General features: G+C 37.1%; 51 protein-coding genes and 10 pseudogenes. 56 read left to right on the forward strand and 5 right to left on the reverse strand.

All coding sequences use genetic code 11. The features are described from left to right. The 14 genes and pseudogenes from JCM19034_RS22430 to JCM19034_RS16920 form a co-directional block, all read left to right on the forward strand. Positions 1 to 310, forward strand: a pseudogene (locus JCM19034_RS22430) (hypothetical protein); the annotation flags it as partial. Positions 311 to 453: 143 nt separating this feature from the next. After that, on the forward strand, positions 454 to 1878 hold the full coding sequence (locus tag JCM19034_RS16860) for an amidase family protein (RefSeq protein WP_082394163.1): 1425 nt from the start codon (positions 454 to 456) through the stop codon (positions 1876 to 1878). Positions 1879 to 2013: 135 nt separating this feature from the next. Continuing rightward, positions 2014 to 3273: an MFS transporter gene (locus tag JCM19034_RS16865; RefSeq protein WP_062051579.1), complete on the forward strand. Its 1260-nt coding sequence runs from the start codon at positions 2014 to 2016 to the stop codon at positions 3271 to 3273. A gap of 20 nt (positions 3274 to 3293) precedes the next feature. Beyond that, positions 3294 to 3584 carry a hypothetical protein gene (locus JCM19034_RS16870; RefSeq protein WP_062051581.1) on the forward strand — a complete coding sequence of 97 codons (291 nt, stop codon included), beginning with the start codon at positions 3294 to 3296 and terminating at the stop codon, positions 3582 to 3584. Positions 3585 to 3879: 295 nt separating this feature from the next. Further along, positions 3880 to 5091, forward strand: a complete 1212-nt coding sequence (locus tag JCM19034_RS16875; protein ID WP_062051583.1) for an aminotransferase class V-fold PLP-dependent enzyme — start codon at positions 3880 to 3882, stop codon at positions 5089 to 5091. Between the two features lie 198 nt (positions 5092 to 5289). Beyond that, positions 5290 to 6536 (forward strand): annotated as a pseudogene (locus JCM19034_RS16880) (cytochrome P450). 201 nt (positions 6537 to 6737) lie between these two features. Then, positions 6738 to 7433 carry a 2-phosphosulfolactate phosphatase gene (locus tag JCM19034_RS16885; protein ID WP_062051586.1) on the forward strand — a complete coding sequence of 232 codons (696 nt, stop codon included), beginning with the start codon at positions 6738 to 6740 and terminating at the stop codon, positions 7431 to 7433. Continuing rightward, positions 7427 to 8185, forward strand: a complete 759-nt coding sequence (locus JCM19034_RS16890) for a phosphosulfolactate synthase (RefSeq protein WP_062051587.1) — start codon at positions 7427 to 7429, stop codon at positions 8183 to 8185. The genes JCM19034_RS16885 and JCM19034_RS16890 overlap by 7 nt, the downstream gene beginning before the upstream one ends. A 34-nt stretch (positions 8186 to 8219) precedes the next feature. Beyond that, a pseudogene (locus JCM19034_RS16895) lies at positions 8220 to 8617 on the forward strand (VOC family protein). Between the two features lie 160 nt (positions 8618 to 8777). After that, positions 8778 to 9359 (forward strand): YitT family protein, encoded by a 582-nt coding sequence (locus JCM19034_RS16900; protein WP_062051589.1) that lies wholly within the window; start codon positions 8778 to 8780, stop codon positions 9357 to 9359. A 49-nt stretch (positions 9360 to 9408) separates the two neighbouring features. Further along, on the forward strand, positions 9409 to 9969 hold the full coding sequence (locus JCM19034_RS16905; protein WP_062051592.1) for a DJ-1/PfpI family protein: 561 nt from the start codon (positions 9409 to 9411) through the stop codon (positions 9967 to 9969). Positions 9970 to 10025: 56 nt separating this feature from the next. Further along, positions 10026 to 10691 (forward strand): SOS response-associated peptidase, encoded by a 666-nt coding sequence (locus JCM19034_RS16910; protein ID WP_062051601.1) that lies wholly within the window; start codon positions 10026 to 10028, stop codon positions 10689 to 10691. A gap of 111 nt (positions 10692 to 10802) precedes the next feature. Continuing rightward, positions 10803 to 11600, forward strand: a complete 798-nt coding sequence (locus tag JCM19034_RS16915; protein ID WP_062051603.1) for a nucleotidyltransferase domain-containing protein — start codon at positions 10803 to 10805, stop codon at positions 11598 to 11600. A 248-nt stretch (positions 11601 to 11848) separates the two neighbouring features. Further along, positions 11849 to 12562 (forward strand): DNA alkylation repair protein, encoded by a 714-nt coding sequence (locus JCM19034_RS16920; RefSeq protein ID WP_231687008.1) that lies wholly within the window; start codon positions 11849 to 11851, stop codon positions 12560 to 12562. 573 nt (positions 12563 to 13135) lie between these two features. On the opposite strand, the gene JCM19034_RS16925 is transcribed toward JCM19034_RS16920, so the two are convergent. Then, positions 13136 to 13615 carry a DinB family protein gene (locus JCM19034_RS16925; RefSeq protein WP_062051608.1) on the reverse strand — a complete coding sequence of 160 codons (480 nt, stop codon included), beginning with the start codon at positions 13613 to 13615 and terminating at the stop codon, positions 13136 to 13138. A 326-nt stretch (positions 13616 to 13941) separates the two neighbouring features. On the opposite strand from JCM19034_RS16925, the gene JCM19034_RS16930 reads away from it, so the two are divergent. The 20 genes and pseudogenes from JCM19034_RS16930 (at position 13942) to JCM19034_RS24275 (ending at position 34006) form a co-directional block, all read left to right on the forward strand. Further along, positions 13942 to 15480 carry a hypothetical protein gene (locus JCM19034_RS16930; protein ID WP_197276436.1) on the forward strand — a complete coding sequence of 513 codons (1539 nt, stop codon included), beginning with the start codon at positions 13942 to 13944 and terminating at the stop codon, positions 15478 to 15480. 53 nt (positions 15481 to 15533) lie between these two features. After that, the gene (locus tag JCM19034_RS16935; protein ID WP_062051612.1) at positions 15534 to 16085 is read left to right on the forward strand and encodes an AraC family transcriptional regulator; all 552 of its coding nucleotides are present in this window, start codon (positions 15534 to 15536) and stop codon (positions 16083 to 16085) included. A 791-nt stretch (positions 16086 to 16876) separates the two neighbouring features. Then, entirely contained in the window at positions 16877 to 18490 is a 1614-nt protein-coding gene (locus JCM19034_RS16940) for an extracellular solute-binding protein (RefSeq protein ID WP_062051614.1), read from the forward strand. Positions 18491 to 18558: 68 nt separating this feature from the next. Further along, positions 18559 to 19496 (forward strand): annotated as a pseudogene (locus JCM19034_RS16945) (ABC transporter permease). A 13-nt stretch (positions 19497 to 19509) separates the two neighbouring features. Further along, positions 19510 to 20406 carry a carbohydrate ABC transporter permease gene (locus tag JCM19034_RS16950; RefSeq protein WP_062051616.1) on the forward strand — a complete coding sequence of 299 codons (897 nt, stop codon included), beginning with the start codon at positions 19510 to 19512 and terminating at the stop codon, positions 20404 to 20406. Between the two features lie 20 nt (positions 20407 to 20426). After that, positions 20427 to 21014: a YesL family protein gene (locus tag JCM19034_RS16955; RefSeq protein WP_231687009.1), complete on the forward strand. Its 588-nt coding sequence runs from the start codon at positions 20427 to 20429 to the stop codon at positions 21012 to 21014. A 42-nt stretch (positions 21015 to 21056) separates the two neighbouring features. Continuing rightward, positions 21057 to 22109, forward strand: coding sequence for a Gfo/Idh/MocA family protein (locus JCM19034_RS16960; protein ID WP_062051618.1), 1053 nt, complete (start codon positions 21057 to 21059; stop codon positions 22107 to 22109). Between the two features lie 16 nt (positions 22110 to 22125). Further along, complete coding sequence (locus tag JCM19034_RS16965) at positions 22126 to 22806, forward strand: hypothetical protein (protein WP_062051624.1); 681 nt, start codon at positions 22126 to 22128, stop codon at positions 22804 to 22806. Further along, positions 22803 to 23777: pseudogene (locus JCM19034_RS16970) on the forward strand (Gfo/Idh/MocA family protein). The gene JCM19034_RS16965 and the pseudogene JCM19034_RS16970 overlap by 4 nt, the downstream one beginning before the upstream one ends. Before the next feature lie 391 nt (positions 23778 to 24168). Further along, positions 24169 to 24978 (forward strand): HAD-IIA family hydrolase, encoded by an 810-nt coding sequence (locus tag JCM19034_RS16975; RefSeq protein ID WP_062051626.1) that lies wholly within the window; start codon positions 24169 to 24171, stop codon positions 24976 to 24978. After that, positions 24975 to 25885, forward strand: a pseudogene (locus tag JCM19034_RS21225) (sn-glycerol-1-phosphate dehydrogenase). Before JCM19034_RS16975 ends, JCM19034_RS21225 begins: the two are co-directional and overlap by 4 nt. Beyond that, positions 25866 to 26141 carry a hypothetical protein gene (locus tag JCM19034_RS23515; RefSeq protein WP_231687010.1) on the forward strand — a complete coding sequence of 92 codons (276 nt, stop codon included), beginning with the start codon at positions 25866 to 25868 and terminating at the stop codon, positions 26139 to 26141. Before JCM19034_RS21225 ends, JCM19034_RS23515 begins: the two are co-directional and overlap by 20 nt. 46 nt (positions 26142 to 26187) lie before the next feature. Beyond that, positions 26188 to 26925, forward strand: a pseudogene (locus tag JCM19034_RS16995) (DeoR/GlpR family DNA-binding transcription regulator). 36 nt (positions 26926 to 26961) lie between these two features. Then, complete coding sequence (locus JCM19034_RS17000) at positions 26962 to 28005, forward strand: ABC transporter ATP-binding protein (protein WP_062051632.1); 1044 nt, start codon at positions 26962 to 26964, stop codon at positions 28003 to 28005. Between the two features lies 1 nt (position 28006). After that, on the forward strand, positions 28007 to 28885 hold the full coding sequence (locus JCM19034_RS17005) for a carbohydrate ABC transporter permease (RefSeq protein WP_062051633.1): 879 nt from the start codon (positions 28007 to 28009) through the stop codon (positions 28883 to 28885). Positions 28886 to 28997: 112 nt separating this feature from the next. Further along, positions 28998 to 29738, forward strand: coding sequence for a carbohydrate ABC transporter permease (locus JCM19034_RS17010; RefSeq protein WP_370622160.1), 741 nt, complete (start codon positions 28998 to 29000; stop codon positions 29736 to 29738). A gap of 51 nt (positions 29739 to 29789) precedes the next feature. Further along, on the forward strand, positions 29790 to 31016 hold the full coding sequence (locus tag JCM19034_RS17015) for an ABC transporter substrate-binding protein (RefSeq protein ID WP_231687011.1): 1227 nt from the start codon (positions 29790 to 29792) through the stop codon (positions 31014 to 31016). A gap of 103 nt (positions 31017 to 31119) precedes the next feature. Next, positions 31120 to 31887, forward strand: a complete 768-nt coding sequence (locus JCM19034_RS17020) for a glycerophosphodiester phosphodiesterase family protein (protein WP_062051636.1) — start codon at positions 31120 to 31122, stop codon at positions 31885 to 31887. Between the two features lie 425 nt (positions 31888 to 32312). Further along, positions 32313 to 32954, forward strand: a complete 642-nt coding sequence (locus tag JCM19034_RS24270; RefSeq protein WP_062051638.1) for a DUF2207 domain-containing protein — start codon at positions 32313 to 32315, stop codon at positions 32952 to 32954. Further along, positions 32936 to 34006: a DUF2207 domain-containing protein gene (locus tag JCM19034_RS24275; RefSeq protein ID WP_062051640.1), complete on the forward strand. Its 1071-nt coding sequence runs from the start codon at positions 32936 to 32938 to the stop codon at positions 34004 to 34006. The genes JCM19034_RS24270 and JCM19034_RS24275 overlap by 19 nt, the downstream gene beginning before the upstream one ends. A gap of 44 nt (positions 34007 to 34050) precedes the next feature. On the opposite strand, the gene JCM19034_RS17035 is transcribed toward JCM19034_RS24275, so the two are convergent. Continuing rightward, positions 34051 to 34599, reverse strand: a complete 549-nt coding sequence (locus JCM19034_RS17035) for a DinB family protein (RefSeq protein WP_062051642.1) — start codon at positions 34597 to 34599, stop codon at positions 34051 to 34053. Between the two features lie 371 nt (positions 34600 to 34970). On the opposite strand from JCM19034_RS17035, the gene JCM19034_RS22435 reads away from it, so the two are divergent. The 12 genes and pseudogenes from JCM19034_RS22435 (at position 34971) to JCM19034_RS17090 (ending at position 46540) form a co-directional block, all read left to right on the forward strand. After that, complete coding sequence (locus JCM19034_RS22435) at positions 34971 to 37067, forward strand: extracellular solute-binding protein (RefSeq protein ID WP_197276437.1); 2097 nt, start codon at positions 34971 to 34973, stop codon at positions 37065 to 37067. After that, positions 37058 to 37441, forward strand: coding sequence for a hypothetical protein (locus tag JCM19034_RS21955; protein WP_062051644.1), 384 nt, complete (start codon positions 37058 to 37060; stop codon positions 37439 to 37441). The genes JCM19034_RS22435 and JCM19034_RS21955 overlap by 10 nt, the downstream gene beginning before the upstream one ends. 276 nt (positions 37442 to 37717) lie before the next feature. Next, entirely contained in the window at positions 37718 to 38377 is a 660-nt protein-coding gene (locus JCM19034_RS17050) for an ABC transporter permease subunit (protein ID WP_231687012.1), read from the forward strand. 6 nt (positions 38378 to 38383) lie between these two features. After that, on the forward strand, positions 38384 to 39244 hold the full coding sequence (locus JCM19034_RS17055; RefSeq protein WP_231687013.1) for a carbohydrate ABC transporter permease: 861 nt from the start codon (positions 38384 to 38386) through the stop codon (positions 39242 to 39244). A gap of 15 nt (positions 39245 to 39259) precedes the next feature. Continuing rightward, complete coding sequence (locus JCM19034_RS21960; protein ID WP_156324036.1) at positions 39260 to 39430, forward strand: hypothetical protein; 171 nt, start codon at positions 39260 to 39262, stop codon at positions 39428 to 39430. A 155-nt stretch (positions 39431 to 39585) separates the two neighbouring features. Beyond that, positions 39586 to 40521: a CehA/McbA family metallohydrolase gene (locus JCM19034_RS17060; RefSeq protein ID WP_269431723.1), complete on the forward strand. Its 936-nt coding sequence runs from the start codon at positions 39586 to 39588 to the stop codon at positions 40519 to 40521. A 3-nt stretch (positions 40522 to 40524) separates the two neighbouring features. Next, complete coding sequence (locus JCM19034_RS17065) at positions 40525 to 40782, forward strand: hypothetical protein (RefSeq protein ID WP_062051648.1); 258 nt, start codon at positions 40525 to 40527, stop codon at positions 40780 to 40782. Next, the gene (locus tag JCM19034_RS17070) at positions 40779 to 41747 is read left to right on the forward strand and encodes an MFS transporter (protein WP_062051650.1); all 969 of its coding nucleotides are present in this window, start codon (positions 40779 to 40781) and stop codon (positions 41745 to 41747) included. The genes JCM19034_RS17065 and JCM19034_RS17070 overlap by 4 nt, the downstream gene beginning before the upstream one ends. Before the next feature lie 373 nt (positions 41748 to 42120). Then, the gene (locus JCM19034_RS17075; protein WP_062051652.1) at positions 42121 to 42825 is read left to right on the forward strand and encodes a response regulator transcription factor; all 705 of its coding nucleotides are present in this window, start codon (positions 42121 to 42123) and stop codon (positions 42823 to 42825) included. Beyond that, a complete protein-coding gene (locus JCM19034_RS17080) occupies positions 42822 to 43823 on the forward strand; it encodes a sensor histidine kinase (RefSeq protein WP_062051654.1) in 1002 nt (333 codons plus the stop codon). Before JCM19034_RS17075 ends, JCM19034_RS17080 begins: the two co-directional genes overlap by 4 nt. An 83-nt stretch (positions 43824 to 43906) precedes the next feature. Continuing rightward, positions 43907 to 44671: an ABC transporter ATP-binding protein gene (locus JCM19034_RS17085; protein ID WP_062051656.1), complete on the forward strand. Its 765-nt coding sequence runs from the start codon at positions 43907 to 43909 to the stop codon at positions 44669 to 44671. Then, positions 44646 to 46540 (forward strand): annotated as a pseudogene (locus JCM19034_RS17090) (FtsX-like permease family protein). The gene JCM19034_RS17085 and the pseudogene JCM19034_RS17090 overlap by 26 nt, the downstream one beginning before the upstream one ends. A 175-nt stretch (positions 46541 to 46715) precedes the next feature. Here JCM19034_RS17090 and JCM19034_RS21965 read toward each other — a convergent pair. Next, a pseudogene (locus JCM19034_RS21965) lies at positions 46716 to 46823 on the reverse strand (transposase); the annotation flags it as partial. 462 nt (positions 46824 to 47285) lie between these two features. Here JCM19034_RS21965 and JCM19034_RS17095 point away from each other — a divergent pair. The 10 genes and pseudogenes from JCM19034_RS17095 (at position 47286) to JCM19034_RS21970 (ending at position 54322) form a co-directional block, all read left to right on the forward strand. Beyond that, positions 47286 to 48203, forward strand: a complete 918-nt coding sequence (locus tag JCM19034_RS17095; RefSeq protein ID WP_062051658.1) for a sensor histidine kinase KdpD — start codon at positions 47286 to 47288, stop codon at positions 48201 to 48203. 67 nt (positions 48204 to 48270) lie between these two features. Next, positions 48271 to 48494: pseudogene (locus JCM19034_RS23525) on the forward strand (response regulator); the annotation flags it as partial. A 204-nt stretch (positions 48495 to 48698) separates the two neighbouring features. Continuing rightward, positions 48699 to 48884, forward strand: coding sequence for a winged helix-turn-helix domain-containing protein (locus JCM19034_RS25280; protein ID WP_370622161.1), 186 nt, complete (start codon positions 48699 to 48701; stop codon positions 48882 to 48884). Positions 48885 to 48968: 84 nt separating this feature from the next. Further along, on the forward strand, positions 48969 to 49904 hold the full coding sequence (locus JCM19034_RS17105; RefSeq protein WP_062051660.1) for an ABC transporter ATP-binding protein: 936 nt from the start codon (positions 48969 to 48971) through the stop codon (positions 49902 to 49904). Then, positions 49888 to 50376 carry an ABC transporter permease gene (locus tag JCM19034_RS17110; RefSeq protein ID WP_062051662.1) on the forward strand — a complete coding sequence of 163 codons (489 nt, stop codon included), beginning with the start codon at positions 49888 to 49890 and terminating at the stop codon, positions 50374 to 50376. Before JCM19034_RS17105 ends, JCM19034_RS17110 begins: the two co-directional genes overlap by 17 nt. Beyond that, a complete protein-coding gene (locus tag JCM19034_RS17115; RefSeq protein ID WP_062051664.1) occupies positions 50373 to 50651 on the forward strand; it encodes a hypothetical protein in 279 nt (92 codons plus the stop codon). The genes JCM19034_RS17110 and JCM19034_RS17115 overlap by 4 nt, the downstream gene beginning before the upstream one ends. Positions 50652 to 50742: 91 nt before the next feature. Then, positions 50743 to 51696 (forward strand): UV DNA damage repair endonuclease UvsE, encoded by a 954-nt coding sequence (gene uvsE / locus JCM19034_RS17120; RefSeq protein ID WP_062051666.1) that lies wholly within the window; start codon positions 50743 to 50745, stop codon positions 51694 to 51696. 163 nt (positions 51697 to 51859) lie between these two features. Next, positions 51860 to 52819 (forward strand): YafY family protein, encoded by a 960-nt coding sequence (locus JCM19034_RS17125; protein WP_062051668.1) that lies wholly within the window; start codon positions 51860 to 51862, stop codon positions 52817 to 52819. Between the two features lie 87 nt (positions 52820 to 52906). Beyond that, entirely contained in the window at positions 52907 to 53563 is a 657-nt protein-coding gene (locus JCM19034_RS17130) for a hypothetical protein (protein WP_062051670.1), read from the forward strand. Positions 53564 to 54151: 588 nt separating this feature from the next. After that, complete coding sequence (locus tag JCM19034_RS21970) at positions 54152 to 54322, forward strand: hypothetical protein (protein ID WP_156324037.1); 171 nt, start codon at positions 54152 to 54154, stop codon at positions 54320 to 54322. Positions 54323 to 54331: 9 nt separating this feature from the next. On the opposite strand, the gene JCM19034_RS17135 is transcribed toward JCM19034_RS21970, so the two are convergent. Then, a complete protein-coding gene (locus JCM19034_RS17135; protein ID WP_062051674.1) occupies positions 54332 to 55153 on the reverse strand; it encodes an aldo/keto reductase in 822 nt (273 codons plus the stop codon). A gap of 140 nt (positions 55154 to 55293) precedes the next feature. Then, on the reverse strand, positions 55294 to 55545 hold a 252-nt coding region (locus JCM19034_RS17140; protein WP_156324038.1), incomplete at its 5' end, for an LPXTG cell wall anchor domain-containing protein.

Genomic DNA, 55545 nt, shown 5'->3' on the forward strand with positions numbered 1-55545 from the left:
AAGCAGCTTCCAGCAACCAACTCAACAAGGACAAGTCTTTAGCAATCAGCAAAATTTCGGGCAAGGAACACAATCAGTCATGCAACGAGGCTTTGCGGGAACAGATGCCCAGCAAGTAAGGCAGCAAAATGCCCAGTCGTCTCAGTCTCAATTTGGGGGAACCAGCTTCCAGCAACCAACTCAGGCAGGACAAGTTTTTAGCAACCCGCAGCAAAACGTCAGTCAACCGATGATGCAACCAGGTTTTACAGGGACCAATGCCCAGCAAGTGAGACAACAAAATGCATTTGGCAGTAATAACATTCAATAATCGTTAGGATGAAAGCCCAGAAGGAAGTGCTTTTTTCTGGGCTTTTTAGTACTCGTTTTTTTATAACACAGTAGTAAACCATTGCATGAAATTCATGAGTAGGAAGAATTCATGTACATATTTTCAGAACGGAGAGGATTAGTTTGACGTACGGCCTTGAAGAAAAGAAGATTCATGACGTACAGGAAGCGTTTCAATCGGGTGACCTTACTTCTTTGCAATTAACGACAATGTATATTGAAAGGATTGCTAACTATGATAAATCAGGAATTCATCTTAACGCTATTACAGAGTTGAATCCTGATGCATTTGATATAGCTGCTTTTCTTGACAGGGAACGAAAGGAAGGGACTATAAGAGGACCACTGCATGGGATTCCGGTTTTATTAAAAGATAATATTAATACAGCAGATAAAATGCATACGAGTGCGGGTTCAATTGCTTTATCAAGGTCATATGCATTAAAGGATGCTCACATCGTGAAGCTTCTTAGAAAAGCAGGTGCTGTTATTCTTGGAAAGACAAATATGACGGAGTTTGGCCATTTTATGGATCAAAGAATGCCTGGGGGCTATAGCTCTCGTGGCGGAATCGTGAAAAATCCATATGGTGAAGAGTTCCAAACAAGTGGTTCAAGTTCTGGCTCAGCTGTTGCGGTAGCCGCCAACTTATGTATGGCATCGATCGGAACAGAAACGTCAGGTTCAATTTTAAGTCCCGCCTATCACAATAGTCTAGTTGGTATTAAGCCGACGATAGGATTAATTAGTAGGAGTGGGATTGTTCCGATTACTCATACGCAAGATACACCAGGGCCTCTAGCTAGAACCGTAGAAGATGCGGCGATTTTGTTGGATTTTTTAGTCGGACAAGATGAAGCTGATTTCGCAACCTTGCTGAGATCTAAAAGAGGGTCTTCTTACGTAGCCCACCTTGATCCAAATGGGTTAAAAGGGGCAAGAATCGGCATAAATAGAGGTTATGAAGCTGACTTTAATGACGAACAAAAAGATCTCTTTGAACAATCGATTCGTGCTTTGGAGAAAGCTGGGGCGATTGTTGTTGAGGGGACAAATTTACCACATCTTTCAACAGATAAAAAGGTCCTGTTATATGAATTTAAATCGGCGATTAATAAATATTTAGCTGACTTAGGCCCAGAAAACGAAATGAAGTCTCTCCGGCACATTATTGCTTACAATAATAAACATCATGAAAAAGCGTTGAAGTATGGTCAAGAATGGCTTATAAAGGCTGAGTTTGAAACAACAGGCACTATGACTGAACCAGAATATATTGAAGCACGTTTAAGGGATTGGCGAAAAGCAAGGAACGGTATTGATCAATTATTACGTGATCATGAATTGGATGCACTATTTAGCCCTGGAGTGACTGACTCACCAGCTTTATCTGGTTATCCTTCCATTATGACCCCAGCAGGTTACACGAGAAAAGGAATGCCATTTGGCGTATGTTTCACAGGGACTGCTTTTAGTGAGTCTGCCTTAGTTAAGTTGGCTTTCTCCTTCCAAGAAATTACCAAGCAGAGAAAAGCTCCCGAGCTATAATGTATCATAACTTTCTCAATCTAATTTAACTGGAAAATAAATACAATTATATCAGTGTATTTATTTTTTCCATTTAACGAAAAATAACAATCATGGTAATGTTAAATAACATCTAAAGAAAGGGAAGAAAAACGCATGGCATCCAAGGGCAAAGGTTTTGTCATATTAGCAATTGGTTCGATTCCCTTAATTATGACATTGGGAAATTCAATGTTAATACCCATCCTTCCACAAATGGAATCGGAACTAGGAGTTTCAGCGTTTCAAGCCAGTTTAACGATTACCATCTTTTCCATTACTGCTGCAATTTCAATCCCAATTCTCGGATATATGTCAGACCGTTTTACGAGGAAATCGATTATTATTCCTGCTCTCACCCTTTATGGGATTGGTGGATTATTAGCAGGTGTTGCAGCTGCATGGTTTGGAAATGCTTATCCATGGATTATGGTTGGTAGGGGGCTTCAAGGAATAGGAGCAGCAGGAACAGCACCTATTGCGATGGCTTTGACAGGGGACTTATTTAAAGGCGGAGAACAAAGTAAAGTTCTTGGGATCGTTGAGGCATCAAATGGATTTGGGAAAGTTTTATCTCCGATTGTTGGCTCTCTTTTAGCTTTATTAGTGTGGTATGGTCCTTTTTGGGGGTTTCCAGTTTTTGTTCTCATCTCTCTACTATTGACAGCATTTTTTGTGAAGGAAAAAAAGAAAAAGCATGAAGCACCTCCCGTTGGACAGTATGCAAAAGGTTTGTTGTCCGTCTTTAAACATGAGGGACGTTGGTTAGTTACAGCTTATTTAGCTGGGGCAACATGCCTGTTTACCCTTTTTGGAATTTTGTTTTATTTGTCAGATACATTAGAAACGCAATATAACATTGATGGTGTTCTAAAAGGTACGATACTTGCCATCCCTCTATTGTTTATGATGATTACATCATTAACTACAGGTAGTAAAATTGGCAAGGATTTAAGTCGAATGAAAAAATTGATTATTTTAGGGTTTCTCTTCATGACTATATCCTTTGCTACATTATCCTTTTTCACAAAATTATTTCCTTTTATCGCAATTTTAGTTATTAGCAGCATTGGTACTGGACTTGTTCTTCCTTGTTTAAATAGTTTAATTACTGGATCTGTTGGTTCGGCTCGAAGAGGGTTTGTCACATCATTATATGGATCTGTACGATTTTTGGGTGTGGCGGCTGGACCTCCTGTTTTCGAGACGTTAATGAATTGGAACAGAACAGGTATGTTTCTAACAACAGCAGGGTTAACATTGGTCGTAGGCTTATTATGCTTGTTATTAATACATGTCAAAAAACCGAAAGATTCAAATACGGAAGATCATGATTCAGAAACACTATTCAAAAAACTTCAACTAGCAACAGAATAATATGAATGGAGGTAGTGGTTATGCAAATTTATTTTTCGCCAGAATTTATTAAAGACGATGCTCAAGTTTTAAATATTGTGACAGATCATAACAAACCTATCGGCTATATCGCTTTTTTAATGGAAGAGGATAAAAAGAAGGTATACGTTTATGGTCAGCTTGAAGAGGAAGGAGCAGCGGAAGACTTTAAGGATTTGGTCAAACCTTACTTACGTGGATTAACTAAGCTAAAGCCTGATTTAGAGGTATATTCCTATTTAACTGTTGGTGGCGACAAGGTTGACCTTAAAGGAGAAGGAAAAGAAGAATAAAGGGGAAACTCCCTTATTAAGAGGTTATTTTCATTTTTTCTTTTCTTTTTATGTTGTTCAAACAATGTGAGCAATAGCCCATTTCTCCATCAAACTCAAACCATATATTGCAGGATAGACAACGCTTATGAAGCACATTGTTAATAAGAAGATCATATCCGTATGGTGTGATTTTCTTGACAATTTTCATAATGGCCTCCTAGGTAGATGGTATATAGGCATTTATATGATAAGACGTTCATTTTGGTGAATAAATTCCAACATTTCACGGTAAAAAGAGAAAGGGACGAATATTATGGGTTTATTTGGGGTTAATTGGGATGACGTAAGAGATCAGTTTGAACTACGAAAAGATTACATTCACATCGCGACATCGATGTTTATCTCCTCACATCCTAGACTCGTTCGAGAAAAGATTGAGAAACACCGAAAAGAACTAGATCAGGATCCAACGAAATATCTCGAAGTGAACGAAATTGACTATGGAAATGACGTTAGAAAACGAATCGCAAACTATTTTGGCGTAAAGGATCCAAACGATATTGCATTAACTAGTAGTGCGACGATGGGTCATGGAATTATATACAATGGACTTAAATTGAACAAGGGTCAGGAAATTCTCTGTTCTGAACATAATCATTATTCCCATCAAGAGTCTATTCTTAGAGCAACTGATCGAACGGGTGCTACGTATCGAGAGATACCGATATACAAACGTATAAATACCGTTACGGAAGATGAAATCATTACGAGTCTTTTGAAAGAAATTACTGAAAAAACAAAAGTTTTAGCGATTACGTGGGTACACTCTGATACTGGCTTAAAGTCACCAGTGGCAAAGATCGCAAAAGAGATCTCTGTGATTAATAAATCCCGTGAGGAAGAGAATAAAATCTTACTTATTGTTGATGGAGTTCATGGATTCGGGATTGAGACAGAAACGTTTGAAGAGCTTGGCTGTGATTTTTTCATAACGAGCACACATAAATGGGTGTTTGGGCCAAGAGGCACTGGTTTTGTTGCTGGAACAAAAGAGGCTTGGAAGCATGTTAGTCCAGTTATACCAAGTTACCGGATAATGAATCAAGTTTCTAAACAGTTTGAGCATCCCGCTGAAATGGATGGTGTCCAAATGACACCAGGGGGATTCCATGCACATGAACATCGCTGGGCTTTGCCAGTTGCTTTTGATTTTGTCGATTCAATTGGTAAGAAACATATTTATAACCGAGTTCATGACCTAAATAAACAATGCAAAGAGGGACTAGCTGATATTCCGAATGTGTCTTTACATACACCTATGGATACTCATTTATCAGCAGGAATTACGTCATTTGAAATAAACGGCTTAAAGTCAAAGGATGTCGTCAACAAGCTACTAAAGAAAAAGATTATTGCGACAGTCGCTCCTTATTATAGTGAGTATACAAGGTTAACGCCAGGAATCATTAATACACCTGAAGAGGTTGATATCGTATTAGATGTAATCCGTTCAATAGCGAAATAGTTTGGAATGTAAACAGGGGATAGCGTCCTCTGTTTTTTATTAATAAAAACTAATAACTATGGAATTTAAAGAGGTCTTATTAAAGAAATGATCTTTCAATTAAATGGAAAATATTCATAATTTCCAGATTCGAGGGGAAATTACTTTATAAGATAGAGTCTAAGTTCATAGTAAAAAGGAGAATGCTTCATGCCAGAAATCAATGAAACCGTTCCACATGATAAAAGCATTGATAATAGTCTAGCTCTTATGCAAGAGGGATATCTTTTTATAAAAATAGGGCGGAACGCTATCAGTCTGATCTATTTAAAGCACGATTATTAGGCCAAAATGTGATTTGCATGAGTGGAGAAGAAGCGGCAAAAATCTTTTATAATCCAGAATATTTCCGAAGAAATGGTGCCGCACCTAAGAGAATTCAAAAGACATTGTTTGGTGAAAATGCGATTCAATCAATGGATGGTGATGCACATCTTCACCGTAAAATTCTGTTTATGATATTAATGACACCACAACATGAAAAGCAAATGGCAGAGCTTGTTGCAAACGAATGGCAGCATTGCCTTGAAAAATGGAAGGGCCAAAAACAAGTGGTTCTTTTTGATGAAGCAAAAAAAGTGCTATGTAGAGCAGCATGCGATTGGGCTGTCGTTCCACTCTCAGAGGAAGAGCTAGAACAAAGGGCAGAAGATTTTACCTCAATGGTTGATGCGTTCGGAGCAGTAGGCCCACGTCATTGGAAGGGAAGAAGGGCAAGGGCAAGAGCAGAAGAGTGGATTGAAGGGATTATAGAAGATGTTAGAGCAGAAAAGCTAGTAGTAGAAAAGGATACGGCTTTACACGCAATGGCCTTCCATAAGGACCATAAAGGTGAGCTCCTAAATACTCGTATGGCAGCAATTGAGCTTATCAATGTACTAAGACCGATTGTGGCGATTGCAACGTTCATTACGTTTTCTGCACTAGCATTACATGATCACCCTGAATATAAAGAGAAGCTAAAGTCGAATGATGAGAATTGGATTGAGTGGTTCACGCAAGAGGTTCGGCGTTTCTATCCGTTTGGACCTTTTGTGGGAGCAAGAGCAAAGAAGGATTTTACATGGAACGATTGCGAGTTTAAAGAAGGGCAGCTCGTACTACTAGATATGTATGGGATAAATCATGATCCTAGACTTTGGAATCTACCGAACGAATTTAAGCCAGAACGGTTTAGACATAGAGAAGGCAGCTTATACGATTTTATCCCCCAGGGAGGTGGCGATCCAAAAAAAGGGCACCGCTGTCCAGGAGAGGGGATAACGATTGAAGTTATGAAAGCCTCTCTAGATTTCTTAGTAAACAAAGTGGAATATGATGTACCAAAGCAGGATTTAGCGTATAGCCTTGTGAAAATGCCAACGTTACCTAACAGTGGATTTGTTATAGCCGTTAAGGAAAAGTGACAGGGATTAGCTCTTACAATATCTATTAGCACTATAACCAATAGGTTTTATAGTGCTTTTTCTATTTGTACAGAGTTGTTCGTTAATGGTTTGAAGAAAAAGCCCAAATTTTTGGAAATAGTAACGGAAATAGGCTAGGCGAATATACTTTTTGTAGGGTATTCAGTTGTCTAGATTCGAAAAGAAAAAAGGTGGTTGCTTATGGGAATACAAATCCTCCGTGGGAGAAATGAGGCTAATAAAAGAGCGAATATTACGATTGTGATCGATGTGATTCGAGCATTTACCGTTGCTCATTATGCATTTATGAAAGGAGCTCGCCGGATTTATCTAGTTGAAACAGTTGAGGAAGCATTTCAATTGAAGAAAAACAATCCTAGCCTATTGCTAGCTGGAGAGGTGGATGGCTATCCAATCGAAGGCTTTGAATTTGATAATTCCCCATTTCGTATGAAGGATCATAACGTATCGGGAGAAACGATCGTTCAAAGAACAACGAATGGTGTGCGAGCAACGTTAAACTGTTTAAATTCCGATCATCTATTTGTGACAGGATTTTCGAATGCTAGAAGTACGGCTGAATTTATCCAAACGAATTATATGGTGGAAGATTTAGACATAAACATCGTTGCTTCCCATCCTAGTGGTGATGATGATTATGCTTGTGCTGAATATATACAACATATTATAGATGAAAACACGGAAAAAGTGACTGAGGATGAAGTGAAAAGAAGAATTATCGAGTCAGATGCAGCTCGGAAATTTTTCAATGAAAATAATATAGCTTTTATAAAAGAAGACATTCTCCATTGTGCAAAAGAATTAACGACCGATTTTGTCATGAAAGTGAATTCGGCTAGTACTATACCGATGATTGAGAGGGTTCAAGTATGTTAGAAACAGGATTAATATTGCCATTGAGAGAGGAGAAACCTAGAATTAACGGTTTAACCATTTTAATTGATAATGGGACACCTTTAAACCTCTTTAAAGATACGATCCAAAGTTCTCAAAAGTATATTGATTTCGTGAAATTTGGCTGGGGGACATCACTTGTAACCAAATATTTGCAGCAAAAAGTAAACTGGTTAAGAGAGCAGGAGATAGAATTCTTTTTTGGTGGGACATTGTTTGAAAAATTCCTTAGTCAAGACAAAGTCGATGAATACTATGAACTTTGCAAAGAAATGGGATGCCGTTATGTAGAAATTTCGAACGGAACGATTGCTATACCAAACCATGAAAAGGCCATTTTCATTAGAGGCTTTTCTGACGATTTTACGGTTTTAAGTGAAGTCGGACACAAGGATATAGCAAAAGCGAATCAAAAGAATTGTTCTGAATGGCTAGAGAATATTCAAGAAGATATTGAAGCAGGAGCTTACAAAGTCATTACAGAAGCTAGGGAAAGCGGTACGAGTGGAATATGTGACGTCAATGGGGAGATAAGGGAAGATATATTCGAGTTAATCAAATCATCGGCAATCTCTTTTGAGAAATTGATTTTTGAAGCACCAAATAAAAAGATGCAAACTTTTTTTATTGAACATGTTGGTCCGAATGTTAACTTAGCAAACATTGCTCTATCTGATGTCATTTCCTTAGAAACACTTCGTTTAGGATTACGCTCTGATACTTTTAATTTGTAACTATGTTGGACACATTAATAAGGAGAGGAATTTTGTGCGAAAAACGAATAAAGTATTTCATTTAGCGATTCCATGCAAGGATTTAGATGAAACGGTTGAATTTTATGAAAAACTAGGTTGTCAATTAGCAAGAAGATACGATGATCGTGTGACATTTGACTTCTTTGGTGATCAGGTCGTTTGCCATTTAAGTCCCGAAAATATTGATGAAGAACCGAACATGTACCGCGTCACTATGGGATCACCTTTTTAGATAGAGAAGAATATGACAAAGCATTAGAGTATGCAATGAATGAAGGATTACCATTTTTCCTAGAACCGATGGTAAGGTTTAAAGGAAGACAGGAAGAACATGTAACATTCTTTTTAATTGACCCAGCGAACAATTTACTCGAATTTAAATATTATCATGATCATTCTATGGTTTATTAAGACTTAGTCACTTGTTTAAATTTCTAGGCAAGTGACTGCTTTTTCTGTTCTTTTTCCTACTGGAAATTAATAGGTTACATTAGTAGGGTTCTACTAGTTTAAATTTTAAGGAGCTTTTTTATGGGATTACCGTCTTTGTCGAAAAAAAAGTGGACAAGTTATATTCGGAGGCGTTTGCCAAGGCTTTGGGATGGGTTTGTTTCTATTTCCAAATTCCATTCCTTCTGGTGGTGCTGGGGGCTTAGCAGTATTATTAAATTATTGGTTTCCAATCAATATAGGCTTAGCACTTTGGATTGTTAATTTTTCCTTCCTACTGTTAGGAGTGAAATATCTTGGTAAGCGGTTTACTTTATGGACATTACTCAGCATTACGGTAACCTCTGTATCCATTGATATGTTTGAGACATATCTTCATGTACCTGAACGCCATCTGTTCATTGATCTAATAGTCGGTTCTCTTTTTCTTGGAACGGGTATTGGAATCTTAATGCGTAATAATGTTTCAAATGGAGGAGTAGGCGTTGTTGCGGTCATGATATCACATAAGCGAGGGATACTCCCTGGAAAGCCTCTTTTTTATATGAATGTTGCTATTTTTATATTAACTGCATTAGTGATAAGTGTAGAAATTTTACTATTAGCATTTATAAGCCAATGGATTTCAACTAAAGTGGTCGATATTATTTACAGTGTCGAGTTTCAGCGTCCTTATTATTATGCGTTTAGGAGAAAGCGGTAGCCAAGAATTGGTAATACAGTTTATAATTGTGTCAAGGAGGGGAGATGGAATGAAAGTAGCGTTTGTTATTTTTGAAGGGTTTACTGCCCTAGATTTCATTGGAGTGTATGATGCCGTAACAAGGTTGAAAACAATGGATTTTATGCCGGAATTGGAGTGGGACATTTGTTCATTTACAGAACAAGTTAACGATTCACTGGGCCTTCGTTTCACGCCAACAAAGGTAAAAGAGTCACTTAATACTTATGATTTGGTTATCGTTCCAGGAGGATTTAGTACACGAACGTTAGTCAATGATCTTGAATTTATTAAATGGCTGCAAACGTCAAAAGCTTGTGAATTAAAGACTTCTGTATGTACAGGTTCTTTGTTGCTCGCTTCAGCAGGCTTGTTAGAGGGGAAGTCAGCTACATCTCACCCAAGTGCTTATGAATACTTAAGAAAATTTTGTTCAGTTGTAGATAAAAGAATTGTCGATGAAGGAGATATAATTACAGCAAGAGGAGTTAGTTCAGCAATAGATTTGGGACTGTATCTTTGTGAAATACTAGCAGGGCACAAAGCAAAGGAAACAATCCGCGTTCAAATGGATTATCAAACACCATCTTAAGGAACAAATGTATCCAATTATCTTAACTTGATTATACTTAAACCTGAGGTGATATGATGTGTGGTCGATTTACGCTTACTGTGGATAAAGAGGAAATTGAAAAGCAACTGTTAGTAAATATTGTTGATTATACGCCTAGGTTTAATATTGCACCAAGCCAGCCCGTTTTGAGCATCATTTCAGATCGTGAACAAAGAAAAGCAGGTTACATACGATGGGGTCTTGTTCCAAGCTGGGCAAAAGACCGCAAAATAGGATACAAAATGATTAATGCACGTGCGGAAACAATCCATGAAAAGCCTGCGTTTAAACGTTTATTTGAACGTCGACGCTGCTTAATTGTTGCTGATGGCTTTTACGAGTGGAAACGAACAGAGAACGGGAAAAAGCCTTATCGTATTACGGTAAACGATGGTGTTTTTACATTTGCAGGACTGTGGGATCGCTGGAGTGATAAGAGTGATGGCGATGAATTAGTAACGTGTACAATTATAACAACTACTCCAAATAAGCTTATGAACGATATTCATGATCGTATGCCTGTTATTATCAAGAAAGAAGATCGCGATAGCTGGCTCGATATAACGACTCATGTACCGGCATTAAAAGATTTGCTTCATTCCTACCCTGCAGAAGAGATGGATGCTTATGAGGTGTCTACCATTGTGAATAGTCCAAAGAATGAGTCAGGAGAGTGTATTAAATCATTGGCTTCGCAATAAATTAAGGGAGATACTGTTTTGTAGTAGCTCCTTTTTTATTTATATAGTTTAAGATATTGATCTACCAATCATCGGTCATCGATATGAAACTAGCGAAATGAGGTAAGAGATTTGAAGGATACCATTTTAAAATCGTTGTTTAAAATAGAAAAAGACTTTAATGTGAAAATTCTTTATGCTGTGGAATCAGGAAGTAGGGCTTGGGAATTCCCTTCAAAAAATAGTGACTATGATGTTCGCTTTATTTATGTTCATAAGCCGGAAGATTATTTAACGATTGACAAATTAGGAATTGGAAAGAAGCGAGATGTTATTGAATTACCTATAAACGATTTGTTAGATATTTCAGGCTGGGAATTGACAAAGGCATTACGATTATTCCGAAAATCAAATCCTCCATTAATGGAATGGTTACGATCAAGTATCATTTATTATCAAGCATTTTCGACAATTGATCAGATGAAGGAACTTTCCAATAGCATCTTTTCTCCAAATTCTTGTATACATCACTATTTAAATATGGCAAATAACAATTATCGAGAATACTTACAGGGTGATGAAGTAAAAATCAAAAAGTATTTTTATGTACTTCGGCCAGTGTTAGCTGTTAAATGGATAGAAAAATACAATGAGTTTCCCCCATTAGAATTTCCTAAACTGTTGAAGGAACTAATTCCAGAAGGTGAATTGAAGATGGAAATTCAAACATTATTACAGCGAAAGATAAATGGCGAAGAGCTCGATTATGAACCAAAAATTGATATCATAAACCATTTTCTAGATAAGGAAATACAAAGACTTAGGGACTATACAAAATCAGTAAATAGCGATATAGCTGACTGGACACATACCCTTGATCTGTTGTTTCAAAAAACGTTAGAAGAGGTCTGGAATAAGAAGATTAAATGAAACAAACTTGTAAACAAAGTACGATGTAAAAAGTGCAATGATATAATCGAATCAAAGGCATACTTATGATTTAAAGAAATGTGAATGTGGTGACATTTTTATCGATGGTGGAACAAAATATCAACGGTGCGGATGGGGAATACATTAAATAGAAGAAAAGGGAAAACTAGAAAATAATACTGATTATGTTATTCAGTTTATGAAGAAAGAGAAAAGAAATTCCTCTTTCAAATTGGAAGGAGTTTTGAATGATGGAAAAGGAGACCGCTAACCTTTTTATACAAGAATTGCAACATTATCAGAATGAAACCGATATAGCAAAAATGAAGAAGTTTTTTAAAGGTTCAGATCGTAATACGAAGTACTTCGGTCTAAATATGAGAACTGTGTTTACAATTGCCAAACAATTTAAGAACATGCCATTAACGGAAATTGAACTACTTTTAGAAAGTGATTATTATGAAGTCAGAATGGGTGCTGTGAGCATTATGGATTTTCAAGCTAAGTCAAACAAAATATCAGACGAGCAGAGACGGGCTTTGTATGAACTTTATATTAAGAAACATGACCGAATCAATAATTGGGATCTGGTAGATCGCTCTGCTCCTTCTGTGGTCGGGATGTATCTACTAGATAAATCGAAAAAGCCGTTATACGAGATGGCCCATTCCAATCATATTTGGGAACGTAGAACCGCTATAGTAAGTACGCATACATTTATTAAAAATGAAAACGTAGAGGATACGTTCGCCATAGCAGAATTACTGATCAATGATAAAGAGGAATTAATCAACAAAGCAGTTGGTAGCTTTATACGTGAAGCTGGTAAAAAAGATGAAGTAAAGTTGAAGTCTTTCTTGAGTAAACACGCTCGTACTATGCCTAGGGTCACCTTAAGATACGCTATAGAAAAATTTGATAAAAAAACAAGGGATTATTATTTAAATTTAAAAAATAGTTAAGGATCATGATGAAATGAAAGAAGAAGTGAACTGGTATATAATTAGCTATTCCTTTTTATTTACTCAGGCGATCGTTATGCTCAATTGGTAGTAAATGACCAAACCCTACAAACTGCTTATTTCATCAATACTTTATCGTGGGACTCGGTGGGAAATCACGTTGTTGATATCCAACTAGAAGAGTGGTGAAAATACGATTCCTCTTTATAACGATAATTCCTATCGATTTAATGATGTTATTCAATATCTCCGCATTTTGAAAAATTCGAGATTGCTAAGGTATCAATGGAGATCCAGTAGCATCGCCTTTAGATGATGATAAGGAGAAGGACAAAGATAAAGGTGATTGATCAAGGAAATGACGGGAGAGAGAACGTTTCTTAGTAAGGCCACATTAAAGTTTAACCTAATTGCGTTCGGGCTTTCTTACTTACTGTATAATGCTGTGCTCTGAGTAGAAATAAGAGTATTGGAATACTAGTACGGTCACCTATCTGACTAGTAGTCAATAGTAATAACTAAAAAATTAAAACGCATTTGAAAGTCATTTCTCAAATGCGTTTAATTATATAATTAGTTATTCTGTTGTTCTTTTGTAGGACCCATGATACCGGGAACAGGTAAACCAGCTTGTCTCAGTAAAACCGTCATTTGTCCACGGTGATGTGTTTGATGGTCAATTAGAGTACGTAATAATGCTCCACGCGGAACCTTATGTCCCATGCCATCAACGTCCTCAATCATCATTTCATCTGTTAACGTCTCTTCCACACCTGCTTTTACACGCTCAACCATTTGCTTATACGATTGAGAAATGTCAGCAGCGGCAGTTGGAACTGTTCCACTATCACCAACTGGTTCGACTGATACACCTACTAAATTAGCAAAGAAGACAGGGCTTGTTGTTAAATGCCAGCCTAACCATCCTAATGAGCTATGACCTTCTACAATTGATTGTTTTAATGTGTCATCTGTTAAAGCTTCGAGTACCTGGCTCGTGCCGCCAGCAGCAGCATTCCAATCGTTAATAAAATCTTGTACTGTACGATACATTTTAATCATCTCCTTTCAAAGACAGTATACAATAAAAGATAGGAAAATGATAAAAATAAGATGCTTTATTTGTTATCGCTTGAAGTTCATATACTAACGCTTCAAGGTAATAAACGTGAATGCTTTTACATGAATTTCACGATGGATTTACGTTTCGTTTACTTTGGTAGAGTATGATTGGGGTGAGGTTTGTTACGGACGAAAGAGGTATCATAACATATGTTAGGGTTAGGAAATAACAGAACAAGGCTATTTTATAAGTACTTAATTTCATACCTAATTATTTTCTTATTCCGTTTATGATGATTAGTATCGTATTTTACCAAATGTCTGTGAGTAGTATTCAGGATGAAATTGAGCAATCGAACATGGGGAAATTAGAGCAGGTAAAAGACATTGCCGATGCTAGATTAGAAGAGTTGCAGCAAATTGCACATCGTATTTCTATGGATCATCGTTTGACACCGTATATGTTCACTGAACCATATTATAGTAAGCTTGCAATTAACGAACTGACAACGTATTCGGTAAATAGTTCCATTGTTGATAGTTTATTTTTATATTATTACGGACAAGAAAACATTTATTCCTCTAGAGGTGTAAATACGATCGATATTTATACCGATGTGTATCAGTTTGCTTCGTACGAAATTGAGCAGCTAAAACGTGAGATGGAAACGCTTGAACAGCCAACAGTACGTTCATTTGACTTGGAGTCAGCCAGTGAACATGTCATAGCCTATATGTTTCCAATTTCTTCAACGAGCTTAACCCCGTATGGAACCGTTGTTTTTCTCGTAAAAGAAGATATATTTACTAATTTAATCCATCATGCACTCGGTCATTTTGAAGGAAATATTTATATTTTTAATCGCGAGCAGGAGCGAATTGCTTCCTATCATAATAGTGAATCATCAACAATTATTGAAGCTGATATCGTACCTCAATTGAAAAATGGAATATCGAGGAAACAATTGAACGGTGAAGATTACTCCTTAGTGTCTACCTTTTCCGATGAAAGTCAATGGACGTTTGTTACCGCAATGCCTACCAAACAGTTTTATGCAAAAATGGATGCACTGAAATCAACGATCATTACAATTTTGACTATTATTGCTATTATCGGAATGGTGTCTACGTTTTATATGGCTATTATTCAGTATAGACCAATACATGGACTAAATCAGAAAATCAAAACGATACACGGTAAGTACTTTTCAAAGCAGTCAAAAGATGAAATTGCTCGTATACAAGAATCCATTCAAATGATGCATGAGAATAGCGAGCAATTACAGGAGAAAATGAAAGTCCATGAACCGTATCTCCGGGATCAGATCGTAATAAAACTTATAAATGGTGATGCTATCACACTGAAAGAACAGAAAGAACTATTAGAAGACTTACAATTACAATTCAAAGGGAAGAGAAAATTCATCTTTGTTGTTTCCCTTAAAGAACAGCGTGTAAAGCACGAAACGTTATTAACTAAGGAAAAAGTACTAGAGTTTGTACAAGAAATCTCACTTGAAAATGGGACTGGATATGGGGTTGAGTTAATCCATGACCAAGCAGTTGGAGTTATTGTCGATATGCAAGATGATCATCAAGATCCATATATACAGCGCAACGAGATGATGGAAGCAATTACTGATAAGTTATCTGTGATCACGGCGATGGAGTTGAAGGTTGGGGTTGGAGGAATATATGAAGAAATAAGCAGGATGAATCGTTCTTTCATTGAGGCGAAAGCGGCTATTGATTATGCACTCATCCACAGCAATAGTGTGCAGCCAGTCTACTTTGAGCAGATTGCAAAAAAACAACTCATACGATATGGTTCCAATCGGATCAACAGGCGAAGCTAGTTCAAAGTTTAAAACAAGGTGATCCAATTGTTGCGAAAGAATCTGTCAAGAGTTTGCTGGCTGAGTTAAAAGAAAAAGATCTATCTATCTATATGTTAAAGGCGATGTGCTTTGATCTCATTAATACGATATTGAAATGTATTTCTGAGTCCAGAGCTCAATATAACGCTAATCAGTTACGCGGCTTAGTCGAGTTCGAATCGTTAGAAGGTTTAGAGCGAACATTGGACCTGTTTATTAAAGAAATATGTAATGAAGTGAAACGAAATAAACTCAATCGTCAAAACGAGTTAAGGGATCAAATCCTTACCTATATTCATCAACAGTATACATCTCATTCGCTTAGCTTAGAGCAAATAGCCGAAAAGTATCAGCTTTCTTCCTCCTACGTTAGTCGAATGATTAAGGAAGAAACAAGCTACCCATTCACGAAATATATTTGGAAGCTAAGGATGGAAGAATGCAAACGTCAGCTTAAAGATACGACATTACCGATTAAAGAAATCGTTTTGGATATTGGTTATTTAGATGTTGCGAATTTCATTAGAAAGTTCCGTAAAGAAGAGGGAGTTACACCTGGACAATACCGGAAGAATGTTGAGTGAAATGATTCTACTTATTTGAAGTGGGGATAGCATATCATGGCTATCCCTTCATGTTTTTAATCCAATAAAGGTACAATCTACCATTGGGGATTGATGTACTAATAAGTAAATGACCTTTGTAAACGGGATTAGCTAACAGAGTTCAATTAATAGATAGGACAAGGGAGAAATCAGAAGGTTTCTCTTTTTTTCATCCCATAATGCTTCATTATATGAACGATTAGTATGTTAAATATGATAATCAGAATATACATAGTAAAGCATAATCGACATATTTCAATGCTGGCGATACGTCATTTATCGAGATAAGTAAAAAAATGATCTATCTCAAATAGGATAGCTAACTACAGCTTATCTATTTATAAGACTAGTAATCTTGCACAAACCGTATGCAAAAGTGACATATATACTTTAAAAAATCAATTATGCTACATTCAAAGCGTCAACGATCCTAACAACCACACAGGAGGTGAAGCAAGGTTACTCAGTACTTGACTCGTACTGAAACAAACGATTGAAAAGGATGGCCAATAGTGTTTGTGCATTCCTAATAAATTCTTTAACACACAAAGATGGTAGTAAGAAGACGGTCATCGCTTACAGTTTTCTTATTATGAATTTTCGGCAGTTGTTGCACATCATCGTAGGGTCGGTGGCAAAGGGGAATAGGGAAAACCATAAATCACCACAGAACATACCTATTGAAACGGTATTGGTATGAATAACTCTTGCAGCTCTAATTGATTGTATTAGCTTTTTCTAACACGGAACCTACAAGGAGGATAAGAAACATGAATAAGGTATGGAAAATAGTATCAATTGTTGTAGTGTCACTTTTAGTTGCATGTAGTGGTGATAATAGCGTAAATGACATAGATACTTCGGAAGTAGCAGAAGCAGAGAATTTTAATAAGGAAGGTTTTCCAATTGTTGATGAACCGATCACATTACATTTTATGGCTGGAAAACATGCTACTCACGCAGATGATTATAATGAAGTTACCATATGGAAAGAGTATGAGAAGTTAACGAATATTGAAATCGAATGGGAAATGATGCCTCGTGAAGGATTAGAAGAGAAACGAAATTTAGCATTAGCTGGTGGGAACCTACCAGATGTCTTCTATACGTCCTATATGCCAAATAGTGACTTGATCAAATATGGGCAACAAGGTGTATTCGTCACTTTGAATGATTATATTGAGGAATATATGCCAAACCTTTCAACAATATTAGAAGAAAATCCGGATATTAGAAAAGGGATAACATTCCCTGATGGAAACATTTATGCTTTACCAACTATCTATGATCCAGAGTTCCCATCTCTATTAATTGGCTCTAGGTCATGGATTAACAAGGATTGGTTAGACAAACTTGGTATGGATTTGCCAGAAACGACGGATGAATTTTATGAGTACTTAAAAGCGGTCAAAGAAACAGATCTAACTGGAAACGGGGAAAATGATGAAATTCCATTTGGTAGCACAACGATTGCTGGCTTAAGACAGCATCTAGCTGGGGCATTTGGAATTAATACGAATGGACGTAACCACCTGTTTATTGACACAGATCCTGAAACAAATGAAATGCGTTTTTTCCCTGCGTCTGAGCGCTATAAAGAAATGCTAGAATACTTGAACAAATTATATAGTGAAGGACTCATTCACGAGAATATTTATACAATTGATACGAACCAAAGTTATGCGATTGGATCAGAGGGTAGATATGGAAGTATCACAGCTCCGAACCCTGAAACGATTTATGGTGAAGCAGGAAAAAGTTTTGTCGGTTTGCCAGCATTAGAGGGTCCATATGGTGATCGTGCCTTTACAGATATCGGTTCTCCCCTAATTCACTTAGGTGGCTTTGTTGTGACGAGCGAGAACGAGCATATTCCTGAAACCTTACGTTGGATGGATTACTTTTATAGTGACGAGGGTACGAAGTTATATTTCATGGGGGTAGAGGGTCTTACGTATGAAGAAACAGAAGATGGGCTCGAGTACGTCGATGAAATTATGAATAACCCAGATGGTCTAACTATGGAACAAGCATTAAAGCCGCATATAACGTGGCTTGGTGGTGGATATCCCGGATATGTTAAGCAGGATGTGTTTAATGGTGCAGAAACGCTGCCATCTTCTATTGAATCTGCCGAAGCATTAGCACCATATCTTATAGAGGATATTTGGTCAAATTTCACGTACACGGTTGAAGAAAGTCAACGAAAAGCAGCGTTGTCAGCTGATATTGAAAAATATGTGAATGAAATGCAGGATAAGTTTATTACTGGAAATATTTCCTTCTCTGAATGGGACAACTACATTGAGACGATAGAAAAGATGGGTTTAGAAGAGTATATGGAAATTGAACAAGCCGCTTACGAACGATATATGGAAGAGTAAGAAGCCAATTCACTCGGGAAAACATTTGATGTTTTCCCGGGTACCAAAATAGGAGAGGAGACAAGCATATGGCAGGAAACGAATTGGTTATTAAGCAAAACCGATGGAATCACATACGGAATAATTTCCGCCGTAACTGGCAATTATATGCGTTTCTTTTCCCAACGTTACTGTTTTTTTTGATTTTCCATTATATACCAATGTATGGCGTACAAATTGCTTTTCGAGAATATTATGCCACATTAGGTATTTTAGGTAGTCCATGGGTAGGATTCGACCATTTTGAACGATTTTTTAATTCCTATTATTTTTGGCGATTATTAAAAAATACGATAGCAATTAATTTATATCAGCTGCTTTTGTTTCCCCTTCCAATTATCTTTGCCTTAATGCTTAATGAGTTGCGAAATGGTTGGTTTAAAAAGTGGTCGCAAACGTTAACATATGCCCCACATTTTATCTCAGTAGTAGTAGCTGTAGGTATGCTTGTTGCTTTTCTAGATCCACTCACCGGAATTGTTAATTTGGCGATTCAAGGATTAGGAGGGGAATCTATTGATTTTTTAACAAGTCCAGAATGGTTCCGCCATATTTATGTTTGGTCAGGTGAATGGCAATCCCTTGGATGGGGTACGATTATTTATTTAGCGGCACTAGCAGGTGTAAATCCGGAACTTCATGAGGCTGCCAAGTAGATGGGGCTACGCGAATGCAAAGGATTTTGTATATCAATATTCCATCGATTTTACCTACTATAGTCATTTTATTTATCTTGAATATTGGTAAGTTCATGTCGATCGGTTTTGAGAAGGTTCTATTAATGCAAAATACATTAAACTCGGAAACTTCTGATATTATCCAAACCTTTGTATATCAAACAGGATTGATAGAAGGACAATATAGTTTTGCAGCAGCAGTAGGTTTATTTGATTCGGCCATTAATGTGATATTACTCATAACTGTAAATTATCTTGCCAGAAAAGTAAGTACGAACAGCCTATGGTAAAGGAGTGGATTCTTTGAAGGAAAAAAGAGGATTATCAGATAAAGTCTTTGATCGAATTAATTGTTTGTTAGTATTTGTAATCGTCTTGCTAGTCATGTATCCACTTATCTTTGTTATTAGTGCATCGATTAGTGATCCGGCGGCTGTAAGCACAGGGAGAATGTGGCTTTGGCCCGTTGATATAACATGGGAAGGGTTCCGAAGGGTGTTTGAAAATGATGCGATTTGGCTTGGTTATAAAAATACTATTATTTATACAATTGTAGGGACGCTTATTCACCTCGTGCTCCTTCTACCAAGTTCATACGCTTTATCGCGGAAAGAACTAATGGGAAAAAAATATTTGCTTTGGTTCATTCTGATTACGATGTTATTTAGCGGGGGGCTCATTCCGACCTATTTAGTCGTCCACTCATTAGGAATGCTTAATACTATTTGGTCGATTGTCATTCCAGGAGTCGTTGGGGCTTGGTCAGTATTAGTGGCACGAACCTTTTTTCAACAAAGTATCCCAGATCAGTTAGTAGAAGCAGCAAAAATAGATGGTGCATCAGATATTTATATTTTTGTCAGGATTGTTATACCACTGTCTGCACCATTAATCGCTGTAATGGCCTTGTTCCATGGAGTGAGTATGTGGAATCAGTATTTTAATGCACTAGTCTATATATCCGATAGTGACAAATACCCGTTACAGCTGGTCTTAAGACAGATCCTCATTGTCAATGAAATTGGTCAGGATGGGACAGGTGAAATTGGGTTAGCGGAATCGCTTGTAGAGCAAGTAAGAAACGCTGCTTTAGTGAAATATGCAGTCATGATCGTGTCAGCGTTACCGTTATTACTCATCTATCCATTTTTACAGCGCTATTTTGTCAAAGGTGTATTAATCGGATCGGTGAAGGAGTAGATAGATGTGGAGGATAGGGAATGAATAGATACTATCTTATTTGCCAATGGATTACGAGATTTGTTTATTTGAATATTCTATGGGTCAGCTTCACCATTATAGGGTTAGGAGTATTTGGACTGATGCCAGCTACATCGGCGATGTTTGCCGTCGTAAGAAAATGGGTGAGTGCGAACAAGGATATTCCTATATTTGCTACCTTTTGGCGAACATATAAAACGGAATTTAAACTATCTAATTTCGCAGGCTTTTTCTTTTTTAGCTCGGGCTACTTGTTAATTATTGAGCTTCGTATTTTATTTGGACAAGAGCAAATGATCTATTTATTCGGTGTAGCAGGTGTTGTTATTTTATTATTCGTACTTGGGATTATAGTGCTGTATTTCTTTCCCGTGTTCGTTCACTATGAGCTAAGTTTAGCGAACTATGTAAAGTGGCCATTTATTTTAGCGATGGTGCATCCGTTAATGACGGGATTCCTTTTGGTTAGTTTAGCTAGTATCTATTATTTCATCTATTCTACTATTCCAATTTTATTGTTCTTATTCGGTGGTAGTGTGACGGCTATATCGTTACATGGGGTGTATCGAAAACGTTTAAACATGTAAAAACAAAAGAAGTTTCCATTGTCTAGGAGGGAGAAGGAATTTATGCTACGAGTTGGTGTTATTGGGGTTGGATCGATTTCAAGATCACATATCCAAGCTTATAAGCAAAATGAACAAGTAGAGCTTGTTGCCTTATGTGATATACATCAGGAACGCTTACAGGAAAAAGGGCACGAATATAGTGTAGATAAGCTATATGTAGATTATATCGAACTTCTTCAACAAGAAGATATCGATGCCGTTAGTATTTGCACTTGGAATAACACACATGCTGAAATTGCAATAGCAGCCTTAGAAGCAAATAAACATGTGTTAGTTGAGAAGCCACTAAGCTTAAATGTGAAAGAAGCGTTAGCTGTTCAAGAAGCAGCTAGAAAGAGCGATAAAATTGTCCAAGTTGGATTTGTCAGACGACATGCAGACTCGATCAAACTATTAAAAACATTTATTGATCAGCAGGAGTTAGGCCAAATTTATTATGCGAAAGCATCCTTTCTTCGCAGGATAGGGAATCCTGGAGGATGGTTCAGTGATCAGAAGAAATCTGGTGGCGGCCCTTTAATTGATCTCGGTGTACATATGATTGATCTATGCTGGTATTTGATGGGGAAGCCGCGTCCTGTTTCAGTTAGTGGAAACTCCTATTATCAGTTAGGTAATCGAAGTCATATTGAGCATCTGTCTTTTTACAAAGCAGCCGATTATGATCCGACATTAAACGATGTCGAAGATCTAACGAATGCCTTAATTCGTTTTGAAAACGGTGCTTCCTTGTTTGTCGATGTAAGCTTTACGTTACATGCACCTCATAATACAACAGCTGCGAGTATTTATGGTGATAAAGGTGGGGCAGTTATGGAACCGAAGCTTGAAATCGTGACAGAGAAACACAATACGATCATAAATAGTACGCCGCAAATCGACCGACCGAGCTTTGATTTTGCCAATGCATTTGCCAATGAGATCAATCACTTTGTTAATTGCTGTTTGCAAGGGCAAGAAACCATTGCTCCTGTAGGAGATGGTGTCCAAGTGATGGCAATGTTAGAGGGCATTCACGAATCAGCTCAAACGAAAAAAGAGATTTATTTATAAAACTGGAGGGACAATCATGGCTGTCATTATAGTAGGAGATATTCAACCAAGTAAGTCTCTAAAAGTACTCGTTTCTGATGCCGTTAGTGACGGCTGTAATTGGATGACGAATCGCTCGGTACAAAAATGTGTACAGCTAGCTAAACAAGGGCACAAAATGTATTTGCCTGCTGAAACGGCAATGAGTAGTGATGAGTTGATTGGATGTCATGTATATTTTGAATTGGAATGTCTCCCTTTCTATAGCAAAGCAAAAGAAATGATTCAACAAGGTGATCGACCGTCCGGGGTGTTCCGATATCGACGTAAATTAAAAACAAATGGACATTTTGAATCTATGATTAGTGATTTGTATGTACTATCACGGTTGTTCGGAAATCCGTTGGATACTCATGTCAAACAGTCAAAAGCAGGTGTGAATCCAGCACATACAATTGTCACGTTAGATTTTGGAAATGGACGAATCGCACATCTAGAATACACTGAATCAGAACAAAAGCAAATTGAACTAGAGTGGAGTGGGATCGGTAAGATCATTGAATTTAATAGTGAAGAAATGGTGTCACTTTCTACTGAAACGAATACATTAACGATTCCAATACAGAACATATTCAAACATGCTCAATTAGTTAATCAGCAATTACTAGATCAATTACAAGGAATTGAGCATATGCTTACAGGAGGTGTTCAGTCATGAAAATTGGTATGATGAGCTTTGCCCATATGCATGCCAATAGCTATGCGAGAGCTTTGCTAAAGCAACCAGATGTTGAGTTAGTCGGTATATTTGACGATGATATTAAAAGAGGCCAAGCTGTAGCAAAGCAGTACGAGACGGTGCATTATTCCGAACAATCGGCTTTTCTTCACCAACCAATGGATGCAGTAATCATCTGTAGTGAAAACATACGGCATAAAGAGATGGTTATCAATGCAGCTAAAGCGAAAAAACATATTCTATGTGAAAAGCCGATAGCCACAACTGTATCCGATGCAAAAGAAATGATTCGCGAATGTGAAGAAAATGAAGTCATTTTACAAATTGCTTTCCCGGTACGGTATCGTGACCCAATTATTCAGTTAAAAGAGCTGGTTGAACGAGGAGAACTTGGGGACATCATCGCTATTCGTACGACGAATCGTGGACAAAACCCCGGCGGCTGGTTCGTCGATGAAGCGTTAGCTGGTGGTGGTGCGGTTCTTGATCATACCGTACATATGATTGATATAATGCGTTGGTATTTAGGTAAGGAAGTAACCGAAGTGAAAGCACACACGTTCATATTTTCACGATATTGATATTGATGATGCAGGTATTCTAACGTTGGAGTTTGAAAATGGTGTGATTGCGACGCATGACGCTAGCTGGTCTCGTTTTAAACAATACCCAACGTGGGGAGATGTGACAATTGAAGTCATTGGTACAAAGCAATCCGTTAAGGTCGACTCCTTAAAGGAGCATATCCGCATATTCGAATCAAAAGAGAAGTCTTTGCATCAAGTGTTTTATGGAAATAGTATGGACGAAGGTTTAATTAAGGATTTTGTCCAATGTGTACGTAAAAAAGAGAGCCTTTCATTTCAGGGTATGACGGATTAAAAGCATTGGAGGTAGCTCTAGCCGCATATGAATCAAGCACCGAGAACAAAACGGTTAGACTAGGCTAACAATGTAGCTATGTTGAAAAAAGGGAATTCGATTTTTTCGAATTCCCTTTTTTCGTACTGAGTAAGTTAAATGTTCTTATTGATTTTCTAAAGCCCTTTTTATAGACTAATGGATTTGTAACACCCCATTCGCCACCCTGCAAATAATTAACGTCACTTACATCAATTTAGCAACTTTTAATCTTAATTCTTATACAAACAGTGAAGGCATTTATCTTTGGATAAGTGCCTTTAATATCTTCTTAGTAAAAAGTTAATAGTTAGTAAACATTGTCTTAACATTGCAGAATTATACTTAAAAAAGCATAAATGAACAAATTAATGCAAAAATATTGTTTATTTATGCTCGAATAGAGATTAATAGGATAGACGCACAGATTAGGAGATAGCGATGAACAAAGTTGAAGGACTGATTATAGACCTTGATGGCACGATATACAAAGGTAATGAAGCAATTGAAGGCTCAAAAGAGACGATTCAGTTTCTAAGAGAAAAAGAGATGAAATTCGTATTTCTAAGTAATAGAGGCAATATTTCAAGAAGAATGTGCAAGCAGAAGTTAAAGGAAATGGGGATTGATGTCAATGAGGAAGAGATCCTACTAACGTCGTCTGTTGCAGCCTCCTATTTGAAAGCAAGTTACCCTAAAGATGCTGTCTGGTTTCTCGGAGGCAACGGATTAAAAGAGGAGTTAGAGCTAGAAAACGTTACGTTAGCAAAACAGCCTGAGAGAGCGGATTGGTTATTAATTACATTACATGAGGAGCTTACATATCATGATCTGAACTTAGCCTTTCGGGCTGTTCGAAATGGTGCCAAAATAATGGCTACTAATACGGACAAAATAGTACCGACTGCTGACGGGGAGTCGATTGATGTAGCAGGAATCATTGCTGCAATTGTAGCAACTACAGAAAAAGAGGTGGACGTCGTAATTGGAAAGCCATCTAGCATGATGGCTACAGCAGCCGTTGACACCCTTGGAACTTCTTTTGAACAGTGCCTTGTAATCGGTGATAGTCTTGCATCTGATATTTCATTAGGAAATTTACATGGGATGCAATCAGCGTTAGTTTTAACTGGAAATAATACTATATTTGATTGCAAGCATAGTGAGTGGAAACCAGATTTTGTGTGGGATTCAATTGAGAATCTTCAGGATTGGTTTATTTTAAGAGAAAACGAGGAGCAAAAAATATGACGTTCACAACATTAAAAGATTTACAAATAGAAAAAGAACACGTTAATGAAAATTTCCCGAAAGAAATTGTAATTCAATCAAACGCGATTGCAGAAGTAGCAACGTATTTACTATCTAGAAAGTGGACGAACATCCTAATAGTTGGAGACGATAATACAATCGATGCAGCGGGTCATAAAGTGAATAAATCTTTGATTAATGCTGAATTTAATTCGCACATCACAATGGTTGAACATGATCACTTGGGTGATGTTATAGCAGATGAAGCGTCAATTATACAAGTGATGATAGATGGGAAAAGAACGAAAGCAGAAGTTATGTTGGCCGTTGGCGGAGGGACCATTCATGATATTGTCCGTTTTACTTCACATATGATAGGGATTCCGTTTATTTCCGTTCCAACAGCCCCTCAGTTGATGGTTTTAGCTCTATGGGAGCACCGATCATTTTCAGAGGAATTAAGAAAACGTATCAAACAACGGGACCAGATGCCATATTTGCTGATTTAGAAATTATTAAAAATGCTCCTAAAGAACTTATTGCAGCAGGTTTTGGGGACATGCTTGCTAAGTACACGTCATTATTTGATTGGGAATTCGAGTCGATTGTAACGAATGAAGAATATTTAGAGAAATCCGCTGAACTAACTAGATCTGCATTGGAAGAGTGTGTGAAACATGTTCACTCTATTGCAAAAGGTGAGGAGGAAGGGTTATATGTGCTAACTTCTGCTTTAATTACATCTGGATTAGCTATGCTTCTTTACGGAAAGTCTCACCCGGCTTCTGGTGCAGAGCATCACTTATCCCATTATTGGGAAATGGAATTTCTGAAAAAAGGAAAAAGGCAACTATTACACGGAGCAAAAGTGGGCGTAGTGTATGGAAATGAGTCATTTTTATCATGAGTTAGCAAAGAAAGATCAAACCGACGGTCTATATTCAGTAGTAAATAACTGGGTAGAAATTAGAAATCGAATTGCAATGATACCAACAGCAGCTGAGCTTAAATCCCTTTTATTAATAGTGGGTGGTCCTACCTCAATAGAAGAACTTGGCATTAAACCTGAATTATTGAAGAGAAGTATGTTAAGAGCACATGAAGTTCGCCCGAATCGTTTTACTTTATTAAAAGCGTACAACGAGCAACGTGAAGCTCAGTAATTTTAAAGAAGGGAGGCAGTACAAATTGTTACCGGCTGAGAGAAAAATGAAAATTTTAGAATATGTTAGAAAGCATAAAACAGCAACCGTTAGTAGCCTTGCTGATGAGTTTAACGTTCATGAAGCAACAGTGCGTAGAGATTTATCAGAGATTGAGAAGGAAGGTTTTCTAAAACGAACACATGGTGGTGTAGTAATCGACCAATGGACGAATGAAGAACGCCCCTTTCACGAAAGAACGACGCAAAACTACGAAGAGAAAATGAGAATAGGAAAGAAGGCTGCTAGCTTCGTAGAAGATGGCGATACATTGATAATTGATTCTGGCACAACGACGCAACACATTGCCAAAAACTTAGTAAATCATAAAAACATTACCGTTGTTACGAATGATATGAATGTAGCTGCCGAGTTACGTTATGCATCAGACGTAACTGTGATAGTAACTGGAGGTGAATTGTATCCAGAAGCTATATGCTAAATGGAATATATACAGATTATGTGTTGAATTCATTACATGTTCTAAAAGCATTTATTGGAACGCCAGCTTTCCACCCAAAACACGCTGATGCATATGGAAGAAAGGCTCATTCCGGCAAAGCAAAGCATGATTAAAGCGGCACAAGAAATTTTTGTTGTTACAGATCATAGCAAGATTGGCAAGGTGGCTCTTCATACGTATGCACCAATAAATCAAATTCAAAATTTAATTACTGGTGAAGAAGTTCCTGACCTAGATATAGAACCATTCAAAGAAGCTGGAATTAATGTGTATACGGTTTAAAGTGAGTTCACTAATTTTAGATTTGGAGGGAGAACTGTGGCATCGATTGAGTTTAAAAACGTAACAAAGAAATTTGATAAACAACCGGTAATTGATTCCCTTAATTTAACGATTGAAGCTGGGAAATTTACGGTATTAGTAGGGCCTTCTGGCTGTGGGAAAACAACGCTTTTGCGAATGATTGCGGGAATCGATCCTCAAACATCAGGTTCTGTATTAATTGATGGGAAGGATGTGACTGATCTTGCAGCTGGAAAAAGAAAGGTAGCAATGGTGTTTCAAAACTATGCTTTATATCCAACTATGTCCGTTCGCCAAAATATAGAATTTGGATTGAAAAATAATAAAGTGAGTAAAGCAGAACGTGTGAAATTAATAGAGAGTATCAGTAGTTTAGTTGGTCTTAGTGAATATTTAGACCGGAAACCTTCTGCGTTATCGGGCGGTCAACGTCAAAGGGTAGCTTTAGCACGAGCGATGGTTAAAAAGCCAGCAGTGTTTTTAATGGATGAACCACTTTCGAACCTTGATGCTAAATTACGAGTTCAAATGCGAACAGAATTAATTGAGTTACATAAAAAGCTTGGTACTACTTTTGTATACGTAACACACGACCAAGTGGAAGCAATGTCAATGGCCGATAAAATTATATTAATGAATAAAGGGGAAATCCAACAAGAAGCTTCTCCGAAGGAAATTTATCATGAGCCAAACAATTTATTTACGGCACAATTTATGGGGTTGCCACCGATGAATGTAGGAGAACTCGGTTTAGATGGAGTTAAATTCGGTTTTCGACCAGAAAGTGCAAATCTAACGATAGAACCGAACACGAAACATTTGTCGTTTCGTGGAAAGATCGTAACGAGAGAAATGCTCGGTTCTGAAACGCTTTATCAGGTTAAATACAAAGAGCGATCGTTTATGGTTAAAGCGTTTGAAGATAACCTTTCAGTGGATCAGGAAGTATATCTTGGAGTTGATAAGTACAAATTATATTTCTTTGATTCTAATGGTCAGAGAATGGAAGCAGAAGATGTGATTAGTCGAGATTATTTTGACGTATTACGGAGGTATTAACATGTCCAAACATCAATTGTGGATAAAGATTCGTCCGTATATCATGATAGCACCTGCGATGATTGGAGTATTTATTTTCGTTATTTATCCGATTTTTTATTTAATCTACTTAAGCTTTTTTAATTACAACCTGATGAATAAGGCTAAAAGCCAATTTATCGGTTTGGATAATTATATTCAAATTTTTAGCCGTAGTGATTTCTATGTCGTCCTTTCTAATACGTTAACCTACACGTTAGGCGTTGTTATATTCACGATCGCACTCGCTTTACTCTTTGCAGTTTGGTTAAGTAAGAAATCAAAACTAAATATGATTGTACAAGCAGGAATTTTTACACCTCACATCATTTCAATAGTATCTATTGCATTGGTTTGGTTGTGGTTAATGGAACCTAATCTTGGATTTTTAAATTTCATATTAAAAGAGTTAGGGTTACCGACATCACAGTGGTTGCAAAGCTCGAGTACAGCAATGGAGTCTATTATTCTCGTTTCGGTCTGGGGTAGTGTTGGATACTATACCTTAATTATTATTGCCGCACTTCAAGGTGTATCTCCAAATATTTATGAAGCAGCTGCTTTAGACAATGCGAATAAACTTACTGTATTTAGAAAGATTACGATGCCTCTCATATCACCACAGTTATTTTTTATCTTAGTGATTATGACGATTGGGTCATTTAAGGTTTTTGATACTGTGCGAATCATGACAGGTGGAGGTCCTAATAACTCGACAAATACGATCGTTTATTACATTTATGAATTTAGAACGACGAATATCGGCTATGCTTCGGCAACAGGAGTTGTATTAATGGTTTTAATCGGTGTGCTAACAATCCTATACTTTAGGGTTCTGTCAAAAAGAGTTCATTATCAATGATAGCTTTTAGGAGTGAAGTAGGTTGAAATTATTTGTGAAAAATATATACCATTTACCAAGTTCATTATTAAAGGTAGTTGTTTTGCTAGTCTTCACTTTCCCGTTTTTGTGGATGATTTCTACATCACTTCAAACATTTCAAGAAACGATGACTTTTCCACCTACCATCATACCTGAAGTTCCGCAATGGGGGAATTTTGTCGATGCAATGAAGGCCGGACCTTTTCTAACGTATGCTCGAAATTCGGTCATCATTACGGTTTCGATCATTACAATTCAAATGGTCGTCATGATACCGGCAGCATATGCCTTTGCAAAATATGAATTCTTTGGAAAAAAACTATTTTTTGCCCTAGTATTGCTTGCTTTTATGATTCCAGGACAAGTTACGTTTATCCCTGTTTACTTAATGTTAGCAGATTGGGGATTGATCAAAACATTATGGCCTCAAATTCTTCCGTTTATGGCAAATGCCTTTGGAATCTTTCTACTTAGGCAATATTTCATGCAAATACCTGAAGAAATCATTGAGGCTGCTCGTTTAGACAATGCTAGTGAATTTAAAATAATGTGGAAGATTATGACTCCCATGTCACTGCCAGCCTTAGCTACTATCGCTCTTTTTAGCTTTGTTAGTCATTGGAATGATTATTTTTGGCCATTAGTGATGACTGACTCAAATGAGGTTAGGCCGTTAACGATTGGGATTAGTATGTTAAGAGAAACAGAAGGGATTAGCAATTGGCATATTATTATGGCTGGGAATGTTGTATTAGTTATCCCTATATTGCTTGTTTATCTCTTTTGCTCAAGGCAAATTGTTAAGGCTTTTACTTACTCAGGGATTAAATAATGATCCCTTTAAAATAAAATAACTATATCATTCTTTGGAGGAGAGAAATCTATGAAAAACAAAATGTTAATTGTGTGGTCATTGGTCTTGGCAGTTTTATTAATCGGTTGCTCTGGAGAGAGTACAGAAGGCTCTAATACTTCAGATTCATCGCCTCAATTATCGAGTACAGAAGCAACAGGATCGACTGAAACAATTGAATTCTGGCATTCGATGGGAGGTCGTAACGGTGAATTAGTTGATGAAATGGTTGAACGCTTTAATGAGTCTCATGAGAATATTGAAGTAGTTGCTACATTCCAAGGTGGCTATGATGAGCTTGTCACGAAACTTCAACAAGCAGTGGCATCAAATACAGCACCGGAAGTAGCGATGGTTGAACGGGCGTATGTTCAAATGTTTGCAGATTCAGAAGTATTAGAAGACCTTACTCCTTATTTTGATGAATCAGGTGAAGATATTAATGATTTCTCTGAAGGACTTATGGGTCATTCATATTTTAATGATCAACTAGTCTCGCTGCCTCTTAATCGTTCTACTCCAATTATGCATATTAATAAAACAATGTTAGATGAAGAAGGACTCTCTATTCCTCAAGATTGGGAAGAGCTAAAAGAGGTTGCGAATGCATTGGTCGAGGAAGAAAGTGGAGAAATAACGCGTTACGGTTTAACAATGCCTTATGATACGTGGTACCCGATTGCTATGATTACACAGGCAGAAGGTAAATTTTTCAATGATGAAGGTACGTCAGTAGATTTTGTTGATAATGGTGTAGGAAATAAGGTTTTCTCTTTTCTAAAAGAAATGCAAGAGACTGGTGCACTTTATTATCCACCAGCTCAAGATTCAGGAAACATTACATCACAATTATTTAACAGTGGAAAAGTTGGCTTGTACTTTACTTCTACAGGATCAATCGGTGGTTTAGCTGAATCGGTAGATTTTGAATATGTAACGGCATTCCTTCCGAAGGATGAGGTATTTGCAACACCTACAGGTGGGGCAAATGTTGTTATGATGGAGGGAACTGAAAATAAAGCAGCTGCTTGGGAATTTATTCGTTGGATGGAGCTTGATCCAGAAGGGGCTTTACCGTTTGTTTTAGAATCTGGTTATCTTCCATTTACTGAAAGTATGACTCAATCTACTGAAATCCAAGAGCTTTGGGAAAATGAGCCAAACCGCAAAGTGGCTTACGAGCAGCTTGATTATGCAATTGACACGAATAAAGATGTTTCGTGGCCAGAGATAATGCATGAGTTTTTCTCGCAATAGAAGCCATTATGTATGATGATGAAGATATTGATTCAACCTTAGATAATTTCAAAAATGAAGCAGAAAGAATTCTAGCACAATAAATTGTAAAGAGGGGAAAAAGTTGATAGAAAACCTGTATACTAATACATCGATTTCGATTGCGGCTCACAGAGGTTATAAGTCTGCCTATCCCGAAAATACTCTATTAGCTTTTAAAGAGGCAATGGATCAAGGTGCAGACATGATTGAATTTGATTTACGAATGTCTAAGGACAAGCATGTTATGATCATTCATGATGAAACGCTCGACCGTACGACTAATGGATCTGGTGAAATTAGTAATTATATGTTAGCTGAACTAAAAGAACTAGACGCAGGATCATGGTTTGCACCACCGTTTGAAGGATTAAAAATTCCAACACTAATAGAGCTATGTGACTTATTAAAGTCTTATCCAAATGTGTATTTAAATGTAGAAGTTAAAAAAAGTGTTCACGCTAAAGAGGTCGTCGATAAGACGGTTGAACTATTAAAAAGCTATAATTATCTTTCTAGATGTGTATTTACATGCTTTGATGCTGACATTATTGCTTACATGTATGAAACGTATAATTTAAAGACGCAGGGCTTCTTAGAAGAGGTAATGGAGAATTTCGAAAAAGGAAGCAACGGCACCTATTCTAAAATGTGGGCTATCGGCATTAGTATGGATCTACTAACTCCTAGTGTTGTGAAGAAATGTAAAGAAATAGGATTAAGAGTAGGTTGTTATTGTCCAGATAACTATAAACAAGTTTATTATGCTTTAGGCTGTGATGTGAGTTTATTTACATGCAACAATCTAAAACCTGCAATGTCTGTTCGAAGACAAAACGTACCAATTAGCTAAAAATAAAAAGCCTGTCGACTTCTCTTCATAGAAATCGACAGGCTTGATTGGTGGATTCTAGAACAAGACATGACTAGAAGAACGCCAATAGAAAGTATTGAAATGAGCATCAATTATTTAAAAGATGGTTTTGTTAACGGAAAGTGATGATTGTTTGAATGTAACTATTTATAGTATGTTGAATATGTTTTGTACACAGTGATTAATTAATGGGCAATTCATTATGGTAATATGTATAGTCGTATATTTCGGTTTATTATCGAAATATACGGCTTATTGCATTTGTTCAAGGAGATCTCTCTGGTCATTAATAAATGAAACCTTATTAAATATGATACGTATATGATAGTAATATAGATCATTGAAGCTATGAATCAAACTGAATTCATCAGGCCCCAGTAACTTTTGAAAGGTAGGTGGAGTACATGAATAAATACATCATAAGCTTTCTTATTATAGCAGGCCTATTTTTAATTCCAACTACTGTATTGGCCGCTGATTATAACATTACAAACGTTGATATTTATGCCTATTTACAGGAGAATGGCGATGTTATAGTTGAAGAACAGCATACGTATGAGTTTAAAGGAAAATTCGGAGGGATTATTCGCGAATTAATTGCGAAAAATGAATCTGAAATTGTCAATTTTGAAGCTTTTGAAAACAACAAACCTCTTCAAATAGAGAGTGATAAAACAGAATATCGTATCCACCGTGAAGGGAAAGACGAAACGATTACGATCGATTTAGTTTATACGATAATCAATGGTGTTAATGTATATTCCGATGTTGCCGATTTTTACTGGCCGTTTTTTGATAAGGGGAATGAGTCCACTTATGGAAATTTAACCGTCTATGTAATTCCTCCAGAACCGACAACTGCTCTCGTAGCTTTTGGTTATGATGAGGCATACAATGCTGAAACCGTTCTTGACGACGGTCAGGTACAGTTTGCGATGGGAGAGGTCAAACGTAAACGGCAAGGGATATTCGGGTTGCATATTCTTCTGAGGTATTTCCTGCAAGTACTGTTACGGAGAATAAGCCTATGTATGATCAACTTGTAGCTGCTAAGCAAGATCTACACGAAAAAATATTGGCACGTGAAGAAAGGACAGAATGGCTCTCCTCGATAGGTGTCATCCTAGTTTCTGCATTTGCATTATTGCTGTTGTTCGTACTAGTTAAGGCATGGCTAGAAGGTAAAACAAACAAAACTGCTGTTATGAGAGAGTTGCAACATACGAAGACGGTTCCTAAAGAAACACTGTCATTACCAACGACTATATGTTTAATGAATTACCAGATGTTACTACCAGAATCAATCGTTGCAGCATTATTAGACTTAGTCCGAAAAGGACATGTAGAAAAGCTAGACGATGAACGCTTTCGACTTGTCAATAGCAGTCGTTTAGAAAAGCATGAGGAAAAATTGGTAAAGTTAATCTTTAAAGAGATCGGCTCGGGAGATGAAGTTGGCTTAGAAGATTTTAACCAGTATCTGAAAGATGAAAATAATCAAGAAACGTATTATAGATTAAAAACGGACTGGGAAAAAGAAGTAAGAGCTGAACTAAAGAAAGCGGGCCTTTATCAGAATAAAACGAAGTATCGTTTACTACTAGGAACGCTCAGCATTGTGCTAGTACCATTCATTATTTTATTCGCCGTTCATCATTTAATTACGTTAACAGTTACATCATTGATAATATGTGTAGGGCTGTTCCTATTTGCACTATGCTATCAACCTAAAACGATGAAGGGCTTGAAACTCATTCATGAATGGAGACGTTTTAAAGCGGAGTTTCCGAATATGTTGGACTCAACCTGGCAATCTTTATCTGAAGATGAGAAGATGCGTGCCTTTATTTTCGGGATAGGAATCAATGAAAATAAGCTAATCAAGAAAAATGAATCATTAGTACATGCCTTTCAACCTAATAAGAATCAAATGAGTACAGTCTATAGCTTTGATCCAACATGGTTAATCATTGCGACTGCAGCTACAGCTAATTTCCGTCATGCAGAAGAGAGTTCTAGTATGAGTCAAAGTTCAGGAGGATACTCCGGCGGCGGTAGTGGTGCTGGTGGCGGTGGCGGTGGTTCAGGAGCATTTTAATAAAAAGGGCCAGAAGCGCTCTCCAATAGAATTGGGAGCGCTGTTTAAATTGAAAAGGTCACGTTAATGTGAACGTTTTTTCCCTTATACCACTTTCTTAACAGATTTATATGGGCCTGATGATAGCGATTGTGGTCAGCCATATGCCAAAGTCCCCAGCGAATGGTCGCTTGCTTTTCATTTTCGTGTCCAAACGTAACGATCTTATGTAAGTCAGCAGCGGTTAATTGAGTACACACATCTTCCAACATATCAATTACCCTTGCATATTCAGCTAGTAACGTATTCAAAGATTGCCCCTTAATCATCGGTAGTTGATTATTTTCATCTATCATTGGTCCATACTTTTCCTCGAAACAATTAGGCAGTGGTTCTCCCTTTATTCGGTACACCCAATTCAGATCTACTAACGTAATATGTCGTATTAACTGAGCAGTGCTATTATAGCCGTTGTTTGGCCCTTTGTAATCTACCTCTTCTTGAGACATGCCTACAGTAATAGATTTTAGACGTTCGCTATTTTCTCTTACAGCAGAATATAACATCCCTACGACTTGGGACATGTTTGCTTCGCCCTCTAAATCGTAAATCATTGTAATTCCCCCTCATATCATAAACTCATAGAATGTGTTATTTAATAGTTTAACATTTAATATGTAATGAAATAAAAGAGTTGCCTCTTAGTTGGTTTAAAAAGGAACCGGTTAGGGACTTAATTGTTTACATTATCGAATTGTAAATCCCTTTTATTGAAATTTCACTATCCCATTACAATACTTTAATATTATTAATATAAATAGATAATTATTAAACTAGTTTTATAGAATAGAACAAGAGTTACTAGGATGAACCTTTGTATTTAAAGGTTTTATTAGATGGTGATTTCGAATTAATGATAATTTTACACTAGGTTAACCATACAACCGTGAAACTAGTTTAATATATGTGTCGAGGAGTGATAGAAATGATTACGATGAATGATGTTGCTAAAGAGGCGGGTGTTTCGAAGAGTACCGTTTCAAATGTGTTCAGTAAAAAAAGACCCATTAGTAAGGAGGTTACAGAACATGTTTTACAAGTAGCGAAGAAGCTAAATTATAAACCTAATTACTTTGCTAGAAGCTTAACAACTCGTGAAACAAGAATCATTGGCTTAAATATGACAGGAGAAAAGGTGAAATTTAGCCAGTTCCATCTCTCATTAATCAATGGTGTTTTACGAGAATGTTATGAAAGAGGCTATAGGCTACTCATTAATACGATTTCAGAGGAATTCTCCAGTCGTGTTGAATTTCAATCTTCAGACCCTGTTGATGGGGAAATTCTTTTAGATCCGCTTGAGAAGGACCTGAGGATTGAAGAGAGATTGGATAAAGGAAGCTCTATGATTGTTATTGGAAGAGCTTCAAGAGAGTATAGCAATGCTGTATCAATGGTTGACAACGATAATGTCGAGGCGGCACAGCTAATTACCGAGCACTTAGTTGAATTAGGGCATCAACACATCCTCTTTTTAAATGCTCCCAAAGATAGAACGGTAGCGATAGATCGTGAACAGGGTTACCGAAATATTTTATTAAACCAGTTTAATGAATGTAATCCGGAATTGGTTCTGTATAAGACTGATCAAATGACTTCGGTTGAATATGGCTATGAAAGTACAATAGAGATGCTAGAGAAACATCCGCAGATTACAGCCATATTAGCCGATACAGACAAAATTGCCTTAGGTGTTTATAGAGCGGCAAAGGATATGGGTATCTCCATTCCAAATGATTTGTCAGTTGCTGCATTTAGTGATGAATCTGTTTTCCTATCAGATTTCACTCCGGATTTAACAAGTATCAAATTGAATTCGGAGTTGCTTGGTAGTGAGGCAGCCAAAATGTTAATTGAGCAAATTCAATCTGAAGAAAAGGTTGTCAAACGAACGACTATTTCATCTCAGCTATGTGTTAAAGATTCAACATCTGTTGTGAAAAAAATGAACAAATTGGAGGAAATGATGAATAATTTTAAGCGCCATATTACTTTAGTTTTTGCATTATTTTTAGCTATTATATTAGGTGCCTGTAATCAACAAACTGAGTCAGCAAAGGATACTGCTTCAAATAACGTAGGCGATTCTGAGAGCGTAGAAGAGGAGAAAACACTTCGTATTATTACTAGTATTGTCGGAGGAAAAACTCCAGAAGAACATGCTGAATTTGAAAAAGAGATTGAACGACTAACAGGAATTAAAGTTCAGATGGAAAAAATCCCAAGTGATTACGATCAAAGTTTGCTTACATCGATTTCTGCAGGTGAAAAATATGACCTCATTTATATGACGAAACCAATGATGGATGTATTAGTCGAACAAGGAACATTAACAGAATTAACAGATCAGATTAAGAGTTCAGAGGTTTTATCTGATCCAACTGTCATTCCCGCTGAAGAGTGGGAGTTAATTACTTATGACGATGGAAAGATTTACAGCGTGTTTAATAAATTTGAAGGTGGGACGATGCCGACAGTGCGTCAAGACTGGATGGAAAAGCTTGGATTAGAAGAACCGACTACACTTGACGAGTATTATGAGGTACTGAAAGCTTTTACAGAACAAGATCCTAATGGAACAGGTAAAGATGATACGTATGGTTTAACAACTGCAGGTCTTTATGATATTCAAGGATTCATGAGTGCAGTAGGAGTAAAGGCTCGGTATGTTATTGATGAAAATGGCAACAGAAGTATTCCATATGCTACAGAGGATGCGATTCCTGTGTATGAATGGTTTGCAAAATTATATGAAGAAGGAATTCTCGATCCTAACTTTGCAACAAATGATGGTGGAAATATGCAGGAATTATTTTTAGGTGATCGTGTGGGAATGGTTACGTATTGGGATGCATGGGTTGGATTATTTAACAACATCCGTCTAAACGAGGACCCAGATACTGAATTTAGAGCTAAAGGATTAAATGGAGTACCCGGACCAGATGGGAATATTATGCTACGTCGTGGAGACCGAGTGTTTGGGCGATACCTGTCAATGCAGAAAACCCCGAGGTGGCGTTAGAGTTTTTAGAATTTTGGCACACAATTGAAGGAAATACGTTAAGTACTCTTGGAGTAAAAGACTTACATTATACAGTGGATGAATCTGGAAATTATGAGTTAACAGAGCTTGGGGAAGTTGCCAATATGGATCATGGCGTAGTGTTCCCGAACAATACGAATTGGGAAAACCCATTTGGGAAATTACCAGGTGTTGAGGAAGCTCAAGAAATTATTATGGCACATGCTCAGCCTGAAATCTCTACAGAAAACTGGCCAGATGCTCAGAAGATTGTTGAACGTTATGCATTTGCGGCAATTACAGGTGATTTGAGTGCGGATGAAGCTGTTGAAAAAATGCATTCAGAACTGAAAGCTTCAAATTTAATAGATTAATGAATTTGCTAAAAAAGGGGAGCGTGTTTAACAACTCCCCTTATCTTTTGCAGGAGGAAAATCATGCAGCTTATTAAACGTCATTTTTCCCTATATGTAATGATGATCCCTGTTTTTCTTTATTTCCTTGTTTTTGCTTATTACCCACTTGGGCGTGGATTTGTGATTAGCTACAGGACTTTCGTCTAATTGGAGACAGGCCTTTCATCGGTTTTCAAAATTATATAACAGTATTACAAGATCCTCAGTTTTGGAATGTGATGAATAATACGTTCATTGTTGGCGGAGGTTATTTTAGTTATTGGGTTTGCATTTCCGATTCTAGTTGCCATTGCCTTAAATGAGGTTACTAAAAACGTTCTTAAGCGATTCACCCAAACTGTTATTTATATTCCTCATCTATTTTCTTGGGTAGTGGTTGGGGGCATTTGGATTTCCATCCTATCCCCGGATGGAGGCTTAGTGAATGAACTGCTGAAATGGGCTCAGCTAGAACCTATTCACTTTTTAACTCAAGAGCGTTATGCACGCCCAGTTGTTATTTTTACAGCTATTTGGAAGGAAATGGGCTACATTTGCATTATTTACTTAGCGGCGATTGTAGGGATTAATCCGTCGATGTATGAATCAGCGAGAATTGATGGAGCGAACTTATGGCACGAAATTCGTTACATTACTCTCCCCCAGCTGATTCCAACGATGAAAATTGTGTTAATGTTAAACATCATGTCAGTCTTAAAAATATTTGACCAAATTTTTATGATGAGTAACCCTTTGATTGCTCATAAAGTCGATGTCATTATGCTCTACACGTATGAAAAAGGTATTTTACAGTTTCAAATGGGTGTAGCCTCTGCAGCGGCATATCTAGTTATTTTAGCCACACTTATTTTAACAATCGTAACCCGGATTATTATCCGTTATGACAAGGAGTGAAGTCTTTTGAGTACAACTATGAGTAAAAGGGGCAAATGGTTCCCAATTGTGAACACGGTCTTTTTAACGTTACTTGTCGTAACGATGATTCTTCCGATCATCAATACTCTTGCTATTTCTCTTTCTTCAGGAGTGTCTTCAATGTCTCCGGGAATTAAACTATGGCCAACGCAGTTTAGCTTTGAGGGGTATATCACTGTTTGGACGAGGATTGAATTGTGGAGGCCGTTTCTTAATAATGCCATCGTCACAATTACTGGCACTTTTTTTCATGTATTTTTAGCAGCATTAGCTGGATACGTTTTAATTCAAAAAGACCTTCCTGGTAAAGGCATTATGACGACATTTATTATCATTACAATGATTATTCCGGCAGAAGCAATCATGATTCCTTTATATATCGTTAATCGTGATCTTAGTCTTTTAAATACATTAACAGCTCTTATTGTTTCAGGTCTTATTTCTGGTTTTAGTATTTTATTAATGCGAAATTACTTTCACAGTATTCCTAGTTCGCTAGCTGAGGCAGCAAAGATTGATGGTGCTGGTCATTTTAAAATTTTATTTCTTGTTTTCATCCCACTCTCATTACCTGGTTTAGCAACTGTAACATTATTTGAATTTGTCAGTCGGTGGAATCACTTTTTGCCAGCTCTTCTCTATATTACTGATTCTAGTAAATATACTCTACAGGTTGCATTACGGTCGTTGATCTTAGAATCGGACGCGACGTCTAGCAGTCAATTTGTAACACCGAATGTTCGAATGGCCGGAATTATTATTGCGTTAATTCCTTTGCTAATTATTTATCCATTTATTCAAAAGTACTTTGTAAAAGGAATTACATCCGGAGCAACAAAGGAATAAAGGAGGGAACATTAAATGGAGACAATTAGTATACAAAAAAAATTGACCATTGAACCGACAGAGGAAGGAACATATAGTGAAGTACTATTTAACGTCCCTTTTCCTGCCGGGAGATTACATGTATCGTACCGAATTAACACAAAAGACTGTGTGATTGATCTTGGTGTTAAGGGCCTGATCGTGTAAGAGGATGGAGCGGGGGGGCTAGACAGGAGTTTTCCATAGAAGAGACGAAAGCAACTCCAGGTTATTTACCTGGCCCAATTCAAGAAGGAGAGTGGGCTGTTCTTCTAGGCAATTATCGTGTTCCGCAATTATGCGAGGTTGAGATTATTATTACGATAGAATCGCAACAACCTAAATGGTTAAAAGGAGATCTGCATAATCATACCGTTCATAGTGACGGTACCTATACAATAGAAGAAGTACTCTCACTTTGTACCGAAAAGGGATTAGACTTTGTTGCTTTGACAGACCATAACACAATTAGTCAAAATCAACATATTCCTCATAATCATTCAATAACGATGATTCCTGGAATCGAGCTCACGACTAACTTTGGACATTGTAATTTCCTGGGCTCCGATGATCCTATTTCGGATTTTCGGGCTACTTCAAATGAAGAAGTACGTTCGATTATTAATGAAGCAAAGAAAAATGGGGCAAAGACCGTCTTGAATCATCCTCATTGTCCAGATTGTGGTTGGCATTGGGAGTACGAAATGGGATTTGATTGGATTGAGGTTTGGAATGGTCCGTGGCGCAAAGCAAATGAAGACACCGTTCAGTGGTGGCACGATCAACTCTGTCATGGTAAACGAATTACAGCTATTGGAGGCAGTGATACACACAGGCCTCATCAATACATTCAGCACGGGATGCCGACGACTTGGGTTTTTAGTCAATCTAAATCGATGGCAAGTATTTTTAAGGGGATAAATCACGGGCATGTCACTTTGAGCTATTTACCTAGTGGCCCGTTTATTACCATTTCCTCAGATGATTACATGACAGGTGACGTTGTTATCATGAATGATGATACTGTTCAGGCAACAATACGGATTGTAAATATAGCTGAAGGCGATCATATAAAGGTCATATCTGATATAGGCATTGAACAAAACTTTAAGCATAATGGTGAGCCAACGATTGAATTTACTGTACAGGTAGAGATGCAACAATTTCTCCGAGTTGAAGTTTGGCGCTATTTTAAAGAAGTTAATCAGCTTCTAATGGCGGCAATGAGTAATCCTCTTTATTTTGAAAGGAACAAATAGGTAGTGAGTAACCTTCCTGTACCTTCCGTACAAACGAAGACAGTTGCACTAACGAGAGTTACGAAGGTCCTTCTTGCTATTATTTGTTTGAATGGCTTGGCTAATAGCTTATCAAATGTGTTTGTCAATGTGTTTTTGTTTCGGTTATCAAATAACATTTATGAAGTTGCTTTATTTAATTTTATTTCCTACCTCGTTTGGTTACCCGCCTTTGTATTTGCGGGCTGGTTATGTAAAAAACAGATAGACGTATTGGCTTGATTATAGGTGGGGGTTTACAGGTTCTATTTTACTTATTAATATTATTTCTTGCGGAAAAATCGATTGAGTGGATTCATTTACTTGGTCTATGTTTTGGCATTGGTTCCGGGTTCTATTGGTTATCGGTTAATGTCTTGTCTGTCGACTTAACCAACCAAGAAAATCGGACTTGGTTTAATGGTGTAAATGGCTTGTTCGGATCGTTATCGCAAATGATTGGCCCCTTTATGGCAGGGATTCTTGTATCAAAGTTGCCGAACTTGACTGGGTATAAAGTGATCTTTATGCTATCTTTACTACTTTTTATCGTGACGATCGTATTGTCGATGTTGCTTCCGGTTATTCGTTTAAAAAATCGTTTCCAATGGAAAAAAATGTACCAAGTAAATCGAAATAAAGAATGGAGACAGTTGACCTATGCCTTTATGGGACTAGCCTTTCGAGATGGAGTTCTATCCTTTGTAATACTACTATGGGTATTCGTTGTAACGAGCAGTGAGGCAATTGTCGGAAATTTTGCCTTTTTAACAACATTGCTTTCCGTTATTACTTATTATGTTGTAGGTAAATTTACGAAAAACACATCACAAAAATGGCTGTTAGTAATTGGAAATATAGGCTTAAGTGCTGCAATCTTCTCCCTAATAATTGACGTAAATTGGTTTGTCTTACTCATATATGGAATTATTTCGGCAATTTGTATTCCACTCTTTGAAGTGCCTTTTAATACGATGTCTTTGAATAATATAGCTAATTTAGACGAGAATGGATTAACAAGAGTTGAACTAGTTACATCAAGAGAAATTGCCTTAAGTGCGGGTAGAATTACGAGCGTGGGCTTACTAGTAATCGTCTATAGTTCATTGCAATCGGAACTGTTGCTTCAGTATTTCTTAGGGGTAGTAATTGTTGTTGGAATGACTCCGTTGTTGTTTATTCGGCGAATGAAGGAGGTTAGAAATTAACAATTCAACTGTAAATGTAGAGATGACTATAGTCTTAAAAGCGGATGTTATTATTGTGTTTATAGGCGGAGCCTTTTCTTTCGGGGAAGGGCTCTGCTTTTGTATTGATGAGCTTGTCTAGATACATTGAAATCTTAAAGTGTAGACGGTTCTAAATAGATTACTTGGAACCATTTACGCCCCTTTGCAAGCTTCATCGCATTATCGTTCTTCATTATAGTAATAGTCGGGGTGCTGTTAAAGGTCAAAAAGTGATCAATCACAACACCTCTTTCACGTATTGTTACGCTTCTTCATTTAAGTTGGTACATACCGGAGTGCTTATGTTACATTAAATTTAATGAAAATTAATCAGTAATGGGAGAATTCAACAATGGAGAAAATCATGATTGTAGAAGACGATTTAAAAATTGCACAACATTTAGTTTCTTTTATAGAAAAGTATGGATTTGTAGGCGTTGTAGCAGAGGATTTTGATGAGATCATGGAAACATTTCGTAATAATCAGCCTGATCTTATCTTACTTGACATTAATCTTCCTAGTTATGATGGCTATTATTGGTGTAGGCAAATACGCAAAGAGTCGATTTGTCCAGTAATATTTATTTCAGCAAGAACGGGTGAGATGGATCAAGTTATGGCTTTAGAAAATGGTGGTGATGATTTTATTACGAAGCCTTTTCATCCTGATATTGTAATGGCGAAAATTCGAAGCCAGCTCCGTCGTGCATATGGCGAATATTCAGCACGGTTTGATGAGAGGATGCTTGCACAAGATGGTCTACGCTTATATCCGGAACGATTAGAACTGCGATTTGGAGATCTCGTGACGACCTTAACAAAAAAGGAAAGTGATATTATCGAAAGCTTACTTGAGCGCTACCCTCGTGTTGCTGGTCGCCAGGATTTGCTTGCCAAACTGTGGGATGATCAAGCTTATGTTGACGAAAATACATTAAATGTGAATATTACTCGCGTACGAAAGAAGTTTCAAGAGCTCGGAATTGAGGATGCTGTTGAAACCGTTAGAGGAGCAGGGTATCGCCTAAGAGTTACTTGGAAAGAGGGAGAAGCATGAAACTGTTTCTTCGCGAGCATCTATTGTTGATCGTTGTACAGCTTATTCAATGTGCAATGATTATTGCCCTATTTTGGTTAGATGGCTATAAAGGGGTAGGAGTAAGTCTTTACGCTATATTTTTGTCATTAATTTTAGTAACTGCCTTTCTTTTTTATCGATACCTTAGTCGAAAAAATGTATACGAACGACTACAGAACCCGATGGGAACGTTAGATGAATCTCTTCAAACTACCGAACGAGCCCCCATTTCAGAAGCGCTCGATCATTTACTTTCATCTCAGTATCGCCTGTATCAAAAGGAATTACTAAAAGCCGAAGAAAGACAGGATGAGCATTTGTTATTTATGGATCGTTGGGTTCATCAAATGAAAACACCGTTATCTGTCATAGAGTTAACGGCACAAGCTCTCGACGAACCAGAATCATCTAGCATTAGAGAGGAAACGGAACGAATACGCAATGGCCTGAATACGGTTCTTTATATGGCTAGATTACGTACGATTGCAGAGGATTTTCAAATAAAGCCAGTCACCCTTTCTAAGCTTGTACACGAGGTGAACCAGGAAAACAAGCGGTTCTATATACGTCATGAAGTATATCCACAATTGAAGGAAGAAAGAGCAGTAATTACAGTGGAAACGGATGAGAAGTGGCTTTTCTTCTTATTAACACAACTCATCCATAATGCCGTTAAATATTCTACAGGTAAAACAAATCAGCTGATCATTTCTCTTTATGAAAAGGGAGGGGAAGCAGTACTAGAAGTGAAGGATTTTGGAGTTGGAATTCCGGATGCGGATAAGAAGCGGGTTTTTAACAAATTTTATACAGGAGAAAATGGTCGTAAATACCGAGAATCAACAGGGATGGGTCTTTATTTAGTAAAAGAGGTTGCTGCAAGGCTTGAACACCGACTTGAATTAGAATCAAAGGTTGGACAAGGAACAACGGTTCGGATTATCTTTTCCAAAACGCAAAACCTTACATCAATGTAAGATTCCTGAAAGCATAATCGATAGTTTCACGTTGTATGCTCAAGCTATACTTTGTCTAGAAACATTAGTAAAGGAGACTGATTATGCTTGCATTAATGAAAGTGAGTAAAATTTATAAAGGAAAAGTTGCCTATCGTGCCCTTACCGATATTGATTTAGAGGTTGAAAAAGGTGAATTTGTTGCGATTATGGGTCCGTCTGGTAGTGGAAAAACGACTTTGTTAAATATCATTTCTACTAACGATGCACCGACTACGGGTGAAGTTGAAATTGAAGGAAAAAATCCACATCGCTTAAAGAAAAATGCATTAGCAAAATTCCGGAGAAATGAACTAGGATTTATTTTTCAAGATTTCAATCTATTAAATACGTTGACCGTGGAAGAAAATATTGTTCTGCCTCTTACATTAGAAGGGACTCGTGTAAAAGAAATGAAGGAAAAAGCGCAAAGAATCGCTGAAAGTCTTGGTATTTCAGCAATCATGAAAAAGCGCACATACGAAATATCAGGAGGGCAGGCTCAACGGGTTGCGATTGCAAGAGCGATGATTCATAATCCTAAGCTGCTATTAGCTGATGAGCCAACCGGAAACCTTGATTCGAAAGCGTCAAAAGATGTGATGGAAATGCTTGCATCTATTAATAAGAAGGAAAAAACAAGCTTGTTAATGGTAACACATGACCCACAAGCGGCAAGCTATTCGGACCGAGTAATTTTTATCCGTGATGGTAAGCTTCATTCTGAAATTTATCGTGGGGAAAATAGACAGGCGTTTTTCCAGAAAATTATTGACATGCTTTCGTTGATGGGAGGCGATGGCCATGACTTTTCGTCAGTTCGCGTTTAATAATGTATTACGTAACAAACGGCTGTATTTCGCCTATTTCCTTAGCAGTATGTTTACAGTAATGGTCTTTTTCACATTTGCGATATTTGCTTTTCATCCAGTGTTTTCTGATGGTTCCATTGACCAAAATGCAATAATTGGAATGGGCGTTGCAGGTGGGATTATTTATGTGTTTTCTTTCTTTTTTGTTTTATATTCAATGAGTTCCTTCCTACAGTCAAGAAAAAAAGAGTTCGGTTTGTTGATCATGCTAGGGGCGTCAAACAGGCAAATTCGATTGTTAGTTTTTTTAGAGAATATTGTCATTGGTTTTTTGCGACAGTCGGTGGAATTTTGGCTGGCCTCGTATTTGCAAAGGCAATTCTATTAGTTGCTGAAAATGTACTAATTGTTAATGAAGCACTTGATTTTTATTTTCCGACATTAGCGATCGTTGTAACATTTCTGAGTTTTATCGTTCTATTTTTCTGTATTTCGTTATTTGTCTCGTTTATCCTTCGTACGAAACGGTTAAATGATTTGATTAAAGGAGAGAAGCAGTCGAAGGGAGAGCCGAAAGCTTCCATTTTACTTGCAATTGTTGCAGCACTACTGCTGATTACTGGTTACTTCACAGCTCTGTATGTGAAGGGTGTATATGTTGTCTATGTGATGATTCCAGTCGTAATTGTTGTCACAATTGGAACGTATCTCTTATTTACGCAATTGAGTGTCTTTATTATCCGACTTTTGAAAAGAAATCAGCTTGTTTTCTGGCGAAAAACGAATATGCTCTTGTTCTCTGATTTGTCGTTTCGCATGAAAGACAATGCGAGAACCTTTTTTATGGTAGCAATCATTTCAACGGTTGCATTTAGTGCGATTGGCACACTATATGGATTTCAATCGTACCTTACAAAGGAAATTAAAGTAGTTAATCCTTATAGCTTTTCGTATACGCCGTATCAAGAAGATAATCAAGAAGTCATTGAAAATGATATAAATAAAGTGAATGCTATCTTAGATGAAGAAAATATAGAGACAAAGATGGCAGAAATAGAGTTACATTATTTTGAATTACCTGTGCGAAATAGGGAAGTGTTAATTGCCAAAGCATCGGACTACAATCGATTTGCAGCATTAATTGCCGAAGAGGAGTTATATCCTGAGGAATATGAGGCAATTGTAGTGGAGCAGAGTGGAGCTATATTAATGCAAGGTCAAAAGGCTAGTGAAGCATTAATGAATACGACTATACGATTAGAAAATGGACAAGAAGTTTTCCCTAGTCGAGTAGTTGATACTGAAGTGTTACCAGAAATAAACGGATACTATGTTGTAAATGACAAAATATATGAGCAGCTTAGCTCACCTTCTAGAAGTAATGTAGGTGCTGTTTGGCAGGCAAGTGAAGGACAAACAGATCAAGTGATTGATGCAGGCAGAAAAATCGAAGAGCAGATAGGCTATAAAGTAATTGCCATAGACCATACTATTTATACAATTAATAAAGCATTTGGACCTATTCTATTTATTGGTTTGTTCATCGGAATTGTCTTCTTCGTTTCCGCCGGAAGCTTCCTTTATTTCCGACTGTTTACTGATTTAGATGAAGAAAAGCGGAAGTTCCGCTCGATTGCCAAAATTGGTTTGACACAATCTGAGTTAAAAAAGGTTGTTACGAGACAAATTGCGATTCTCTTTTTCTCACCAATTATTGTCGCACTCGTTCACGGAGCCGTTGCACTTACAGCTTTATCCCACTTTTTTGATTATCATTTAATTATTGAATCGACTCTAGTGTTAAGCAGTTTTGCGGTCATTCAAATTATATACTTTTTACTAGCACGTTATTTCTATTTGAAGCAAGTGGAAAGAGCGGTGCTATAAGAGATATAGTAGACAAAACGCCTTTGAGATGTTGATTCTCAAAGGCGTTTAAACGTTATTTTTTCTATTTTCTGTTGGTGACACTGAAAGATGTGTGTTTCTCCAGTGCCAGTTGGCTAATTTTTTAGGTTCATGGCAGCAAAAACAAGCATCGCTTGCATAAATCCAAAACCTAAAAACAACGATAGGCCACATTCTTTTCAATCTCTTTGATCGTCTGGTGCATCGACCGAATACCGAAGGTATATTGAATAAACACCATTTTCACTAAGACAACTGGATCGAATTGGACGTCTAGTCAGAAGAATAAAGTTCTTTTACTCAAACTTCATCGCCTGATCTAATTTACGAACAAGATGGTCTTCTGTCTCTTATTTGAGGAGAAGCCAATTTCCTTTTTGGCACTATACAAAGCGGACGGATGGGAGGGCCGACTCCTGCAGGAGGAAAGGGCAGGTTGAAATCCACCGGCGTGCCGCTTAGTTCAACGCCCTCCTGCCAAAGCGTGCCCCCCCATCCGGTAGCGTGGTCGGAGGACGATTTCCTGGCTCAACTATTTTTGATTGGATAAGCATTTAAGAGGTAGAAATTAAAAAATGGAGTCGTTGTCCTCAAAAAATTCGTGCGTGATTTCACTTTTATCCATGAAGGCGACTTGTTACAGTGCAGGCAAATGAAATTAGAAAAACCTTTTCTGCAGAATAACGAATGGTTGTTATAATGGAAAAGAAGGGAAGTGACACGAATGCTTATTGTGCTAATACTGCTACTAGTTGCTTTAACAGCTCAAACGGTCTATTTCATATATTATAAGAATCAAATAAAGGATATAGGTAATCAATTGGCGTTTATTTCACAGAATAACTCGTTCAAAATGATTCAGACGCAAATCAAACCTAAGGAGATCAATCAATTAATTGATTTATGCAATACGTTGCTTCGCCAACAGCGAGAATGGAATCAAGACTTTATGAAGAAAAATGAAGAAATGAATGCAACGATTGTAAGCCTATCCCATGACATACGTACCCCCCTAACATCACTAGATGGCTATCTTCAGCTTGCCGAGCGAGCCCAGAATGTGAAAGAGAAATCACACTATATAACGTTAGCACAACCGAGAATTAAACAAATTAATACGTTAGTCGATGAACTGTTTCTATATACAAAATTACAGAACAGAGATTATACGTTGGAGCTTGATTCAATTGATATTGGAACTGTGTTACAAAAACGACTCTTCTCATTTCTCGATGAATTTTCGAAACGCGGTGAACAACCGAATATCACTCTCCCTAAAGCAGCTGTCCATATTAATGGTAATGAAATCGCATTAGAGCGTGTTTTTGATAATATTATTAAAAACTATTTTATACATGGGAAAGATCGTTTCACGGTTCGGTTTCAAGAAACTGATGTTAACGTGTTATTTCACTTCTCTAATTCGCTCAATGAAAACCAATCGATAGAGATAGACAAATTATTTACCCGTTTTTATAAAGAGGATCTCTCACGTTCAAATCACTCTTCTGGACTTGGACTAGCAAACGTGAAGTCGCTTATGGAGAAAATGCACGGATCTGTTTATGCTGAAGTTCATGATCATCAATTTTGTATAACTGTTGTATTTAAGAGAATAGAGAAAGCTTATAAACAGATGTGAGGAGAAGAATATGGCTACGATTTTAATTATTGAAGACGATGTGGATATTAATAATATAATCTATGAAATGCTTAACAATGAGCATTTTCAGTGTACACAAGCTTATTCCGGTAGTGAAGGGAAATTAATCATATCAAGTCAGGAATTTGACCTCATCATTCTCGATCTAATGCTTCCTGGGTTATCTGGAGAAGACTTTTTGCATCATATTAGAAACAACATAGCATCAGATACACCGTTATTGTCTTGTCAGCAAAGGAGAAACTTGATCATAAATTACATCTATTTGAGTTAGGGGCTGATGATTATGTAACGAAACCATTTGAATTGGAAGAATTATTAGCGAGAATTCACGTCCATTTAAAGAGAAGAACAGGATCCGTCGGTTTATGTAAACATAAAAATTTGCAAATCGATACGGAAGCAATGAGTGTGAAGGTTCATCATGTCGAGCTGAACCTTACTAGACAGGAGTACAAAATTATTGAGACTCTTATGAAAAACCCAACTCGCTTGTTTACAAAGCAGGAGCTATATGAACGAGCTTGGGATGATGCGTATATTGGAGAAGACAAGACGATCACGGTTCACATTAGCAATATCCGCAGTAAAATAAGGTGTCATACAGAAGAGGCCTATATAGATACGGTGTGGGGCATTGGCTTCAGGTTAAGTCCATGAAGATTCTTTGAACTTTCTTAACCTTTTCTTTGCGATGTATAAGATCTTCTTTGTTACATTTTAGTTGAGGGAGGTGCCATACAAATGTCACAGACAATGATTGAAGTGAACCAGTTAACGAAAACATTCAAATCGAAAGTTGCTGTTAATAAAGTCGATTTAAAGATTGAAAAAGGAGAAATTTTTGGTTTAATCGGGCAAAATGGAGCGGGGAAATCTACGTTATTGAAAATGATTGGTGGACTCACTTTTCCGACATCTGGAGAGATTTATTTGTTTGATCGTCCTATCAAAAATGACCACCCATATTTCGAACGTATGGGATTGCTCATAGAGGATATTGGACTATTTCCTAATTATTCGGCCTATGAAAACTTACAATTAATCGCGATTGGTTATGGATTAAAGGATTATAGCAAAGAAATAAATGAACATCTTGAAGCAGTTGGTCTTGATGCAACGAGTAAGACGAAGGTTAAGCATTATTCTATGGGAATGAAACAAAGATTAGGGATTGCTGTTGCCTTAATGGGAAGTCCGGATGTGTTGATTTTAGATGAACCGATCAACGGCTTGGACCCACAAGGTATATCTGAGATACGAACGTTGATTTTGGCACTAAACAAAGCGGGCATGACGATTATTATATCGAGCCATATTTTAGAAGAGCTATCGAAAGTAGCAACGAAATACGCAATTTTGCATAATGGAGAAATTCTAGAGGTGCAATCAAAAGAGGAATTACTGCAAAAGTGTCAAGATCGAATTGAATTAGTCGTTGAGGAAGTTAGTGTGGCTGTCACAATTCTCGAGCAGCAGTTGAATATTGTCAATTATAAGGTAGGAGAAAATCGAACGATATTTATCTATGATATGCATATGAAACCTTTTCAAATAGTCAACGCCCTAGTTAAAAGTAATATAAAAGTCCATTCAATTATCGAGCATAAGCAAAGTTTAGAGCAATACTTTTTGCAACTAACAGGAAGTGAGGAGAAGCCTCATGATAAATATTCTTAAAATGGACTATCAACGCTTTAAAAGTAATAAAGTAATGTATATTCTGTTATTGCTATTTATCGGTTTTCAAATTTTCGGGGTATTTATGATGAAGCAATATGAAGAACCGATTGAACATGGAGGAATTTCAGTCAGCACGATGAATGAAAGTCAATTTCTGCAATTGATGCTGTCACAACCACCTTCCTGGTTGTTGCTGTATATCACGGTTTTTACTGTATATTTTTATATGAGTGAATATCAATCTGGCTTTTACAAAAATTATCTATCATTAAAAAATGCAAGGATTTATTCTGTCATTTCAAAAATAATGATAATCGGTGCATTTACGTTGCTAATGTTCGTTGCAATGATTATTTCTGATTTAATCGGAAGATCGCTATTTTTTCATCATGCAGCGATTGGTGATTTGAGTTATTTCGTTAATTTGCTAATAGGACAGTTTTTACTGCATTGGGCTTTTGCATTATGATCTTATGTATAACGATCATTGCTAAAAATGTAATTACGAGCATAATCATTGGTGTAGTTTTAGGATTCAATGTTTTAGGAATGGTCGTTAGTGCTATTGAAGCGATTACTTTTAATAGCAATCTATCGTCCTATATGTTAGTTAATACGATCACCATCCAAAAAGATTTTGACGATATTGGTGATATCAGACATGTTGTTAGTGTTGCGATCATTTTCATTCTACTATTCTCTTTTATTTCAGTAAGATATAAATCGAAAGAGGACTTGAAATAAGAGCTACAATGACCTTCACTTTGTAAGTGTATGAATTTTTCATACCTAACAAATACTATCGTCATCGACAATTATAGGGTGGAATGAACCGATGATATTTAGATTTGGATACGTCTCAACGGCACTTTCTCTATGGGAAGCTTCTCCTTCTCGAACGTTAACGTTTACAAATTGGTCGAAAATGGAAAAGGGAGAAAGAGAAGAAAAGCTGCTTTACCTGACAGAACAAAATTTAAAAACGACGATCCGTATCCTTCATTATAATATTGCTCACGGCATTGATCTGTACCGACTGTCCTCTTCTCTTGTACCACTTGCCACACACCCAGAAGTAAAGTGGGATTATGTTACCCCCTTTAAAAATCTATTTGAAGAAATAGGAGCCCTCGTCAATCGATATAAGTTACGTGTCAGCTTCCATCCGAATCAATTCACATTGTTTACTAGTCCCAAGGAGCATGTTACAACAAATGCTATCATTGATATGACTTATCACTATACAATGTTGGAAGCGATGGGCCTACATAAGGATTCTACATTAAATATTCATGTGGGAGGAGCATATGGAAATAAAAATGATGCTCTCATTCGATTTAAGAAGAACTTTGTAAAAATGGATGAGGCGATTCGCAAACAAACGACACTTGAAAACGATGACAAAACGTACACAGCAGAAGAAACGCTACAAGTTTGTGAAGAGCATAGAATTCCTTTTGTTTTTGATTATCATCATCACTGGGCCAATCCGACAGAAACACCTTATGAAATGTTACTGCCACGAATGTTTGCAACATGGGAGCGGACAGGAAAGCTACCAAAATTTCATTTATCCTCTCCGAAGTCAGAGAAATTAATTCGAGCACATGCTGATTACGTTGACATAGACTTTGCGATTCCTTTTATCAAAGCTTTAATAGAATATGGGCAATCAGCAGATATTATGATAGAAGCGAAAGCAAAGGATAAAGCAGCATTAAGATTCGTCGAGCAATTAAGCAAGTTACGTGGGTTTAAACGAGTGGCTGGTGGTGTGATTGAGATTTAGTTCGTTAAAATTGTTTGATTACAAAATGAAGAGAACATGTGAGAACCGCCTTTGAATCTCAAGGGCGTTTTTGTTGTGATTTTTACCCTATAATGGATTTTACTGAAGTATAATGAATGTGTTGAAAACGTAGCTACTGAAGTGAATTAGAAAGGATGATCATATGTCTGAACGATTAATTAGGCTCATTCGAGTTATTAATCTCATACAATCTAGTCCTGGGATTAAAGCGAAAGAGCTGGCTGAACGGTGTGAAACGACAGAGAGAACGATCTATCGAGATTTAGAAATGTTAAGTGCTGCTCGTGTTCCTATCATAAGTGATGGATATGGGAAAGGGAATCGTTTTGTCGGGAATTTCTCTCTGTATCCTCTGAATTGGACAGAGGAAGAGGCAGTTGCATTCGGGATGATGCCAAAGATTCTTGCCCCCGTTTATCATCTCATTCCACCAGCCTATTTTACTGCATATGAGAAGGTAATGGCTACTCATCAAAAAGAGAAAAACAATATTCAAGATATTCTTCAAAAAATGGTCTCTATTATCCAAATGGGTACACCTGCTTTCAATAAGCAACAATCTAACTTCCTTTCTCCTGTCATTCAGGCGATTATGAAAGAAACAACGATTGAAATTGTTTATCATACACAAAGTCGAGATGTGACAACAGTCCGATTAATTGACCCATATTATTTAATACCACGAGATCATAGGTTTTATTTAATCGCTTATTGTCATCAGAAAGACGAAATACGTACATTTCGTTTAAGCCGAATTCTTGAAATAAAGGAAACAGATCGGACATTTAAGAAAAAAGAGAATTTCAATGTGAAAAAGTATTTCCAACATACTTGGTCAATCATTAAAGGGGAAGAGAAAATTACATTTAAAATTTTATTTAGCTCAAATGTTGCACGCTATATAAAAGAAGAGGAACTTTTTGTAGAGCCAAAGCTCAAGGAAAGAAGTGATGGCAGTTTATTGTTTGAAGTGACATTAAATCATGACCGTGAGTTTCTACAATGGCTAATGCAGTATGGGAAAGACGCGGAGATACTAGAGCCGGTTATGTACCGAAAGAAGATGAAGGAAATGTTAGTTGAATGGATAAATTTATATTGAAGGAACATTTGTTTGCTGACAAAGTGTTGTCAAATCCTCCTGTTATTCTATTAAATGTAACGAATAATTACTAGGGGGAGTTATTTAATGAAGAATATTATTTTATTATTCATGTTGTCTATTGTTGTTGCGGTTTTCCTTTCAGGATGTGGAGAGACTTCAATTGAACCAGTCGATGGGGATACGTTGACTGATGAAGGACAAGAAGTAGGGGATGAAGGGAAGGAAATAAAGGATGAAGGAGAAAAAGAAGAGGAACCGGAATCAGAGAGTTCTGAAGAAGATACAGAAATCGGTACACGATCAAAGCCATTAACGATTGGCGAGCGTATCAGCTTACAGTATAATGACTTTTTTGATGGTGATGTACATTTAGAAATGGAATTGTTAGAAGTGATAAGTGGGGATGAGGCATGGGGAATGGTTAAAGAAGGAAATTCATTTAATGATGAGCCAGGGGAAAATCAGGAATATGTCCTAGCAAAGTTTTATGTGAAGGTACTAGAAGTGGAAAATGAGCCGTTTGATCTTAATCATGCTCAATTTGATGCTGTTAGTGAAAGTGGGAATGCTTATGATGAATTTCTTTCTGTTTCGGGCTTAGAACCTAATTTATCCAATGAAATGTATGAAGGTGCAGAGCGTGAAGGATATACGTATTTTTTAATTGATCAAGATGATGAGAATCCTTTAATCGCATTTAAACGCCGAAGTGATGGAGAAGTTTGGTTTGAATTGAAGTAAATTTTGTATGCCAGCTGACCTTTAGTCGGCTGGTTTTTAGCAATTTATAAAGAAACTAGATCGTTTTAAACATCTTGGAAATAAGGTTGCCCCCTTTAATAAGAATCGAGATAGAATGAATAAGATTAAAAGGACGGAACGTATGGACTTTATTCTTTTCAACTAGTATAAAGTAGGATTATTTTCAATTGGAGGAAAACAAAATAAGTAATTCATAATTACCTAAAATATGGTATAGTATTAGTTGGTGAATATCCTAATTAATTGGGAGTGTTGGATATGGCTAGTGAAAATTATAAACTAAAAACAAGAGCCTATAAAAATGCATCATTTGTTTTTTATTGATCTATGTTATGACGGTTATAGTTAATGATATGTTCGTAGGGTTTGAAGGCTTAGATTATAAGTTTATTTTATCATTTGCTCTATTATCTATGGTCATCACATATTTTGTCACAATTTTTACAGGTAAAGTAAAGGAAACATGATGGTGAAGCAATCGTTATATATTAAATGTTGAGTATGTATAGATGAATTTTATTACGTTTAACTATTGGATAGATCAAGTTTAATGTGGAGGTGTTTGTCATGAATTGGGTGATCGGTATCGGCATTGCACTATTATGTATGGTTGTATTAGCGATGGAAATAGCAACAGATGCTGATAAAGGAAGAGGATCATATTTTCTACAATTTAAAAAGTCATTTCTTTTTGTAGTACCGCTTTTTTTGGTAGGTGGAATTATTTTTTTATACTAATAAAGACGCTTAGGTTAGAAATGACACAAGGTAGTAGCAACTTGTTGGCAAGAGTATGAGCTTCATATCATCTTCAGTAAGCTCGAAGTCAAATATTGAAAGATTCTGAAACTGCCGTTGAGGTGATGAAGACTTTGGAATGACTACAGCACCTAGTTGATAATGCCAGCGTAAGACGATTTGTGATACGGGTTTTCCATGATTTTTGGCTATATCTTGAAGTGTTTTATCACCTAATAGGCCATGTCCCCGGTAAAGAGGGCTCCAAGACTCGGTAACGATTCCATTGTTCTCGTGCCATTGTCTTTGCTCTTCTTGATTAAAAAATGGATGCAGTTCAATTTGATTAACGGTAGGTAAAATACCAGTTTCCTCTTTAAAACGTTCGAGATGCTCAGGAAGGAAGTTACTAACCCCAATTGAACGGATAAGTCCCCACTTTTGTGCATCAATTAAAGCTTGACAAGCCTCGACAAATTTACCTTGTTTCGGATTAGGCCAATGAATGAGATAAAGGTCAAAATAATCAAGACTCGCACGATATAAAGATTCCTGAATTGCATTATCCGCATCCTTATAGGAGTGATAACGACCAGGAAGCTTAGAAGCAACTTGAATTTGCTCTCTAGGTACAGACGATCGTTTAATCCCTTGTCCCACAGCTCCTTCATTTTCGTATTTGTAGGCTGTATCAATTAAACTATAGCCTAGTTCAATTGCGTTTGCAATGGCCGTTGCCCCCATGTTACCGCGAATGTCATATGTACCTAAACCAATCACAGGAATTTGATTTCCATCGTGTAACGAAATAGTTGGGATTGCCGTCACTATTGTCACGTTCCTTGTCAATATGTCTAGTTCTTCTATGTTCACTTAGCTTAGCATATGTCACCTTGTTATGAAATATTGATGTTCAAGGAAAAAAACGATACGCCCTATCTTCGTAGGAAGGACGTATCGCAATGAAAACTTTATACGAGTTTCTCTCGTCTAACAAATATAATGCAGATGTAGCCGAGTAAGATTAGCAAAATACCAACGAATGCGATATTAGCTGAATTCGTAGCTGTATTAGGAAGTTTTTTGGCTTCTGTGTCATCCGTATCATCTTGATCTTTTGGCTCCTCATTCGGTTGATTCGGATTAGTTGGCTCGACAGGCTCGATAGGCTCGATAGGCTCGACAGGCTCGACAGGCTCGACAGGCTCGACAGGCTCGACGGG

This window comes from Bacillus sp. JCM 19034, assembly GCF_001310635.1.
GTDB lineage: Bacteria > Bacillota > Bacilli > Bacillales > Bacillaceae_D > Halalkalibacter.

Bases quoted from the DNA above. Each gene is read 5' to 3' on its own strand.
- JCM19034_RS16865 (WP_062051579.1), top strand. From the start codon at position 2,014: ATGGCATCCAAGGGCAAAGGTTTTGTCATATTAGCAATTGGTTCGATT.
- JCM19034_RS16870 (WP_062051581.1), top strand. From the start codon at position 3,294: ATGCAAATTTATTTTTCGCCAGAATTTATTAAAGACGATGCTCAAGTT.
- JCM19034_RS16875 (WP_062051583.1), top strand. From the start codon at position 3,880: ATGGGTTTATTTGGGGTTAATTGGGATGACGTAAGAGATCAGTTTGAA.
- JCM19034_RS16885 (WP_062051586.1), top strand. From the start codon at position 6,738: ATGGGAATACAAATCCTCCGTGGGAGAAATGAGGCTAATAAAAGAGCG.
- JCM19034_RS16890 (WP_062051587.1), top strand. From the start codon at position 7,427: ATGTTAGAAACAGGATTAATATTGCCATTGAGAGAGGAGAAACCTAGA.
- JCM19034_RS16905 (WP_062051592.1), top strand. From the start codon at position 9,409: ATGAAAGTAGCGTTTGTTATTTTTGAAGGGTTTACTGCCCTAGATTTC.
- JCM19034_RS16910 (WP_062051601.1), top strand. From the start codon at position 10,026: ATGTGTGGTCGATTTACGCTTACTGTGGATAAAGAGGAAATTGAAAAG.
- JCM19034_RS16920 (WP_231687008.1), top strand. From the start codon at position 11,849: ATGATGGAAAAGGAGACCGCTAACCTTTTTATACAAGAATTGCAACAT.
- JCM19034_RS16925 (WP_062051608.1), bottom strand. From the start codon at position 13,615: ATGTATCGTACAGTACAAGATTTTATTAACGATTGGAATGCTGCTGCT.
- JCM19034_RS16930 (WP_197276436.1), top strand. From the start codon at position 13,942: ATGTCTGTGAGTAGTATTCAGGATGAAATTGAGCAATCGAACATGGGG.
- JCM19034_RS16940 (WP_062051614.1), top strand. From the start codon at position 16,877: ATGAATAAGGTATGGAAAATAGTATCAATTGTTGTAGTGTCACTTTTA.
- JCM19034_RS16955 (WP_231687009.1), top strand. From the start codon at position 20,427: ATGAATAGATACTATCTTATTTGCCAATGGATTACGAGATTTGTTTAT.
- JCM19034_RS16960 (WP_062051618.1), top strand. From the start codon at position 21,057: ATGCTACGAGTTGGTGTTATTGGGGTTGGATCGATTTCAAGATCACAT.
- JCM19034_RS16965 (WP_062051624.1), top strand. From the start codon at position 22,126: ATGGCTGTCATTATAGTAGGAGATATTCAACCAAGTAAGTCTCTAAAA.
- JCM19034_RS16975 (WP_062051626.1), top strand. From the start codon at position 24,169: ATGAACAAAGTTGAAGGACTGATTATAGACCTTGATGGCACGATATAC.
- JCM19034_RS23515 (WP_231687010.1), top strand. From the start codon at position 25,866: ATGAGTCATTTTTATCATGAGTTAGCAAAGAAAGATCAAACCGACGGT.
- JCM19034_RS17005 (WP_062051633.1), top strand. From the start codon at position 28,007: ATGTCCAAACATCAATTGTGGATAAAGATTCGTCCGTATATCATGATA.
- JCM19034_RS17010 (WP_370622160.1), top strand. From the start codon at position 28,998: ATGATTTCTACATCACTTCAAACATTTCAAGAAACGATGACTTTTCCA.
- JCM19034_RS17015 (WP_231687011.1), top strand. From the start codon at position 29,790: ATGAAAAACAAAATGTTAATTGTGTGGTCATTGGTCTTGGCAGTTTTA.
- JCM19034_RS24270 (WP_062051638.1), top strand. From the start codon at position 32,313: ATGAATAAATACATCATAAGCTTTCTTATTATAGCAGGCCTATTTTTA.
- JCM19034_RS24275 (WP_062051640.1), top strand. From the start codon at position 32,936: ATGTATGATCAACTTGTAGCTGCTAAGCAAGATCTACACGAAAAAATA.
- JCM19034_RS17035 (WP_062051642.1), bottom strand. From the start codon at position 34,599: ATGATTTACGATTTAGAGGGCGAAGCAAACATGTCCCAAGTCGTAGGG.
- JCM19034_RS22435 (WP_197276437.1), top strand. From the start codon at position 34,971: ATGATTACGATGAATGATGTTGCTAAAGAGGCGGGTGTTTCGAAGAGT.
- JCM19034_RS21960 (WP_156324036.1), top strand. From the start codon at position 39,260: ATGGAGACAATTAGTATACAAAAAAAATTGACCATTGAACCGACAGAG.
- JCM19034_RS17075 (WP_062051652.1), top strand. From the start codon at position 42,121: ATGGAGAAAATCATGATTGTAGAAGACGATTTAAAAATTGCACAACAT.
- JCM19034_RS17080 (WP_062051654.1), top strand. From the start codon at position 42,822: ATGAAACTGTTTCTTCGCGAGCATCTATTGTTGATCGTTGTACAGCTT.
- JCM19034_RS17085 (WP_062051656.1), top strand. From the start codon at position 43,907: ATGCTTGCATTAATGAAAGTGAGTAAAATTTATAAAGGAAAAGTTGCC.
- JCM19034_RS17095 (WP_062051658.1), top strand. From the start codon at position 47,286: ATGCTTATTGTGCTAATACTGCTACTAGTTGCTTTAACAGCTCAAACG.
- JCM19034_RS25280 (WP_370622161.1), top strand. From the start codon at position 48,699: ATGAAAAACCCAACTCGCTTGTTTACAAAGCAGGAGCTATATGAACGA.
- JCM19034_RS17105 (WP_062051660.1), top strand. From the start codon at position 48,969: ATGTCACAGACAATGATTGAAGTGAACCAGTTAACGAAAACATTCAAA.
- JCM19034_RS17110 (WP_062051662.1), top strand. From the start codon at position 49,888: ATGATAAATATTCTTAAAATGGACTATCAACGCTTTAAAAGTAATAAA.
- JCM19034_RS17115 (WP_062051664.1), top strand. From the start codon at position 50,373: ATGATCTTATGTATAACGATCATTGCTAAAAATGTAATTACGAGCATA.
- uvsE (WP_062051666.1), top strand. From the start codon at position 50,743: ATGATATTTAGATTTGGATACGTCTCAACGGCACTTTCTCTATGGGAA.
- JCM19034_RS17125 (WP_062051668.1), top strand. From the start codon at position 51,860: ATGTCTGAACGATTAATTAGGCTCATTCGAGTTATTAATCTCATACAA.
- JCM19034_RS17130 (WP_062051670.1), top strand. From the start codon at position 52,907: ATGAAGAATATTATTTTATTATTCATGTTGTCTATTGTTGTTGCGGTT.
- JCM19034_RS21970 (WP_156324037.1), top strand. From the start codon at position 54,152: ATGAATTGGGTGATCGGTATCGGCATTGCACTATTATGTATGGTTGTA.